A 57,671-nucleotide genomic window follows, 5' to 3' on the forward strand; every position below is an offset into this window, starting at 1 on the left:
GGCCACGTGCAGGTGCTCGCCGGGCACGTGCACGATCGGCGCGTACTTGGCGGCCCGCAGCAGCATCTCGTAGTCCTCGCCGTAGCCGCTCGGGATCGTCTCGGAGAACAGCCCCACCTCGTCGCCCACGAGCGCCGCCCGCCGGGCGAGGAAGCCGGAGGGGTGCATCGCCGGCTGGCGGCCGTCGAGCAGGTCGGTGAACGGCACGCGCTCCTTGTCGAGCGGGATGTGGCGGGTCCACTCGGGGTGCACGATCAGCGAGCCGCAGGTGGCGAAGACCGCGTCGGGGTGGCGGCGCAGGGCCTCGATCTGCACCCGGACCCGGGTCGGCAACCAGGTGTCGTCGTCGTCGCAGAAGGCCACCCACTCGACCTCGTCGCCGTGGGTGAGGATGCCGCAGTTGCGGGCGGCCGGCAACCCGCGCTGCCGGCTGTTGCGGACCACCTTGACCGGCCGGGCCGGGTCGTCGGAGACCAGGTCGGGATCGGGGTCGTTGCCGTCGAAGACGACCACGGTGGCGACCCTGCCGGGGTAGTCCTGGGCCTCGATCCCCTTGAGCGCCTCTCGCAGCATCTCTGGCCGGTCGCCGCGCGTGCAGACCACGACGCCGACTTCCGGCCAGGAGGAAGAAACGCCTGATTCCGCCATGGAGATAACCACCCTGGAGACATGAGCGCGATCTGCGCTGGCTGAGGCTTACAGCGTATCGTTCATGGGATGCCGGACACCCAGCGAGAAGGACATTCGATGCGGCTTCGTGAGGTGGGCGAGGACGCCCTGACCTGGCCGCTGACGCGGCGGACCGGCCGGCCCGGCCTCTATGTCCCCTCTGCCCGGCTCGGCCTCTACCTCGCCCTGCGCGGGCTGGTGCCGCGGGGGAGCCGGATCCTCATGTCGCCGGTCAACTGCGAGACCGTGTTGTTCGCCGCGGTCGCCGCCGGTCTGCGTCCCGTCATGGCGCCGGTCTCCCCCGACGACGCCACCATCGACGTCGACCTGGTCGACTGGCGCGGCATCGGCGCCGTGGTCGCCACCCACATGTACGGGCTGCCCGGTCAGATCGAGCGGCTGGCGGCCGAGTGCGACAGGCGCGGCGTCGTGCTCGTCGAGGACTGCGCCCACGCCTACCTGACGGAGGTGGACGGGCGGCACGTCGGCACGTTCGGCGCGGCCGGCGCGTTCAGCCTGTCCAAGCACCCGAGGGCCGGGGCGGGTGGCGTGCTGACCGTCGCCGACGCCGCAACCCGCGACCGGCTGGCCGCGCTGCGCGACGGGCTGCTCACCGCGCCGTCCACGGGCGGCGAGGCGCGCTCGATGCTGGGGCCGCTGCTGCGCGACGCCGTCTACGCGCTGCGGCTGAGCACGCCGGCCTGGCGGGCGGCCCGCGCGCTGGGCATCGAGGCCACCCACACCAGCGACGACACCCGCGCCCGCGACCTGGCGGCGACGGCGGCCGAGCACGAGGAGCTGCCGGCGTTCGACCGCTGGATGTCGGTGGGGTCCGGCGGCTACCGCACCGCCCACGGCCCGCTGCTGCGCCGCTTCGCGGTCAGGCGGCAGCGCACGGCCGAGCGCGAGCGCGAGCGGCGCGTGCGGGGCGTGCGGCTGCTGGCCGAGCTGCCGGTGGTGGCGCCCTCGGTGCGGCGCTTCGCCGACCAGCCGCTGTTCAGGGTGCCGTTGATCGTCGAGGACCGCGACGCGGCCAAGGCGGCGCTGGAACGGCGCGGCGTCATCACCACGGCCCTCTACACGCCGCCGCTCGACGACGACTTCGGCCCGGCGCTCGCCGAGCCGGGACCCACGCCCGAGACGGCTCTGTGGTGGACCCGGCACGTCCTGCCGGTGGACCCGCTCCAGGCCGCCCGCGCGCTGCCGGTGCTGCGCACGCTCGGCGCGCCGGTGCGCCCGGCGATCCGCTGACGCGAGATACATCAACTTTATAGTTGCCCGCATACACTCTAGTCGCCGAGCGTGACCGACGGCGGGCGAAGATCACGGAGAGCCACATGCCGCAGGAGACCGGGGGCAAGCACGCCGTCCCTCGCAAAAGCCGTCGCAAGCTGTGGGCCGTGCTGGCCGGGTTCTCGGTGCTGGTGGCCGGAGGGGCCGTGGTCTACGTCGCCGCCAGGCCCGACAGGGAGGCGGTCGCGCAGGGGGCGGCGGTTCCGCGGCGGCCCTGCTCGGCGCCGGCCACACTGAGGCTGGGGCCCGCGTGCGGCGCCTGGTGGGGGATCTACACCCCGCCCGTGCAGGGCAGCATGCTCACCTCGGTGTCCGGCCTGGAGCGGCAGGTCGGACGGACGTTCGACATCGTGTTCACCTACCACGACATGTCCGAGTCGCGTAACGGCATGATGCTCCGCGACGACGAGCCCGAACTGGGCCGCGACCGGCTGCTGCTGCTCGGCTGGGAGTCCGAGCGCTGGGAGAGCGGCGACAGCATCCCGTGGCAGGCCATCGCCCGCGGCGAGGCCGACGCGAGCGTCATCGACCCGCAGGCGCAGCGGATCAAGGCGTACGGCAAGCCGGTGCTCGTCGGCTTCGACGGCGAGATGGAGCTGCGGCCCGACAGCGGCACCCCGGCCGAGTACATCGCGGCCTACCGGCACATCGTCCACAGGTTCAGGGAGCTCGGGGTCACCAACGTGGCGTGGGTGTGGGGCGTCACCGGCTACTACCCCTACCGCAACCGGTGGAAGGCGTTCTACCCGGGCGACGCCTACGTCGACTGGGTCAGCTACGACCCCTACAACTTCGCCCGCTGCCGCAACGCCGCCTGGCAGAGCTTCGAGGACACCATCGAGCCCACCTACGACTGGCTCATGAGCAACGGGTTCGGCCGCAAGCCGTTCATCCTGAGCGAGTACGGCACCGAGACCGACCCGAAGGACCCCGACGCGCGCGGCCGGTGGTACGAGGACGTCCCCGGGGTGCTGGAGGACCTGCCGAACATCAAGGCCGTCGTCCAGTGGAACGCTGTAGACGACAACAAGTGCGACTTCACGCTCACCGGCCCCGGCACCCTGGCCACCTTCGCCGAGGCGGGCAGGGCGCCGTACGTTCGCAGGGACCTGCCGAAGACGCCGGCCTGAGGCGACATCCGCCGCGCCAGATATGACGAAGTATTTGGGGATTCGCACCGTTAAGCCTGATCATGAGGCATGCGTTGGGACCTTCGATACCGAGTAAAGTCACAGGCAGTCAGCACGCAGGGCCACGCCAGCGAAAGGTAAACCGGTGGAGGGCAGGAACACCGACGAGGTGACCGACGACTCGGCCACCAGGGCCATCCGGCTACCGCGCGGCCCCCTCTCCCCTCCCGACGAGCCACCGGACGCCGAGGATGGCGACGGGTCGGAGACGATCCAGGTGCTCCGCGTGCCCGCCCGATCCGATCGCGACGACGCCGGGCCCGCGGCTGCCGACGACGCCTCTTCGGACGAGGGCGACGCGGCCGACATCGATGCCGACCGCACGCTGCCCGCGCGTCCCCTGCCCGTCCGGACCGTCCCCGCCGGCGATGGCGCCGGATCCCGGGCCGATGACCACGACGCGGACGACACGACCCAGGAGGCCGCCGGCACGGACACCGCCGAGAGCGGTGATGCCGTGGACGGTGCGGAGGCGTCCCCGAGCGAGGACGTGACGGCGACCCAGGTGTGGGCCTTAGCGGACGTCCGGCGACTCCTGGACAAGGCCGCGAAGACGACACCGGACACCACACCGCCCAGCGCTTCCGGCAGCACGACGGCCACGACGGCGGACGCGGACACCTCGGACAGCACCGCAGGCAGCGCATCGGGCAGCGGGGCGGACACGACGGCCAGCGCAGAGCCGGACACTGCGGCGGACGTCGCCGTGCCGGGAGGCGTGGCGGAGGTCGCCGCTCCCGAGGGCGTGGCGGAGGCCGAGGACGACGCCACCTACACCCGTCCGATCCCCAAGATCACCCTCAGGAAGGAGGAGCCCGCCCCGGAGGCCGCCGGCGCCGAGCCCGCCGTCCCCGACGAGCTCCCCTCTGCCCTGCGGGAGACTCCCACGCTCTCGGTGGTCATCGTGACCGGCGAGGTGGCCGCGTGGCACAACCTGCGGGTCACGCTCGCCTCGATGCGCGCCCAGCAGGCACCCCCCGAGCAGATCATCGTCGTCGTCGACCACTGTCCCGAGCTGGCCGAACTGGCCCGGTCCGCGCTCGACGGCGTCGTCGTGCTGCACAACGAGGGCCACCGGGGCGTGGCCGCGGCCCGCAACCTCGGCCTGTCGGCGGCCACCGGCGACGTGGTGGCCTTCCACGACGACGAGACCGCCGCCGAGCCCGACTGGTCGGCCTGCCTGCTGGAGGCGTTCGCCGACCGTCACGTGCTGGCCGTCCGGAGCAACCTGACCCTGCGCTGGGTGTCGGGGCGGCCCACGTGGTTCCCCGAGGAACTGACCTGGCTCATGGGCGACTCGTGCACGGGCTCGCCCGAGGAGGGCGAGCCGCTGTCCGACCTGTACGGCGCGGGCCTGGCGTTCCGGCGCGAGGCGCTGGAGGCGGCCGGCGGGTTCCCCGAGGACCTGGACCACCAGGCCGGCAACGTGCTGGCCGAGCCGCCCGGCGGCGTCAAGGCCGAGCTGTGGCACCGGCTGCGCGACCGGCATCCGAACGGCAAGGTCGTCTACGAGCCGGCGGCCAACGTCCGCTCCGGCATCTCCGCCCGGCGCGCCACCCGTGGCTACGTGCTGGCCCGCTGCGTCGCCGAGGGCAAGTCGCTGGCCGCCGTGCCGCAGCGCGACCGGGGCCGCAGGGAGCTGAGCAACCACCTGGCGCAGGTGAAGGCCTCGCTGCCGCGGACGGCGTTCCACGCGATCACGCTGACCGGTCCCAACAACGTCAAGCCGTGGCAGGCGCTGCTGACCCGGCTGATGGCGATGGTCGCCACGCTCTTCGGCTACCTGAGCGGCCGCCTCGACTCCACGCGCACCGACCACATCCCGCAGGCCAGCAACCTGACGTGGTTCATCGCGCGGACCGCGCTGCCGGTCTCCACCATCCTGTGGGGACTGTCGCTGCGCGCGGTCAACCTCGACGAGATGACCGACCTGGGGTTGCTGACGGTCCTGCCGGCCACCTTCTGGGTGGCGATAGGGCTCATGGTCATCGGGTTCGTCGCCCTGCTCGGCGACCGGCACGCGCTGGAGCTGTGGCACGCCGGCTACGTGCTGATCCTCATCGCCGTGCTGCACGCCACGCCCAGCCTGCTCTATCCCACGCTGCGCTACTCGTGGGCGTGGAAACACGTGTCGGTCATCGACTACCTGATACGACACGGGGCGACCGATCCCGGCAACGGGCCGCTGTCGGCCTACCACCAGTGGCCCGGCTTCTTCTCGTTCTTCGCGCTGATGACCGAGACCGCCGGGCTGGACAACGCGGTCGACATCGCCAAGTGGGGGCCGCTGGCGTTCAACGTGGCCACCCTGCTGCCGCTGCTGCTGCTGTTCCGCACGGTGACCCGGGACCGGCAGCTCATCTGGGGCGCGATCTGGGTCTACTTCTCCTGCTCGTGGGTCGGCCAGGACTACTTCTCGCCGCAGGCGACCACGCTGGCGCTCTACCTGATCGTGCTGGCGGTGGTGGTGCGGCGCTTCCGGCGGGGGCCGATCCGGGCCGGTGCCGACCCCGACGGGCTGGCCGCCGAGCCGCCGCCCATGACCTCGACCTTCGCCCGGCTGACGTGGACGCTGCTGCTCGTCGTCCCGATCGCCGCCATCGCCTCCTCGCACCAGCTCACCCCGCTCATGCTGGTCGCGACGCTGGCCTTCCTGTTCGTGCTGCGCAGGTACCGCAACCTCGGCATCCTGCTGCTGAGCGCCGCCCTGGCCGGCGGGTGGGCGGTCGGCATCGCGTGGAGCCTGCTGGAGAGCAAGCTCAACTACATCATCGAGTCGCTGGGCGACGCCCAGTCCAACCTCAACGCGGGGCTCGTCGCACTCGGCGACGTCGCGCCGGGCCAGGTGATCGTGGCCTACGCCGACCGGGCCCTGTCGGGCGGGCTGTGGCTGCTGGCCATCGCCGGCGCCGTCCTGCGCAGGCGATGGCTGCGCAGGCCCGGCCTGCCGCTGCTGATGATCGGGCTGAGCCCGCTGGTGTTCCTGGCGGCCGGCAGCTACGGCGGCGAGATCATCTTCCGCGTCTACCTGTTCACGCTGCCTCTCACGGCGTTCCTGGCGGCGTCGGTGTTCCTGCCCAACCGCCGCGCGTGGGTGAGGGTGACGGTCCTGCCGGTCGTGCTGCTGCTCATGGTCGGGGGCTTCTTCTTCGGCAACTACGGCAAGGAGCAGAGCAACTACTTCACGCTGGACGAGGTGCGGCTGGTCAAGCAGCTCCACCGGATCGCGCCGGAGAACTCCCTGATCGTGGCGCCCACGTTCTACCTGCCGGGCGCGTACGACGACTACGAAAGGTTCGACCAGCTCTGGCTGGACGAGCTGCCCCCCTCGCGCACGGCGGTGCCCAACCTGCCCGCGTACGTGCCGACCCTGGCGGAGTTCGTGCGGAAGCCGACGCCCTCGCTCGTCAGCCTCATGTCGAAGATCCCGCCGGGGGCCAAGGGCTACCTGGTGCTCAACCGGGCGCAACGGCCGGCGACGGAGACGGCGGGCATCCTGCCGAAGGGCACCATCGACCGGCTCAAGCGCGAGGTGGAGACCAGCGGCCGCTTCAAGCTCGTGCTGAGCAGTGCCGGCGGGGTCGTCTACGAGCTGCTTCCTGCGAGGAAAAAATGATGTTCTCACGGGTGTCGCTGCTGCTCCTGGCCACCTCGGGCTGGCTCGCGGTCCTGGTGACCGAGGCCGCGCCCGGGTCCGCCCTGCGGGTGGTCACGACGATCGTGTTCCTGCTGGTGTGCCCGGGGGCGGCCGTGATCGGGCTGGTGCGGCCGCTGCTCGGGCGGCGGGACCACACCGGTGACGCCATGGAGAGCGGAGCGCTGGCGCTGGCCATCAGCATCGGGCTCGGGATGATCGTCAGCGAGATCTACTTCCTGACGGCGACGTTCACCATGTCCCGCACGCTGATCACGCTCGCCGCCCTCACCTCGGCGGCGGCGCTCGGCGCGCTGGTGACGAGCCGGCGCGCGCACCGCGCGCCGGCGCCCCGCCGCAGCGTCAGCCGCCGCCGCGAGCCCCAGGACTGGTAGCCGCCGGGGTCAGCCGCTCGTGGTGCCGTGCACCTCTTCGGGGGGCCGCTGGCCGCCGGCCGGGCCCGGGACGCCCGCGAACCGGTACGGCACGGGCAACCTGCCCGGCTGCACCACGAGGACGGCACCCGGCTCCTCGGCGTAGAAGGCCGACTCCACGGCGGCGGCCACGTCCTCGGCCGTCAGCAGCGGGAACCCCGCGCCGCGGAACGTCTCACGCATCTCCGACACCAGTGGCGTGTCGGTGAAGCCAGGGCAGACCGCGCCGATGCGGATGCCGTCGGCGGCGAGCGGCTGGGCCAGCGCGCGCACCAGTCCCACCACGGCGTGCTTGGTCATCGTGTAGACCGGGTCGCCGTCGTAGCCGACCAGCCCGGCGAGTGACGCCGTCACCACGATCGCGCCGCCGCCCGACCGGCGCAGCGCGGGCAGCGCCGCCGCGACGCCGAACACGACGCCGTCCATGTTCACGCCGACCGCCCGGCGGTAGCGCTCCGGGTCGAAGGCGGACAGGTCGACGCCGCTGACGATCCCGGCGTTCAGGTGGACCAGGTCGAGCCGCCCGTAGGTCTCCAGGGCGAGGGCGACGGCCCGCTCCGACGTCTCGCGCTCGGTGACGTCGCCCGTCAGCGCCGTGCCGCCGAGCTCCTTGGCCAGCCGCTCGACGGCGTCGTGGTCGAGGTCGACCAGGACGCACCGTGCCCCGCCGTCGGCCAGCCGGTGGGCCGTGGCGGCCCCGATCCCGCTGGCCGCGCCGGTGATCAACGCCACTGAGCTCATGGGGCCTCCTGGTCGAGCATGCGGTGGGCACGGGCGATCAGAGTGGGCACGGCGGCGCCGATGCCGTCGAATCCCTCCCCCACGGTCTTACCCTGCCGGAAGCGGGCGTGGATACCCTCCACGATCACGGCGAGCTTGAAGTTGCCGAACGCCACGTAGAAGCCCAGGTCGGCGATGTCACGGCCGGACACCTTGGCGTAGTGGGCGGCGAACTCGGCGGCGTTGAGGAAGCCGGGCGCGAGCGTCACGTCGCCGGCGACGGGCAGGCCGGCGCGCTCGTCGTCGCCGGGATCCTGCCAGTAGGTGAGGGTGAGGCCCAGGTCGGCCAGGGGATCGCCGAGGGTGGACATCTCCCAGTCGACCACGGCCAGGATCTCCGGCGGCTCGGCGGTCAGGCGCACCAGCGTGTTGTCCAGCCGGTAGTCGCCGTGGACGAGGGTGCTCGCGGACGTGGCGGGCATGCGTCGGCGCAGCCGGGCGACCAGGCGGTCGTACTCGGGCAGGTCGGCGGTCTTCGACCGTTCCCACTGCTGTTCCCAGCGCTGGAGCTGGCGGGCGAGGTAGCCCTCGGGGCGGCCGAAGTCGGCCAGGCCCGCCTGCCGGTAGTCGACGTCGTGGATGGCGGCGAGGACCTCGGCGAGCCGTTCGGCCAGCCGCCGCGCCCGCTCGGGCGGCAGGTCGCCGAGCTGCTCCTTCGCGAGAACGGCCGTCCCGGCCACGTGGCCCATGACGTAGAACGGCGCGCCGACGACGTCCTCGTCGGCGCAGAAGGCCAGGGCGGGCGGGACCGGCACGGGCGTGCCGGCCAGGGCGGAGATGACCCGCCACTCGCGCCGCATGTCATGCGCCGTCGGCAGCACGTGACCGAGCGGCGGGCGGCGCAGCACGACGGGCTGCTCGCTCGCCTCCACGAGGTAGGTGAGGTTCGACTTCCCGCCGGAGATCAGCGACACCCCCAGGGGCTCGCCCGCGCTCGGGACGTGCGCGGCCAGCCACGCGGCCAGCCGGGGCCAGTCAATGCCGGGTACGGTCATGGGACCACATTAGAACGCCGCTCGGGTTCGCGGCGCAATGAGGCGGGCCAGGATGGCGCAGCCGCGGCGCACCTCCGGCAGCGAGGCCGAGCCGTATCCGATGACGAGGCCGTGCACCCTCGGCGGCCCGTGGTGGTGACGGTCGGTGGAGTCGAGCAGGACGCCCTCCTCCCGGGCCGCGGCGACGAGCGGCGCGACCGCGCCCGCCGGGAGCTCGGCGAGGACGTGCAGCCCCGCCGTGTCGCCGCGCAGGCGGCACACCCCGCCGAGCGCCTCGACGACGACCGCGCGGCGCCGGGCGTACTCCAGCCGCATGCGGCGCAGGTGGCGGTCGAGGTCGCCGCGTTCGAGCAGGGTGGCGACGGCCTGCTGGACAGGCCCGCTTGTCCGATCGCCCAGGTCGTCGCGCAGGGCCGCGATCCGGTGCACGAGTTCCTCGGTGCCGACCAGCCAGCCGAGGCCGACGTCGGGGGCGAGCGACTTGGACAGGGTGCCGAGCAGCACGACGCGTGACGGGTCGAGGCCGAACAGGGCGGGCAGCGGGGCCACGTCGTAGCGGAACTCCGCGTCGTAGTCGTCCTCCACCACCATCGCGCCGGTGGCGCGGGCCCAGGTGAGCAGGCGTTCGCGGCGCGGGATCGGCAGGCGCCCGCCGAGCGGGTACTGGTGGGCGGGCGTGGTGTAAAGCAGGCCGAGATCGCCGGGGAGGTCGTCGACGACGACGCCGTCCTCGTCCACCGGGCAGGGCACGATCTCGGCTCCCCTGGCCGCGAACACCGCGCGGGCCACCCGGTAGCCCGGCTCCTCGACGCCCGCCCGGCCGCCGCCGGCGAGCAGGGCCAGCGCGCACAGGTCGAGGCCGTTGCCGGTGCCGCGGGTGACGAGGATGTTCTCGGGGCCCACGGCCACGGCCCTGGTGCGCCGCAGGTGGCCGGCCAGCAGCTCCCTGAGGTGGGGCAGGCCGTACGGGTCGGGGTCGCCGCCGGGCGGCAGGTCGGCGGCCCGGCGCCAGGCCCGCTTCCAGGCGGGCTCGTCGTAGTCGCGCACCCAGGGATGACCGGGCCTGAGGTCCACCGGCCGCCCCCCACCCGCCACGCCGCCGCCCCCGGCCGCACCCGACACCCGGCCCGCCACGCCGCCGCCCGCCCCGATCACACCCGTCGCTCTGCCCGCCAAGCTCCCGCCCGGCCCGGTCACACCCGACGCCCAGCCCGCCACGCCGCCGCCCGGCCCGGTCACACCCGGCGCCCGGCCCGCCGCGTCGCCGTTTCGGCTCGTCGCGCCCGGGCCCCTGCCCGCCGCGCTGCCGCCCGGCTCCAGGAGGCCGGCGCCGCCGACCCCCGTCGCGCCGCCGACCCCCGCCGCGCGGCGGGGCGTCTCGGCGGGGGCGACGAACGTGCCCGAGCCGTGCCGCCCTTCCAGCCACCCCTCGGCGTACAGCTGCTGGAACGCCTCCGTGATCACCGTCCGGCTCACTCCGAGCTGCGCGGCGAGCCCGCGTGAGGACGGAAGCCGCTCCCCCGGCGCCAGCGTGCCCGCCAGCATGGCCCGCCGCAGCCAGTCGGCGAGCTGGGCCGAGAGCGGCGTGGCCGCGTCCCGGTCCAGGGATACGGGCAGGTCGGCGAGACTGCGCACGTAAGTGGTCTCCAAGAAGTGCTCGATAGTGGCCCTACAGGATAGGTCCACTTCGCGGCTATCGTCGAACGCATGCTCTCCACCACACCCCGCACCAGGCTCGGCCGCGAGAAGCACCGCGGCAGCACCGACAGGAACGACCTGTACGAGGTGCTCGACACCGGGTTGTTCTGCCACCTGGGCGTGGTGGCGGACGGCCACCCGATGGTGGTGCCCACCGGCTACGGGCGCGTCGGCGAGACCCTCTACCTGCACGGCTCCACCGGCGCCCGCTCGCTGCGCGCCGGCGAGGGCACGGAGGTCTGCGTCACGGTCACGCACGTGGACGGGATCGTGCTGGCCCGGTCGGTGTTCAACCACTCCGTGAACTACCGCTCGGCGATCATCTACGGCCGGGCCAGGATGGTGACGGACGAGGAGGAGCGGCTGGAGGGCCTGCGGGCGCTGACCGAGCAGCTCGCGCCCGGCCAGTGGGACTACGCCCGGCAGCCGTCGCGCAAGGAGCTGGCGGCCACGGCCGTGCTGGCCCTGTCGCTGGAGGAGGCGTCCGTCAAGATCAGGCGCGGCGCGCCGAACGACGAGGACGAGGACTACGCGCTGCCCGTCTGGGCGGGGGTGCTCCCCCTGGAGACCTCGTGGGGCGTTCCGGTGCCCGACCCGGTGCTCCCAGAAGGTATGGACGTACCTGTTCACATCAGCGGCCGGCGGTAGTTCCATGAAACAGGAACCATTCGGCAAACCTCGCCCCTAGATCACGCGTCTCATCAGGTGGGGCCGGCTCCTGATGGGAGGCAGGCAATGGAGTGGAGCGCTCCGGGTTACACGGAGGTCAGGCAGCTCGGCGCGGGTGCCAGCGGCCGGGTCGTGCTCGCGGTGCACGACGACACGGGCGTCAAGGTCGCGGTCAAGTACCTCTCGGAGCGCCTGCTGCGGGACCCGGAGGCGCTGGGCCGGTTCCAGGCGGAGGCCCGGCTGCTGATGACGCTGCGCGACCAGCACATCGCCACACTGTGGGAGTACGTGCAGGAGCCCGCGGGCGCGGCCATCGTCATGGAGCTGGTCAACGGCGTCTCGCTGCGCGCGCTGCTGCGCGAGAACGGCACGACGGGCCCGGAGGCGGCGCTGGTCGTGCTCAAGGGTTCGCTGCTCGGCCTCGCCAGGGCGCACGCGACGGGCCTGGTGCACCGCGACTACAAGCCCGAGAACGTCATCGTCCGCCCCGACGGCGTCAGCAAGCTCGTCGACTTCGGCATCGCCGTGCGCGAGGGCACGGTCTCGACCCCGGCGGGCACGCCGCCGTACATGGCGCCGGAGCTGTGGGCGGGCGCGCCGGCCTCGCCCGCGACCGACGTGTACGCGGCCACGGCGGTCTTCTTCGAGTGCCTGACCGGTCACCGGCCCTACCGGTCGACCGAGCCGAGCGTGCTCGGCTACCAGCACGTGTACGCGCCCATCCCGGTGCACGACGCCCCCGAGCCGGTACGCGAGCTGCTCATGCGCGGCCTGGCCAAGGACCCGGCCGAGCGGCCCGCCCGCGCCGAGGCGTTCGTGGCCGCGCTGGAGGAGGCGGCCAGGGCCGCCTACGGCGAGGACTGGGAGGAACGCGGCAGGCGGCGGCTGGCCGCGCTGGTGGCGCTGCTCGCCCTGCTGCTGCCGACGCCGGAGCCGGCGCCCGCCGAGGTCTCCACCTCGCTGGCACGGACCGTGTTTCGCGGGGCGGCGCGCGGCGCGCGCGACAACGCGGTACGGCTCGGCATGGGTGCCGGGCTGGCCGCCGTGGTGGCCGTCGCCGCCGTGGCCGTGCTGTCCGGGCGGACGCAGGCACCGAAGACCTTCGACGTGGCGGCCGCGCCGTCGCAGTCGGCGCCCCCGGGCCAGCTCGGTTCCCCGGAGCCCGAACCCGAGCCGGGTGGCGGCGGCTCGCCGGAGCCCGCCACACCCGGGAGCGTGACCGGCGACCCGTCACCCGCCGTCCTGCCGTCCGTGCCCCAGACCGGCGGCCCCCGGACCGGCCCTCCGGAGACCGGCGGCACGGAGACCGGCTCCCCGCGCACGACGCCGCCGCGGACGCCCGACCCTCGGACGAGCACCCCCCGGCCGAGCACTCCCCGGACCACCACCCCGCAGACGATCAGCCCGACCACGGCCACCCCCACACGGACACCCACCCCCACCCCCACGCCAACCCCCACACCGACGCCCACACCGACCCCGACCCCCACGCCAACCCCGACTCCCACCCCCACGCCGACCCCGACCCCGACCCCCACGCCGGTCACGTCGGTGGCCGCCATCGGTGTCGGCGGGCTCACGGTGAACGCCGACGCCGTCGCCGCCACGACGGTCACGATCCGGGCCACCGGCACCGCTCCCGTCACCGCCACCGCCACCTGGGCCGTCGGTGGCGCCGTCGTCCACACCCAGCGGTTACGCCTGAGCGGCGACACCTCCTACACCCGTACGCTCCGCCACGACCTCGGGGAGCGTCCCTGCGGCAGGACGGTCACCCTGACCGTCGCCACCGACCCCGCCGCGCCCGGCGGCGCCAGGACGGCCACGCTGGCCGTGCCGCGCTGCCCCACCACGGTCACCGACCTGCGGGTGGCCCTGTCCATGGCCGCCTCGCCCGGCCGGGCGGCGTCCGCGCGGATCCGGGTGCTGACCAGTGGCACGGCGACGGTGCCGGTGCGGGCCAGGTTCGCGGTGAACGGCGACACGGTCGCCACCAAGGAGGCGGCGCTGTCCGGCGGCACCGCCTACTCCCGGTCGCTCGGCCACGCCTTCCGCAGCCGCCCGTGCGGCGCCACGGTCTCGGTGCTGGTGACGGCCGGGGACCGGCAGGCCACGGCCCGCGCCCGGGTGAACTGTCCCCCGGCCGTCCGGCGGGTGTCGATCGTGCGCGCGGTGATGACCGAGCGCGGCACCGCCACGGCGGTCGTCGCGGTGAACACGGTCGACGAGCAGCCCGTCCGGCTGACCGTCTCGTTCACCGTGGGCGGGCTGGCGCGTACCGAGCAGCTCACGCTGTCCGGCGGCACCTCCTACACCAGGACCGTCGGCCACCCGTTCGGCGAGGTGCCGTGCGGCGCGACGTGGCAGGTCCGGGCTGCCACCGGCCCGGCGGCCGGCAACGGCACCGCCCGCGCGTCGGGACGCACCGCCGCCTGCCCGCCCTCGGAGCCGCCGCAGGAGGAGCCACAGGAGGACGGCCCGGCACGGGAGCCGGGCACCGGGGACGGCCGGACGCAGGAGTCACCGGCCACCGGCGCGAGGCCGCCGGGTCCGGCCCACTGACCTGTGATTTCAACCTCATTCGTGCACTCATGGGCGGAAAGCTGTCCCTTGTGGTTAAGCTACGGTGCGTTTGTTTTGGGTGGGGGCCCAGAAGACTCCAGAGGAGACCGTTATGCACGGTGATGAACAGTGGGGGGTCCCTGGGTACAGCGCCGTCCGCGAGCTGGGGAGCGGTTCCGCCGGCCGGGTGGTCCTGGCGAGGCGTGACCACGACGGCGCCGAGGTCGCCGTCAAGTACCTGTCCGACCAGCTCAGGTACGACGTGGGCTTCGTCGCCCGCTTCCGGCACGAGGCCCGGCTGCTCGCCACCCTGCGCAGCCCGTACAACGCCCGGCTGATCGACTACGTCGAGACCGGCTCCGGCGCGGCGATCGTCATGGAGCTCGTCAACGGGGTGTCGCTGCGCCAGCTCCTGCGGTCGGAGGGGCCCACGGGGCCGGAGGCCGCGCTGACCGTGCTCAAGGGCTCGTTGAAAGGCCTGGCGGCAGCCCACGCGATCGGCGTGGTGCACCGCGACTTCAAGCCCGAGAACGTCGTCGTCCAGGGCGACGGCGTCAGCAAGCTCGTCGACTTCGGCATCGCCGTGCGGGCCGGCGAAGGCGGCAGCGCCGCCGGCACCCCGCCGTACATGGCCCCGGAGCAGTGGTCGGGAGCGCCCGCCGCGCCCGCCACCGACGTCTACGCCGCCACGGTGGTGTTCTTCGAGTGCCTCACCGGCGCCCGGCCCTTCCGCGCGTCCAACGTGGCCGCGCTCGCGCGGCAGCACCAGAGCGTGCAGCCACCGGTCGAGGAGGTGCCCGCGGCGCTGCGCGGCCTGGTCGAGCGCGGCATGGCCAAGAACGCCGCCGAGCGCCCGCCGTCCGCCGAGGCGTTCCTCACCGAGCTGGAGGCCGTCGCGGCCGAGGCGTACGGGCCGGACTGGGAGGAGCGCGGACGCCGTCGCCTCGCGCGGCTCGCGGGCCTGCTCGCCCTGCTCTTCCCCAGCACGCCGGAGGCGCCGGCGGAGACCCAGACCTCGCTCGCCGAGACCACGTTCGACGAGCCGTCCAGCCTGCTCGCCAAGCTCTCCTCGAAGATCCTCATCGGTGCCGTCTGCGTGGGCCTGCTGGTGGGCGTGACGATGGTCGCGGTGAACGCCTTCGACGACACGGCGCTGCGGGCGCAGAGCTCGGAGGTGACGCCCACCACGGCGGCGCCCGCGACCCTCGAACCCGCGGACGACACCACCGACGACACCACCGACGGGCCGACCGACGAGCCGACCGACGATGTCCCGGAGGAGACCGACGAGCCCACCGCGTCGCCCACCGGTCCGCCGTCCGACGATCCCGCGCCGCAGCCGACGACGTCGGCGAGCGTCGCCGTCCCGGTCGCCACCACGAAGAGCCCCACGCCCAAGCCGTCGAAGTCCCCGTCGCGCCGGCCCACGCCCACCCCGGCCAGGACGACCGAAGAGCCGGCCCCGAGCGAGTCGCCCGCCCCGGACATCACCGGCACGGTCGACGACCCGCCCACCACGCAGGTGACGTCGCGGGCGCCCAGCCCGTCCCCCTCGCGCTCCACCGCCTCCCCCCGCCCCGACCCCAGTCCCTCGACGACCACGCCCACCGGTACGCCGACTCCGACCATCGACGACAACGGGCCGGGCACCCCCAGGGCGGCCCAACCCGACGGAGGCACGCCCGCCCCCGAGACCGGCGAGACGGCCGTCGCGCTGCTCGCGGCCGGGCTGGTGACGTCGGGGACGGTTCCGGTCACACTTGCGGTGAAGCGCCGCATGGCGGGGCGGCACCGGAGGAAGCGCTAGCGGCACCGGGGAGCGACGGCGATGGAGAACACGAGAGACGGAATCGCCGGCTTCCGGCTCACCCAGCACACCTGGCTCACCGAGCTGGGCAACTGGATCGACGCGATCTCGCCCGACGGCCGCAGGGCCGGGGCGCTGCTGTTCGATCCGAGGGTGATCGGGCTGCCCGGCGTGCGCGAACGGGTCGTGGCGGCCGTGCTGACCGACCAGCGGCTGGTGACGAGCGGGATCGGCGGCCTGATCCCGGTGGCCGACATGGTCGCGGCCGGCGAGCAGGTCTGGCTGCTCACCGCCCAGGCGGTCAGCCCCACGCTGACCGACCTGGCGGCCTCGGGCCAGGTCGACCCGGGCGGCGCGGCGGCGGTGCTGGTGGACACGGCGCAGACGCTGCTCGCCCTGCACGCGGCCGGGGTCACGCACGGCTCGCTGCACCCGAGGACCGTGGTCATCGGGGCCGACGGGGTGGCACTGCTGTCGGAGCGCGGACTGGCCGACGCCATCCGCGGCCAGATCTCGCCGCCCGAGCGGGACCTGGCGTCATGGGCCTCGCTGGCCCGCGACCTGGCCTCGTCCATGCGCGGCGGAGGGGGCGTCACCGCCCGCGGCGCGGCCGGCACGCCCGGCATGGCGAGCGACCCGTACGGCGCGGCCGGTGGCGCCCTCGGCGGGGCGGCGGCCGTGGAACTGTTCGAGCGGGCGGCGGCGACGGCGACCACGTACGGCCTGGCCGCCGCCAGGGACCTGCTGCTCGGCGGGCGCGAGGCGCTGCCGGGCGGCGTGATCAGCCGTGAAGGGCTCATCCTGGCGGCACGCGGCCGGTCGGCGTTCGCCCGGCAGCCCGCGTACGAGCAGCCTCCCGCCCACGGCGCGGGCCCCCGCGACGAGGGCGACATCGTGACGCTCCTGCACGTGCCGGGCGGCGGTCAGGCGGGCGGGCCCGGCGGCGGGTACGGCGGCGCGTCGGGCGACGCGTACGGCGCCGCGTCGGGCGGCTCGTACGGCGGCGGGACGGGTGACGGCGGTTCCTCGGGACCGATGCGGTTCGGGCCGGGCGTCGAGACGCGGCAGGAAGCGCAGGAGACCACCGCGGAGCGGATCTGGCGGGAGGGGAAGGCCGAGGCGGAGACCCTGCAGCGGGCCGGCAGGGTCCACGGCCGGGCCGCCCGCGCGCGGCGCCGCCGGACGGTCGTGTCGGCGGCGGTGTTCGCGGTCATCATGGCCGGGGCGATCCTGGCCTGGCTGAAGCTCGGCGACACCCCGGCGCTGGCGGTCGCCTCGATCGAGGTCGAGGGGCCGAGGAAGACGCAGGGCTGCGACAGCGCCGTGGTCGTCAGGGGCACCATCGTCACCAACGGCGCCCCGGGAGAGGTCAGCTACGAGTGGCGCAAGAGCACCGACGACGAGGTGGTCAAGCAGACGCTGCGCACCACCTCCGACCGGACCTCCTACGAGGTGCCGCTGCGGTGGCGGCTCAAGGGCCGCAGCACCGTCAAGGCCACGGCCACGCTCGTCGTGGTGTCGCCCGGCCCGCGCATGACGGACAAGGCGTCGTTCACCTACAAGTGCTGAGCCGCCCCACCGAACAATGCGCATCAAAGCGGTTCTTACTAATCTGGCGGCATGACCACGCAGACCCCCGCGGGCTGGTACCCCGACCCCTACGGATCGCCCCAACTCCGCTGGTGGGACGGCAGCCAGTGGACCGACGCCACCCACCCGCTGGAGCCGGGCGCTCAGCCGCAGCAGCAGGCGGGGCCGCAGCAGCCATCAGGGCCGCAGACCGTTCCTGACGCGCCGGCCACGCCGGCCAATCCGACGCTCCGGTTCGGCGAACCGCTGCCGGGACAGTCCCCGTACGGGGAGAGCCCGCTCGCCGGGCAGCCGTCCGGGCCGGGCGAGGGTCAGCCGCCGTTCGACGCGCCCTCGGGACCGGGCGCGCCCGGCCAGGCGGGATACGGCGGGCCCGGCCACGGTCAGCCCCCGTCCGGGCCGGGCGGGTACGAGCAACCCCCGTCCGGGCCGGCGTCGCACGGGCAACCGGGCTACGGTCAGCAGGGTTACAGCCGGCCGGGTTACGGTCAGCCCGGTCCTGGGCCGGGCGGGTACGAGCAGTCGGCGTACGGGCAGGGCGGGTACGAACCCGCGTACGGGCCGGGGCACCAGCCGGGTCAGTGGGGCGGCGCGCAGCCGCCCGGTCCGGGCTTCGGCCGGCCGCCGAAGCGGAGCAACCCGCTGCCCTGGGTGCTCGGCGGCGTGGCCGCGCTGGTCGTGATCGGCGTGCTCGCCGCCGCGGCGATCTTCCTGGTCAACCGCGGCGACTCCACGGGCACCGCGTTGCCGACGCCGACGCCCACCGAGACCGATACCGAGCAGTTCCCCGACCCCGGCCAGTCCTCGGAGCCGCCGCCTCCGACGGCCGAACTGCCGCAGCCGCAGGACGGCCGCATCACCGACGCGCAGGCCGGCCTGTCCTACGCGCCGCCGAAGGGCTGGAGCGTGCCCGCCGCCGCCTCCATCAACGGCACCAGCCCGGCGCAGCAGCGCTGGTCGAGCGGTGTGCAGGCGGTCTCGCAGGAGAAGTACGACGGCACCGACGACTGGATCGGCAACATCTACACAGGCCTGCTCAACGAGCTCTACCCCTACTCGGGCAGCCAGAGCCTGGGCACCACGGCCAAGGCGGTCTTCGCCGACTTCGCCAGGTTCTACCAGCTCCCCCACGAGACCAAGATCGTCGCGGACAAGGCGACGAAGGTGGGCGACAAGGACGCGTGGGTGTTCCAGTTCGAGCTCGACTTCAGCAAGGTGTCGAAGGATCGGGACTACAAGTGGAAGAAGGAGAACGGCGCGATCGTCCTCGTGGATCGCGGTGCGGGCGAGCGTCCGGCCATCGTGTACGTGTCCGTTCCGGACAATCTCGGCACCGATGTGGTGGATCAGGTTCTCGGCTCGCTGAAGCCGGCCTGACACATGGCACTAGGCTGGACGTGTGAGCAAGCGGGCGGGCAGCTCCGAGCCGCTTGGGCGAGGAGTGCGAATGAGTGACTTGCTGGTCTGGATCGACTGCGAGATGACCGGGCTCGACCTCGGTCGCGATGCTCTCGTCGAGGTGGCGTGCGTCATCACCGACAGCGAGCTCAACCAGGTGGACGAGGGCGTCGATGTGGTCATCAAGCCGCCGCCCGAGTCGCTGGAGCAGATGTCGCAGGTGGTCCGCGAGATGCACACCGCCTCGGGCCTGCTGCCCGAGCTTCAGGGCGGGGTGACGCTCGCTGAGGCCGAGTCGCTCGTGCTCGACTACATCCGCCGCCACATCCCGGAGCCGAAGAAGGCGCCGCTCTGCGGCAACTCCATCGGCACCGACCGGACGTTCCTCGCGCGCGACATGCCCGCGGTCGACGCCCACCTGCACTACCGGATGATCGACGTCTCGTCGATCAAGGAGCTGGTGCGGCGCTGGTACCCCCGCGTCTACTTCGCCGCGCCGGAGAAGCAGGGCGGGCACCGGGCACTGGCCGACATCACCGAGAGCGTCAGGGAGTTGCGCTACTACCGGGCGGCGGTGTTCGTGGCGCAGCCGGGCCCCGACTCGAACACGGCGCGGACACTCGCCGAGCGTGTCACGGGCTAGTCAATGGCGTAAAGACTCCCGAACACCGCTACACTTTTCCTGTGCCGCCATCGCGCGGCGCATGGTGGGTGTAGCTCAGTTGGCAGAGCGCCAGGTTGTGGTCCTGGATGTCGAGGGTTCAAGTCCCTTCACTCACCCTGAGTCACGAAGGGCCCGGGCCGGGATCATCGGCCGGGCCCTTCGTCGTTCCACCCGGGCGGCAGACCGGGTGGTCCGCGGGTCCTGGGCTGACAAAAGTAGATCATGTAGGGTGAGCCCGGCATACCCCCCAACGGCCTGGAGCCCGCCGTGCCGAACATGTCCCGTCGCCAGGTTCTCTCCCTGCTCCCCGCCGCCGGTCTGCTCGCCGTAGCCGCCCCTTCGCGTGCCGCGGCGGGGATCGACCACGCGCGACTGCTCGCCAACACCGTGGCGATCTTCGCCGGGACCCCGGACGTCAACGCCCGCCCCGAGGTCGCCGGCAAGCTCGCGACGATCGCCGGCACCGCCGGGCAACGGCTGGCCGCCATGGACCGGGCGGGCGCCGGTGAGCTGTTCTCGGGCCTGCGGCTCGGCACCGACGACGCCAACCTGCGCCTGGCCTTCCAGTACCTGTACGAGATCGCGCTGGCCACCCGCACGCCGGGTGGCGGGCTCGTCGACGACGTCGCCGCCCAGCGGCGGGTCGCCGAAGGTCTCCAGTGGTTGCACGAGCGCCACTACGGCGACCAGTCCAAGGGCTACTACGGCAACTGGCACAACTGGGAGATCGGCATCTCCACCCACGTGAGCAGGACGCTGGTCCTGCTCGCCGAGAGGCTACGGGAGGAGCGGCCCGACCTGACGGCGACCTACCTCGCCTCGATGGACGCCTACCTGCGCAACGGCAAGGACGGCGACGTCGACCTCGACTCGCGTTTCCACACCGGGGCGAACCTGGCCGACATCACCGCCAACCGGATCCTCCAGGGCGCGCTCACCGGCGACGACGCCCGCGTCGGCAAGGCCATCTCCGATCAGGCCACGGTCTTCGCCACGATCGACCCCTACGACCTGCGGCACGGGGTCACCGACGGCTACTACCGCGACGGCTCCTTCATCCAGCACCACTCGGTCGCCTACACCGGCTCCTACGGGCGCATCCTGCTGACCCGCGTCGTGCAGACCCTCAAGATGCTCCAGGGCGCGACGAGCGGCGACGCCTCCGACCTGGCCGGCGTCGTGTACCGCTGGATCGCCGACGGCTTCGCCCCGCTGATCTTCGAGGGCTGGATGATGGAGATCGTCAAGGGGCGGGCGGCCTCGCGCACCACCACCGGCTACGCCGACGTCGGAGTGATCGTGGAGGCCATCGCCGACCTGGCCGACCACGTCGAGGACGCCGGCGCGCTCGCTCTGCGGAAGTACGTCAGGTTCCTGCCGCCCGCCGACACGGCCGCCTTCGTCTCCCCGGTCAGCATCGCCCGTTACGCGGCCATCCGCCTCGACTCCGCCGTCCCGGCCGCCGACCTGAACCCGCCCGAGCGCAGCGTGGCCTTCAACGCCATGGACAGGACCGTCCACCGGCGCCCCGGCTACGCCTTCGCCCTGGCGCGCAGCTCCGACCGGATCAGCAAGTACGAGTACATGAACGGCGAGAACCTGATGCCCTGGTTCCAGGGCGACGGCGCCTACTACCTCTACCTCGCGGGCGAGGACCAGCGCGAGGTCTTCGGCGTCGACTACTACACGACCGTCTCGCCGTACCGGCTGGCCGGGGTCACCGCGCCGGTGGAGGAGCGACGGACGGTGCCCGAGTCGTACGGCCGGTTCTGGTACGAGAACCCGGGTCATCCGCTGAACTTCACCTCCTCCTCGGAGTCCCAGAACACCTACGTGTACTTCCCCCGCGCCGGGAACACCTTCTCCGGCGGCGCGACGCTCGGCGCCTACGGGGCGGCCGGCATGGTGCAGTCCGACGACGCCGCGTACACCGCCAAGGAGGCCGGCATCCTGCCCGGCGACTTCGTCGCCTACCGGAACGCCCGCGCGACCAAGTCCTGGTTCATGCTCGACGACGAGATCGTCGTGCTGGCCGCGGGAGTCTCCGGCCAGGGCGGCCGCGATGCGGTGACCACCGTGGACAGCCGCATCGCCGCTCCCGGCGACGCGATCGAGCTCACCGGCGAGCGCTGGGACGGCAGGGCCTGGCAGGCGGGCGACACCAGGCCCCCACGCTGGCTGCGCTACGCCAACGGCACCCGCCGCACCGCGATCGGCTACGCCTTCCTCACCAGGCAGCCCGTCGCGGCGGGGGTGGAGACGGTGACCCGCAGCCGCAGAGTCGTCCGCACCGCCAACCCCGACACCAGCGTGACCAAGAACGTCTTCACCGCCTCGATCACCCACCCCGCCACCGGCGGCGTCCCCACCCTCGCCTACGCCCTGGTCCCCAACGCGACCGAGACCCATCTGCGCCGCTACGCGGACGGTCCGCTGACCGTCCTGGCCAACGACGGCCGCGTGCAGGCGATCAAGCATGAGACCCTCGGGATCGTCGCCGCCAACGTCTTCGCCGACGGCCCCCGCCACGCCGGGCGCCTGCTCGTCTACGGCCCCGCCTCGGTCATCGTGCGGTCCGGCGAGCACACGACCGTCGCCCTGTCCGACCCCACGATGAGACGCGACCGCGTCGCCGTCGTCCTGCACGGCCCGCCCCTCAGGCTCGACGCGGCCGACGAGGGGGTGACGGTACGGCGCGTGCCGGGCGGCACCCTGATCCAGGCGGCGACCCGCCACGCCCACGGCCGCACCTTCACCGCCACCCTGCGCTGATCCGGCCCTCGGTGATCGATCCGGCGGGCGGAAGGCTGTGCCGCCGGGTCAGTTGTCGCGCCGGGAGAGCCAGAGGCCGATGGCGGTGACGCGGGAGTCCACTCCCAGCTTCGCGTAGATGCGGTTGACGTGGTTCTTGACCGTCTTCTCGCTCAGGAAGAGCCGCCGCGCGATCTGGCCGTTGGACTGACCGGTCGCGATCAGGTCCATGACCTCGGCCTCACGCTTGCTCAACGACGTGAGCACGCTCTCGAACGCTGCGTCGTCGACTCTCATCCGGCCTCCGGGTTCGCGCAGACGGGCAGAATCGCCGAGGGCCCCCGCGCTTCCGGCGTTAGTGGTAGACAGCGAGCATAACTCGCATTGACACGATTTGGGGGACGTTAAGGAGAAAACGCCAATGTTCTGGCAGAGGCGGCGAAGGGGCCAGGTCAGCCGGTGCCGGCTCCCCCTCCGGGGCGGTCCGGCAAGATCACCAGATGCGAACCCTCCACGGAACCGCGCAGAGCGGGCCGAAGCGGGCCGAGCCCGACTCGGGGGCAGGACACGGGGGCTTGATCGACCGTCAACATATGGAGAATCAATCGCCCGCATTCGGTAAGGCGTGTGCGGCGCACGAAGCCCCCCATGAGGCGGCACATATAACGGGTTTCATAGCGAACATGTCGCTGGCATGCCGGGCGAAATGTTCCAGGGCCCGCACTACCGTCACGGGGAGTCCGAAATGGCAATAAAAATCAGGAAATCTATCCTGGCCGCGGTGGCCATAGGGAGTGGATTGGCGTTCGCCGGCACGGGGATGGCGACGGAGGCCAGTGCCGCCTCCCACCCGTCGCCCATGATGGCGGCGCTCCAGCCGTACCCGCCGCAGCCGATCGACTGCGACTCCGAGGGGAACGACGTCGTCGTCTGCGCCGACATCACGAACAACAACGTGAACGACAACGACAACCACGCGGACGCCGATGCCGTCGCCATCTCGCAGTCGGAGCAGGAGCAGTTCGACAACGCGCTGACCTCCGACGACCCGAACCTCGCGCCTCTCGGGGACTTCAGCGACATCCAGTCGTTCCCGAGCGCCAACGAGCTCGACAGCGCCACGGGCCCCGTCCAGCCCGGCCTCCTCGACCACGAAGGCGATGACGAGGACGGGGACGACGGCGAGGACGGTGAGGACGGCGACGACTCCGACGGCACGTCCGAGGACAGCAGCTCCAACCAGGACAAGCACTTCACCATCGACATCGGTGACAAGGACCACGACTTCGACAAGGACTTCGGCCACGGTTGGTGGGACGAGGACGAGTGCTTCGAAGGGTACTGCGAGAAGGTCGTCAAGAAGGAGCTGCCCATGACGGGCTCGTCCTCCGTTAGCACCCTGGCAGGGGCCGGCACCGGCCTGCTGCTCGCCGGCGCGGCCGGCACGCTCATCGCCATGAGGCGTCGTCGCTCCACCGATGCCAAGTAAGACACGCCTCAACCGGCGTCACGTCGTCGTATACGGGCTGCTGGGCCCCGTGGCCTGCCTCGCGCTGGCCGGGGGGTGGTCGGCGCGTCTCGGACTGAACGTGCGGGAGCAGCTCCAGGCGACCAAGGACGCCCTGGAGAACCTCCCCGTGGGCGACCCCGCTCGACTGGGCGGGGCGCTCGCGCTCGCGCAGCGGCACGCGGCCGAGGCGCGCCGGCTCACCAGCGGCCAGGACTGGTCGTTGCTCGCCCACTCACCCGTGGTGGGTGACGGGGCGACGACCGTTCGCGGGCTCGCCGAGTCGGCCGCCGACCTGACCAGCGTGCTGGCCGGCGTCCACCAGGCCGGCGCGGGGCTGATCCAGGCGGGCGGCTTCTCCATGGACGACATGGGCAAGCTGCTGGACGGACTGGACTCCGCCGCGCCGGCCCTGGCGGCCGCCACCACGAAGATCGCCGGCACGCGGGCCCGCCTGGCGGCCACCCCGGCGCAGACCGGCGTCGACCTGGTGGACGAGGCGCGGGCCACGGCGCTGCGCGAGATCGACCGGCTGCACGGCTGGCTCGACACCGCCTCCGACGCCGCCGCACTGCTTCCTCCGATGCTGGGCCGCGAAGGCCCACGCCGCTACTTCCTGGCGTTCCAGACCAACGCCGAGGCACGCGCGACCGGCGGGCTGGTCGGCGCGTTCGGCATCCTCAAGGCGAGCCGCGGCGGGCTCGCCATCGAGGGTCTCTCCTCCAACAGCGCCCTGGCGACCAGCCCGCGGCCGGTCGTCCACCACGGGCCCACCTACACCGCCCGCTACGGGCGCAACGCCCAGGCCAAGCTCAACATCTCCAACCTCTCCCCGCACTTCCCCTACGCCGCCGAGACCTGGACCGCCCTGTGGGAGCGCCAGCACGGCCGGCGGCTGGACGGCGCCATCGCCACCGACCCCGTCGGCCTGTCCCACCTGCTGCGGCTGATCGGGCCCGTCTCCCTGCCCGGCGGCGAGCAGGTGAGCGCCGACAACGTCGTGGACCTCACCGAACGGCAGGCCTACGCCCGCTACGACGACCAGCACGCCCGCAAGAGGTTCCTCATGCGGATCGCCGGCGCGGTCGCCGACGAGGTGACCCGCGCCCGGCCGGACCCGCGGCAGGTGCTGCCCGTCCTGTCGAAGATGGTGCGCGAGCGCCGGCTGCAGGTCTGGAGCCGCAGGAACGTCGAAGAGCGGCGCCTGGCGGCGACCCCGCTGGGCGGCACGCTGCCCGGACGGCCCGGACCGTACGCGAGCGTGGTGATCAACAACTCGGCGGGCAACAAGCTCGACTACTACCTGGGCCGGCAGGTGGAGTACTGGCTCGGCCCGTGCCGCGCCGACGGGTACCGCGTCTCGCGGGTGCGGGTCCGGTTGGTCAACGACGTGCCCCGGCGCAAGCTGCCCGACTACGTCGTCAGCCGGCTCGACGAGCCGGCCCGGCGCCACGCCCGCGGCTCCAACCTGCTGTGGGTGTCGCTCTACACCGCACCCGGCACCAGGATCGGCGGCGTGCGGATCGACGGCGAGAGCGCGTCGGTGCTGCAGGCGGTCGAGCGCTCCCACCCGGTCCTCACGACGATGATGGAGTTCGCGCCCCGGCAGGCGCGCACGCTGGAGTTCCACCTGCTGGAGCCCGCGTCGCAGGCCAGGCCGGTGGTGCCCGTCCAGCCGCTGGCCCGCCCGCAGCAGACGCGGGTCGTCTGGGACACCAGGGGCTGCACTCCCGACGGCTGAGCCCCGCACCACCCGACCCGGACGACCCGACCCGGACCACCCGGCCCAGACCACCCGGCCCGGCCGCCTCGGCACGCGCGGGGCGAGCCGGCCGGGCAGGGATGGGTAAAGGGCGGCGTGCCGCGGGCCCGTCCCGCGCCGGGGCCGCCTACGGTCGCGCTCATGCAGCGTACGCCGGAGCCGGGTTTCCGCATCCTGTTCGTGTGCACGGGGAACATCTGCCGATCCCCGCTGGCCGAGCGGCTGACCCGCTCCGCGCTCGGCCCGCCGTTCCAGGTGAGCAGCGCGGGCACCCGGGCCAGGCCCGGCATGGAGATGACCGAGCGCGCCCGGCGGGTGCTGCTCGGTCTCGGCGGAGATCCCGGCGGGTTCGCCTCGCGGCCGCTCACCGGCGAGCTGGTGGCGGCGGCGGATCTGGTGCTGACGGCCACGGTCGCGCACCGGGCCGAGGCGGTGGCGATGCACCTGCCGGCGGCCGGGCGGACGTTCACGATCGCCGAGTTCGGCGCCCTGAGCCAGGAGGTGCCCGCCGGGCCGCTGGTCGCCCAGCGCGACCCGGTGCGCCGGGCGCGGACGCTGGTCGAGCAGGTCCGGGAACTGCGCGGGCTGGTCCACGTGGACCAGCCCGACATCCCCGACCCGTTCGGCGGCTCCCGGTGGGCCTACCGGACGGCGGGGCGGCGCATCGCGCAGGCGCTGGCCGCCCCCCTGCGGCTGCTCACACAGCCGCCGGCGTCTTCTTGACCGCCGCGTCCTCCGGCCCCGAGTCGTAGCCGTAGCCGTAGCCGTAGCCGTCGTAGCGGCTGGCCTTGGCCGGCACGAAGTTCAGCACCGTGCCGACGATCCGGGCGTTGATCGACTCCAGCAGCTCGGTGCCCCGCTGGATGTGCTCCTGGCGCGTCCTGCCGTAGCGGGCGACCAGCATCGTCCCGTCGCAGACCGCCGAGAGCGTGGCCGCGTCGGTGACCGGCAGCAGCGGCGGCGCGTCGATGATCACCATGTCGAAATCGGTGGTGAGCTGGTCGAGCACCTGCCGCATGCCCTGCGAGGCGAGCAGCTCGCTCGGGTTCGGCGGGATCTGGCCGCTCGGCAGCACGTGCAGCCGCGGCTCGCCCCAGACCTGGACCACCTCGTTCAGGCGGGCCCGGCCGATCAGCACGTCGGTCAGGCCGACGCCGCCCTCGATGCCCAGGTACTCGGGGATGCGCGGGCGGCGCAGGTCGCCGTCCACCAGGATGACCCGCCAGCCCGCCTGGGCGAGGGTGATCGCCAGGTTGGACGACGTGGACGACTTGCCCTCGTTCGGCAGGCAACTGGTGATGACGAGCGACTTGGGCTGCCGGTCCACGCCGATGAACTGCAGGTTGGTGCGCAGCGACCGGAACGACTCCGCCCGGGACGAGCGGCCCTTGCGCCGCACGATCAGCGGGTTGCGCCGGGCGTCCCGCTCGTAGCCGATGATGCCGAGAGTGGAGCTGCCGGACATCTCCTGCAACGCGTGCGAGCTCTTGACGGTCGTGTCGAGCCGGTCGCGCAGCACGAGCACGGCCAGCGAGACCAGCAGCGAGATCAGCACGCCGAACAGCACGTTGACCGCCGGCCGCGGGCTGACGGGCGCCAGGGGCACCTCGGCCTCGTCCACCACCGTGATCTTGATGGTCGACTGGTCCTTCCGCGTGGGCCGCTCGATCCGGTCGATCAGCTCGGTGAAGCGCGCGCCGAGGGTGTTGGCGAGCTGCGCGGCGCGGGCGGGATCGGTGTCGCTGACGGAGGCGCGCAGCAGGACCGTCCCCGGGACGACCTCGGCGGTGATGTTCCCCTGCACGCGACGGATGTCCTCGCCTGCGGCGATCTCGCTCACCAGCCGGCGGCTCGACAGCAGGGTGGCGTACGACTGCACCCGCTGCGCCGACAGCATCCCCGCCTGGTACGCGGTGGACAGGCTGCCTTCCTTGTCGTGGCCGGAGACCAGCATGGAGGTCGTCGCCACGTACGTCGGCGGCGTGTTGGCGGTGATCATGACCGCCGCGGTCACCCCGATGACCAGCGACAGCAGGATGAGCAACCAGTTCCTGCGTGCCAGCCGCACGTAATAGAGCAGATCCACGGGATCAACGCCGCCTTTCACGGATTCTCGGAGGAGCTTTGAGATGTTCGATCGGCACGTAGACGTGCACGCCCTGCAACCGGCCGACCAGGAGTGCCGTGGCGCCGCCCGCGATCAACGCACCGGCGAACGGCGACACCAGGCGCAGGACGGTGGCGAGCCACAGGGCGCCGGCGAGCGCGGCGACGGCGCCGAGCAGGGCGGCGACCGCCCGCGTCGGCATGCCCGTCCGGCGCAGCCGGTGCGACACGTGGTCGGTGCCGCCCATCATCGGCGAGCGCCCCGCCCGGATCCGTGACAGCAGCACGACCCCGGTGTCGACTCCGGCCACGAAGGTCGGCAGGAGCAGACCGGCCACCGCGGTGTCGAGGCCGTGCCCCGTCACCAGCAGGACGGCGGAGCAGGTGAGCACGAACCCGATGAACAGCGATCCCGAGTCGCCCATGAAGATCCGGGCCGGCGCCCAGTTGTGCGGCAGGTAGCCGAGGCAGGCACAGGCCAGCCCGGCGAGCAGCAGGCCCAGCGCCGCGTGACCGCTGACGAACGCGGCCGCCGACAGGAAGCCCGCCGTCACCGTGGCGATGGCCCCGAGGGCGCCGTCCATGTTGTCGAGCAGGTTGAACGAGTTGGTCATCACGACGATCCACAGCACCGTGAGGGCCAGGTCCGGCCAGCCGCCGAACAGCGTGACGTGCACGCCGGACAGCACGACGCCGGACGCGGCGACCGCCTCGGCGGTCAGCCGGGTCACCGCGCGCAACGGCCTGATGTCGTCGATCAGCCCGAGCAGCGTGATCACCCCACCGGCCAGCAGGATCGCGACGATCCGCTGGTCGGCTTCGCGCAGCACCACGAGGACCGGCACGACCGTGCCGAGCACGATGGCCAGGCCGCCCAGGTAGGGGGTCGGCCGCGTATGGGCCTTCTTCTCGCTCGGGCGGTCGGTGAGGCCCCACCGCAGCGCCAGGCGCTTGAACGACGGGACGCTCAGGCCGCTGATGAGGTAGGCGGCGCTGCCCACCGTGAGGACGAGCATTCCGCTCACCGGAGGGACGCCGCGAGGTCTTCGCGTACCTTCCTGACGACCTCGGTGAGGATCTCGTCGAGGGTTCGCCGCGGCGTCCAGCCGGTGAGCTCGCGCAGCTTGGTGGTGTCCGGCACCCGGCGGGTCATGTCCTCGAAACCGTGCTGGTAGGCCTCGTGGTACGGGATGAGCTCCAGCGCGGAGGTGGACCCGGTGTGGTCGATGACCAGCTTGGCCAGCTCCAGGATGCTGACCTCCTCGGCGGAGCCGATGTTGAAGGTCTGGCCGACGGCCGACTCCAGGTCGAGCAGCCGCAGTAGCGCGTCGACGACATCGGAGACGTGCGCGAAGCAGCGCGTCTGGGTGCCGTCGCCGAAGACCGTGAGCGGCTGCCCGGTGAGCGCCTGCTGGACCAGTCGCGGGATGACCATGCCGTAGGCGGCGCTCTGCCGCGGCCCCACGGTGTTGAACAGCCGGACCACGATGGTCGGCAGGCCGCGCTCGCGGTGGTAGGCGTTGGCCAGGATCTCGTCGACGGCCTTGGCCGTGCTGTAGGCCCACCGCACCACCGCGGGGCTGCCGAGGATGCGATCGGCCTCCTCGCGCAGCGGTCCGGAGGAGTTCTTGCCGTAGATCTCGCTCGTGCTGGTGATCAGGATCTTCTTGCGGTATCGGTGCGCCGCCTCGATGACGATCTCCGAGCCGCGGATGTTGGTGGTCAGGCAACGCAACGGCTGCTCGACGATCAGCTTCACGCCGACCGCGGCCGCCAGGTGGACGACGGTGTCGCACTGGTGCGCGAGCTCGTCCACCATGAGCTCGTCCAGGACCGACCCCTGTACGAAGCGCAGGTCCGGGTGCGGCCGGAGGTTCTCCAGCCGGCCGGTCGACAGGTTGTCGAGGACGATGACCGCGTCGCCGCGGGCGAGCAGCGCGTCGGTCAGATGCGACCCGACGAATCCGCTTCCACCGGTTATGAGGTACGTGGTCTTCGCTGAATTGCTCACGGGCTTCCCCTAGTCACATACGTCGAGAGCTTGCAATGCCGGGGGGAAGCGGCAGGTCAGGCAGTCATCCGCGGGCCGGAACCGCCCGCCTTCTCGTGCCAGGCCACCGTCAGCCGCAGCCCCTCTTCGAGCGAGACGGGCTCCACGGCGGGGAACAGGTCGCGCAGCAGCCCCGGCGAGGCCTGGGACTGCCGGATGTCGCCCGCCCGGGGCGGCAGGAAGTCCGCTTCGAGCGGCCGGCCGAGCACCCCGGCCAGCACGTCCATGAGCTCCCGCAGCGTGACCCGGGTGCCGAAGGCGAGGTTGACGGGCCGGTCGCTGACGACCCGCCGGACGGCGGCCTCGATGAGGACGCTCGTCACGGACCCCACGTAGGTGAAGTCGCGCGCCTGGTGGCCGTCGCCGTGGACGGGCGCCGGCCGGCCGCCCAGTGCCGCCGACACGAAGGCCGGGATGACGGCCGCGTAGGCGTGGTCCGCCGCCTGCAGCGGTCCGTAGACGTTGAAGAAGCGGAACGGCAGGACGGGCAGGCCGAAACTGCGGGCGTACGCCAGCGCGTAGGCCTCGGTCGCCAGCTTGCTCGCGCCGTACGGGCTGAGCGGCCTGGTCGGTAGGTCCTCGTGCTTGAACGCCTCCGCCGAGTCCCCGTACACCGAGGACGACGAGGCGAGGATGACGTGCGGGCGGGTGGCCCGGCACGCCTCCAGCAGGTACAGGGTGCCCGTGGCGTTGACCGTGTGGGAGGCCAGCGGGTCGGCCAGGGAGCGCGGCACCGAGGGCCGGGCCGCCAGGTGGACGACGGTGGTGGCGTCGGCCGCGAGGTCCGTCAGCAGGTCGCGGTCGAGGATGCTGCCCATGACGAAGCGCACCCCGACGCCGTCGAGGTTGGCCAGGTCGCCGGTGCTCAGGTCGTCCAGCACCGTGATCTGTTCGACCTCGGGGCGGGTGGCCAGCGCCCGGCACAGGTTGGCGCCGATGAAGCCGGCGCCGCCTGTCACGAGAATTCTCACTGCTGCGTTACCTCCGGGATGGGGCGGCGCCCGGACGGGGCGCTCAGCGACCGGTAGAGCTCCTGGGTGTCCGCGACGAGCCGGTCCACGCCGAACTCGTGTGTCGTCCAGGTGCGGCCCTCCTCGCCCATCCGGAGCGCAAGAGCCCGGTCCGACAGGAGCCGGATCGTGTGTTCCGCCAGTTCGGCGGCGTCGGTGGCGGCCAGCAGGCCGGTCTGCCGGTCGCGGACGACCTCGGCGACGCTGCCCACCCGTGTGGAGACGACCGGAACCCCGGCCATACCCGCCTCGACGAGGGTGAGCGGGGTGCCCTCGTTGTCGGAGGTCAGGACGACCACGTCGGCCGCCGCGTAGACGGTCTCGACGTCCTTGCGCCAGCCGAGCAGGTGGACGGAGTCGCCGAGCGGCCGTGTGTCCCGCTCCAGGTCGGCGGCCAGCTCACCGCCGCCGCACACCACGAAGTGACATCCGGGCACGCGCTCCAGCACCCGCCGGGCCACGGCGAGGAACCGGTCGGGCCGCTTGACCCGGGTGAGCCGGCCCACGTACGCGACGACCGGCGCCGAGTGGGGGATGCCGAGCAGGTCGCGGGCGGCCATCCGGTCGGGGACCGGCCCCAGCCCGACTCCCGGCGGGATCACGACGTACTGGCCGGGCCGGCCGATGCCGGCCGCGAGCAGGTCGTCGCGCACCTGCGCGCCGACGGTGACGAGCCGGTCGGACATGGACGCGAGGAACCGCTCGGTCTGCACGTAGAGGCGCCGTTTGGCCGGAGTGAAGTAGCCGTGCAGGAGATGACCGTGGAAGACGTGCACGCGGGCCGCGCCCACCCCGGACAGGCGGGCGGCCACCCGGCCCAGTGCCCCGGCCTTGGCCGTGCGCGTGTGCACGATGTGCGGGCGGAACTCCCGCATGGCGCGGACCAGCCAGAGCAGGGCTCTGGCGTCGTCGCCGGCGCGTACCGACCTGCCGAGCCCCGGCACCCGGTGCACACGTGTCCCGGCCTTGCGGAGGTGGAGGTGGTCCTCCTCGTTCCCGTCGACGTGACCGGTGTACAGCCGGTGGTCGAACTCGTCGCGGTCCAGCCGCTCGTACAGGCCCATGACCTGGGTGGCGGGACCGCCGACGTTAAGGCGCGCGATGATCTCCATGACACGGATTCGGTCGTCAGGTTTCACTCACGGGCTCCTCGGTGATGGCCTGGTCACGTCGGAGAAGCTAACCCGTCGCCTGATATTTCGCCGACACCGTCACGGCGGTGCCGAAATGTTTTTCCTATTCCCTACCTTCGCATGAGCCAGCGAAACGCCCGTACCAGCCGGACCGGCCCTCGTGACATATTTGGACATTGCAAGCTTTTTCCGGATGGCGAGCTACAAGAACTGCTGATCCTTATTGTCGCCGGGTCCGTGCAGCGAAAACGTAATACCCGCCCCATTGGCGCCCCCCGATGCCGGACGGTGCGCCATTGTTCCCCGTCTGGGGGGTGGCGGCCGACTAAGGTCCGCTTCCATGGAGTACGTCATTGTCGCCGCCACCGCGGTGGCACTCATCCTGCTCGTCCGGGCCTGTTTCGAGGCGGACACGGCATGGCGGGTGCTCCCGGTGCTGATGCTCGCGTTCATCATCCGGCTGGTGACCCATGTCCTGGTGTTGCGCGGCGGCTCTCTCGATTACGGCGGAGACAACATCGGCTACGAGCTCACGGCCATGGAGATCGTGAACTACTGGAAGAGCGAGGGTTTCCAGTTCGTCTCCACCGAACAGGTGAACTCCCTGTATTCGGCGGCCGTTCCGTGCCACGTCTTCGCGCTGGTCATCTACGTGTGCGGCGGGTTCGCGCCGCTGGCGTGCACGGCCCTGGTGGCCCTGCTGGCGTGCGCGATGTGCATGGTGATGTACAAGTTCGCCCGGCTGATCGGAGCCGACGAGCGTTCGGCCTACCGGCTCCTGGTCCTGGTGGCGTTCATCCCGGCGTTCCTGGTGCACACCTCCGACATGTTCAAGGACGGTTTCAACGCCTTCCTCGTGGTCGCCTGCCTCGGCCTCGCCGCCTCGAACGTCCAGCGCTTCGACATCCGCAAGATCGCGCTGCTCCTCCCGCTGCTGTGGGCGCTGTGGCACGTACGCCCCTACATGGTGTTCATGTGCGCGGTGCCGCTGCTGCTCGGCGTCGTCAACCCCCGGCGCGTCGTGTCGCTGCGGCTGATGCTCATCTCCGTCGTCGCGCTCGTGTGCGCCGCGGTCTTCGTCGAGGAGATCACCGCCACCGCGCCGGCCACGATGATGCAGCAGGAGCTCGAACAGGGGCAGGCCGACAACGTCCGCCGCTCCAACGCCTCCGGCGACTCGGGCGTGGTCTTCGACGACGGCGGCAACGCGTGGAGCCAGCTCGGCCCGAAGCTGGTCTACACGCTGCTGTCGCCCTTCCCGTGGATGGGCGGCAGCATGGCGCTGCAGTTCGGCAAGCTGGAGGCGCTGCTGCTGTACTACCTGCTCTACTGCGCGGCCCGCGGAGCCCGCCGCCTGTGGGACTCCGACCGGCGGATGCTCCTGCTCCTGCTGCTGTTCATCGTGCCCGGCACGATCGCCTACGCGACGACCATGGCCAACATCGGTCTGATCTTCCGCCAGCGCATCCCGATCGTGATGGTCATCAGCCTGCTCGCCACGATCGCCTGGAACAAGGTCCCGGACCGGGCCGGCTCCCCCGCGGTGGAGGACGCCGCCGCCGAGGAGCCCGTCCCCGGACCGGCCCGGGTCGCCTCAGCGCGCCCCGGAGCCGCCGCGCCGCCGCCCGCGCCATGAGAGGCGCCCGCGCCCTGCCAGCCGCCGCCGTACCGAGCGGACGTCGGCCGGGCGCGGGAGGAGTTCCCGCATCGGGATGCGCGCCGAGCGCGCGAACCACGCGATCTCCAGCACCGCCATCGGAACGTAGGTGGCGCTCGACGCCAGCGCGGCCCCGACGGCCCCCCAGCGGGGGATCAGCAGCAGGTTGAGCGCGACGTTGGCGCCCAGCGCGCAGATCGCGATCATGGTCATGCCGATCGGCCGCGCCAGCCGGACGAGGTGCTGCTCGACCAGCCGGATCAGGGCCAGGGCTATCGCTCCCGGTGCCAGCGCCCACAGAGGGGCGACGCTGCCCGCGAACGCCTCGCCGTACACCAGCGGGATCAGCAGTGGAGCCGCGACCGCGAGCGTCCCGATGACGCCCGCCGACAGGATGAGGTTCAGCCGCAGCGTCCGGGCGGTGACCCGGTCGGCGTCGCGGGCGTCCTCCCCCGCCTGGAAGGGCAGCACGACCTGCGCGATGGCGTCGGACGGGATGCGCGTCAGCGCCAGGACGGTGACGGCGACGGTGTAGATGCCGACCGCCGCCGTCGAGGCCAGCGCGTTGAGCAGCAGCACGTCCAGCGTCAGCAGGAAGTGGAACGCGACCCGCCCGGCGTGGTACCTCCCGCCGATGGCGAGCTGGCGCCGCGCGAGCCCGCCGTCCCAGCGCAGGGGCAGCGGGCGCGAGGCGCGCATGTGCAGGGCGAACGGCACGATGATGGAGATCGTCCAGCACACCACGACGCTGGTCACCGTGAGTTCGCCCACCGCCATGAGCAGCAGCAGCGGCAGGCACTGCGTCAGCGCGGCGGCGAGCGTCCCGCGGTTGACGATGTCCACCCGGGAGCGCAGCAGGGCGATGCCGTTGAGGTTGATGGCCGCGACGCCGAACGGGACGGCGATCAGCGCCACGGCCATCAGGGGCGAGGCCGTGGGGATGACGCCGCGGACGGTGACGGCCAGCGCGGCGAGTGCGGCCAGGGCGCCGAGCACCAGACCCAGCACCATGCTGTTGGAGGTGAGGCCGGGATGCCGGTCGCGTTCCGCCCACAACGCGATCTGCGACTTCTCGATGGACAGGTGTCCCAGGACCATCGTCATGCCCGCCGTGGTGGCGATGACCGCGTAGACGCCCCGCCCCTCCGGCTGGAGGGTCCGCGCGATCAGCATGCCGGTCAGCGTGGCCAGCATCAGCCGCATCGTCCGGCTGGCCACCGTCCGGCTGACTGCTCTCAGGGAGAGGGCCGTGCCCGACGTCGCGACGGGATCCAGCGTGGCGCCGTCCTGGCTATCCCGCACGGCGGGCCCGCAGGAGCCGCTCGTAGAGCCGGAGGTGATGGTCGGCCATGACGTGCGTGTCGAGGTTCCTGCCCGCCCAGGCGCGGGCCGCCGCAGCCAGGCCGCCGGCCAGGCCCGGGTCGTCGAGCAGCCGGATCACGCCCTCGGCCAGGGCCGAGGGGGCCGCGGGCGGGACGAGGACCCCGCGCTCGTCGAGGAGTTCGGGGTTGCCGCCGACCGAGGTGGCGACGATGGGCCGGCCCGCCGCCATCGCCTCCATCACGGCGTTGCTCAGGCCCTCGGTGAGCGAGGCGAGGACCACCACGTCCGCGCGGGCGAGCAGTTCGGCGTTGTCGGTCCTGGTGCCGAGGAAGCGGACGTCCAGCCCGGCGGCGGCCGCCTGCTTCTCCAGCGCGCCCCGTTCGGGGCCGTCCCCCGCGAGCACGAGCGTGCACGGCCGGCCGCGGGCGGCGAGCAGCGCCATCGCGTCGATGAGGTGGCAGTGTCCCTTCTCCGCGCTGAGCCGGGCCACGCACGCCACCACGGGCAGGCCGGTGCGCACCTCCTCGGGCGGGACCGGGTCGAAGGCCGACGGCGGCAGGCCGTTGTAGATCACCGTCAGGCTGTGGCGGGGCAGGCGCAGCATGGCGCAGGCGTCGGCGGCCAGGGCCGCCGCGTTGACGACGACGTGGTCGGCCATCCGCGCCGTCATCCTGTCCAGTGCCAGGCTCCACGGGCGGGTCGCGTTGAGCCGGGTCTCGTTGCGCCGCCCGGCCACCACGACGGGCACCCTCGCCAGCCGGGCGGCGGGCACGCCGATCAGGGTCGCCTCGTGCAGGAAGGTGTGCACCACCTCCGGAGCGAGCCGGCGCAGCACCCCGACCAGACGGGCGTAGGCGCGGGCGTTGCCCAGCGGCGAGCCGCGGCCGAAGCCGAGCCGGTGCACCTCGATCCCGGCGTCGTGCAGGGTGGCCTCGTACGGGCCGCCTCGCGACAGCACCATGACGTGCGGCTCCGTGCCGGCATGGCGCAGTTCCTGGGCCAGCAGCGACACCTGTTTCTGGGTGCCGCCCATGCCCAGGTGGCCGATGAGCAGCACGGCCCGCCGCAGCCGGTCCCGGCCTCCAGCCGTCATGGGCAACCCTCCTGATGTCGTGAGCGGGCGTGCCGGGCCACTAGGCGCGCACGTCGTCGTAGAGCTTGTCGAACCACGCGCCGGTCCGGCCGATGTCCACCAGGTCGGCGCTGTCCCGCGCCCCCTCGCGCAGCCGCGCGTGGCACTCGGGGCGCATCGCGTCGAGGATCGCTTCGGCCAGCGCCTCCGGGTCCCCGGCCGGGGTGAGGTAGCCGTTGTGTCCGTGCCGCACCAGGTCGGGCACTCCGCCCACCTTCGTGGACACCACGGGCACCCCGGCGGCGAGGGCCTCCATGACGACCACGGGCAGCCCCTCGTAGGAGGAGCTGAGCACCAGCAGGTCGGCGGCGGCGATGAGGCGGGCGGCGTTCGGCACCGGGCCGAGGAACCGGACGGCGTCCAGCCCGAGGTCGGCGACCCGGCGGGCGATCCGGTCGTGCAGCGGGCCGGAGCCCGCCAGCAGGAAGACGGCTCGCGGGTCGCGGGCCACCACCCGGGCCGCCGCCTCGATGAGCACCTCGTGGTCCTTCTGCGGCCGGAGGTTGGCCACGTGTGCCACGAGGAAGCCCGAGTCCGGGACGTTCCACTCCTCCCGCGTGCGGAGGGCCTCGGCGGCCCTGCGGCGCTGCCCGGCGACGTCCACCCCGTGGATCCTGGTGGCCAGTCCTCGCGCACCCCGGCTGACGACGGCCCGCGCGACCTGGGGCGAGACGGCCACGGTTCGGGCGTCCAGCCACCCGGTGGCGCGGTCGAGCAGCATCGTCGGCACCCGGTAGCGGACGTTGTGCACCGTGGAGACGAGTGCGGGCCGGGGCCGGGACAACCGCGAGGTCAGCCTGAGCAGCGAGGCCGGCAGCGGCGAGTGCAGGTTCAGCACGTCCGGGCGCAGGCGGTGGACCACCGCCGCCAGGCGGACGAGGCGGAGGGCGGGCGGGCACGCGGTCAGGTCCACGACCTGGACGCCCGCCGCGCGCAGCCGGTCGGCCAGTTCCGCCGTGGAGGCGCGCAGGCACACCACCGTGTAGCGCTTGTCCCCGGGAGGCGAGGCGAGCAGCCGCTCGACGAGCAGCACCTCCGCGCCGCCGACGTCCAGTGTCTTGATGACTTCGCAGACATGCACCCTGGTCTTCACCAGCGCCATCATCGCGACCGGGTGGTCCGCGCGCGCGTGGCGGCGCTCCGGTGCCCGCAGACATTACGCACTCGTGCCCCTGCCATGACCGGAACGTCTGGGCACGCCACCACGAGACGCCTATATCCGGGCGACACGGTTCAAGCCCGACCTCCAACGCCATCGCCGCTGGTGGCCCTACGTTCGGGATGAACTGACCCGTCTCCACCAGGGAGGCCGTGTGCCCGACTTTCTCATCGGCACGGGACGCTGTGGCTCCACGCTGGCCTACGAAGTCCTCGCCCATCACCCGCTGGTGGGCTTCGTGTCCCGCCTGGACAACAGGTGGGCCCGGACGCCCGGTCCGCTGCGGCGGCACGGTGGGGCGATCTACCGCCGGCTCCAGGCGGGGCCGCTCACCGTGAGCCGCCGCCTCGGCCCCTCCGAGGCGTACGTCGCGCTGAGCCGCGAGGTGTCTCCCATGATCACCGATCCGTACCGGGACCTCACCGCCGAGGACGTCACCCCCTGGCTGGCGCGGCGGCTCCGGAGGTTCTTCGACGGCCGGACGGCGCCGGGCGGGCGGTTCGTCCACAAGTTCACCGGCTGGCCGCGCGCGACGTTCCTGCACGCGGTGTTCCCGGACGCTCGTTTCGTGCACATCGTGCGTGACGGGCGGGCCGTGGCCAACTCGCTCGCGCAGATGCCGTGGTGGCGGGGCCATCTGGGGGTTCCGGGCTGGCGATTCGGCCCGCTGCCCGCCGGTTACGCGGAGGAGTGGGAGGCCGGCGGCCAGTGCCTGGTGCACCTGGCCGGCCTCGGCTGGAAGACGATGATGGACCGCTACGAGACCGCCCGCGCGGCGGTGCCGGCCGAGCAGTGGCTGGAGGTCCGTTACGAGGACCTGCTGGCCGACCCGCGCAAGCACATGGACCAGATCCTCGGCTTCTACGACCTGCCCTGGACGCGAGAGTTCGAGCGGAGCCTGGGCCGCCAGAGGTTCACCCGAGGCCGCGCCGAGGCGTACCGGACCGACCTCTCCGCTCGGCAGCTCGCTCTCCTCGACAAGTCACTGTCGCCACATCTCCACCGATACGGTTACCGCGCCTGATGCCTGGGGGCCTCATGGGAATCTTCGACCTTCTCCGTAACTCCGCTCGTCCGGCCCATCTCCCGGTCATGGCGCACAAGGCGTACGTGCGCCTGCGCCACGGGCACGACCGGGAACGGCCCGCCGCCACCGCCTGGGCGGCCGGCCAGGCGCAGGACCTCCACGCCTGGGGCAGGCGGATCGACGATGCGCTCTGGTCGCGGGCCGAGGCGTTCGCGCTGTCGCTCACCCGTTCCGCGGAGCCCGGCGTCAGGCGGCTCGCCGCCGCCGGGGTGCGGCTCGGCGGTCCCGGCGGCATCGAGCTGCTGCACTTCCTCACCCTGGCGCTGCGGCCCAGGGTGGTCGTGGAGACGGGAGTCGCCGCCGGCTGGTCCACCGCCGCCGTGCTGGACGCGATGCGGGCCAACATGATGGGACACCTCTACTCCAGCGACTTCCCGTGCTTTCGCCTGCCCGACGCGGAGCGGCACATCGGCCACGTGGTCCCCGAGCGGCTCAAGGACCGCTGGACGCTCCACACCCGGGGCGACCGCCGCAACCTCGGCGAGATCCTGCATCCGACGATGCGGGTGGACCTGGTCCACTACGACTCCGACAAGACGCGCAGCGGCAGGGAGTTCTTCCTGGACCGCGTGGCTCCCCACCTGACCGACGAGCACGTCCTCGTCATGGACGACATCCAGGACAACCTGGTGTTCCGGGAGTACGCCCGCTCGCAGCCGTTCCATCGGGTCTTCGCCTACCAGGGGAAGTTCATCGGCGTGACGGGGCCCGGCCTCTGCGCGCTCGAACGAGGCGGGGCGATCAGCGCGGCCGCCTCGGTCTGAGCTCGTGCCGCGGGCCCGGTCTCCTCCGAAGGGAGACCGGGCCCGCGGCGTTCCACGCTCAGCCCGCGGCGTCGGCGGTGAGCTCGTAGACGCCGTAGTCGCCGGAGCGGAACCGCAGCTTCGCGTGCGCCCACAGGTGGGTCCCCGGCCGCAGCCGGCGCTGGTCCGCGAACAACCAGCGCACCCCGTAGTCGTCCCGCAGCCGGCGGACTGTCTGGGGCGAGGGGTCCTGGAAGACCGCGTCGTTGGCCTGGATCCGGTCACGGTCCCAGAACGGGCGGTTCTCCACCACCTCTCCGTCGCGCCAGCTGTCCATGTTGGTCGCCGTGTAGGCCCACCCCTCGACCAGCACCCGCCGTTCGGTCAACGCCGTCGTCCAGAACACCCGGCTGTCGCACGGGTTCTCGTGGCCCCACCGGCAGTGCACGTTCGTGGCGACGAGGTCGCCGGGATCGGAGTTGGCGCGCAGCCAGCGACCGGCCGCGAAGGCGCCCCTGGGGATCACCGAGGCGGGCGGCGTGCCGTTCGGATGGGGCGGGGCCGACATCGGGCTGCGGTAGGTGCCCGGCAGGACGCGGGTCGCCCACGCCGCGGGCGTGCCGGCGGCCGTCACCAGGCAGATGACCAGGGCGACCGCCCGCATCCTGCCTCGCCCGGCGGCGAGCAGGGCCACACCGGCCAGCAGCGCGACACCGAGCAGGGCGATGTAGGGCACGTACAGCGCGACGTCGTCCCGTCCCGGCTCCAGTGGCACCCGGACCGCGAAGACCGTTCTGATGGCGTAGACGGCCGCGATCCCCGCGACGGCCGCGACGGCGACCTGCTTGAGACCCAGCCGCGCCCTCCGGACGACCGTGACGAGCCCGAGGACCGCCACCATCGCCACGTACGGATACGGCGCCTGCAGGAAGTACCCCTGGGACAGGTGCGGATGTCCGAGCAGGAGCGCCGCCCCGAGCCCGGCGACGGCCATGCCCAGCACCAGCACGACCGGGGGCCGCAGCAACTGCCGCGGCCGGCAGGCCAGACCCAGCACCCCGCACCAGGTGATCGCGGCGCACAGGACGCACAACAGCGCGACCCCGAGCGCGCCGCTCGTGGAGACCTCCTCGGCGCTGCGGCCCGCCAGGTTGGCGAGCGTGACCCGCATGATCGACAGCGGATCGACCACGATCCCCTGCCGCACGCCGCCGAAGAAGACGAACTGGGCGAACAGCAGGGTCGCCCCCGCCATGCCCAGCGCGACGAGCACCCGACGGGGCACCCAGAACCACCTGACCGCCTCGACCAGCACGACGGCCGCGAGTCCCGCGGTGAGCAGCGGCAGGTAGGTCGCCTTCGCGCCCATGACGGCCAGGAGGAAGACTGCCAGCAGCGCCCACGTGTGCCGGGACCGCTGCCGGCCCTCGAACTGGTCGATGAGCAGCAGCATGATGGGGGCGAACAGCAGGGCGCCGAACGTCTGCGTCGGGCTCGACCAGGACTGCACGGTCTTCCAGGTGAAGACGCCGGCGGCGGAGCCCAGGTAGAGGGTGGGGGCCGTGACGAGGATGGTCGCCGCGAGGGCGCCCAGCGACCCGGCCCTGGAGCCCGTGACGCGCCGGCCGATCAGCGCGAGGAGCACGACCAGGGCCGCCAGCATGGGCAGCACGGCCAGGCGGAACAGCAGCACCAGGGGTTCGACCCCGGTGACCCAGCTGGTGGCGGCGAGGTGGGCGTAGACGAACCAGTGGTAGACGAGCGGCTCGCCCGCGACCGTGGGCACCATGGGCGGCAGGTGGTGCTTCACCTCGCCGACCAGGGCCAGGTGGAACGGCATGTCGACGAAGGAGGCGCCGAGCGCCGGCCAGGTGAGCGCCTGGGTCCTGAAGAAGTTGACCGCGGTCCACACCACCAGGTAGACGACGGTCAGCGCCAGGCTCCACGACCACCACAGCGGTGCCGGCCGCGCCCGGGCCGCGCCCCGCCAGTGCCCGCGCAGCCGCGGCACGGCGAGGAAGAGCGCGTACGTGCCGAGCGGCCAGGCCAGCACCAGGAGCGGAGCGCCGAGGGCGCGGGCCGGGATGTAGGTGAGCACCTCGGCCGCGTAACCGAGTGCCGCCCCGAGGGCGAGCCCCTCCGTGAGGGTGAGCGCGGGGCGGTACACCGCGCGGACCCACAGCAGGCCGGGCAGCGCGATGCCGAGAGCGACGTAGACGGCGAACCTCGCCAGGTCCCACGCGGAGACGCCGTAGCGGCCCAGCACGATCGCCGAGCAGCCGGCCGCGGCCACCGCCGGCAGCAGGCCCAGGATCCGGCGTCGGCCGGTGAGCCTGGTCCGCGGCGGTGCGCCCGCGTCCGGTCCGGACGCGGGCGCGGAGGGCTGAGGCGTGGAACGCTGAAAGGGTGGAGCTTCGGGCATGCGCGCAAGCCTGGCGACACCGGCCTGCCGGGCGGGCGCGAACGACCGAATGCGGCGATGTTCTTACCGGCGCTTTGCGGGCTTTTCAGCTCTGGCGACCAGGCGCGCGGCGGGCGCCCCGCTCTGCACCCCGGTCACGGAACTGAACAGCGGGCTGACCCAGTAGTTGGTGAACTGGTAGGTGTTGTTCGGGAATGAACTCGCCGAGCCGTACCTGTACACGCCGTTTCCACCCACTGTGGCGCCCGCCGGGGCGATGAGCGATCCCCGGCCGTATTCGGTGGTGAAGAACGGCCTGGTTATCGAGTAATTGCCGTTCGGGGCGTGATATGCGGCGACATATGTCGTGTTGGCAATGATGGGCACCGGGTTGGCGAAGTTCGCCTGCTGCCAGCCGCTCGCCGTCTCGTTGGTGAAGGTGGTGCTCGCCAGCAACTGGCCGCCGGCGGTCCACAGGGTGGCGGTGTGCGTTCCGGTGTTCTGCGGCGCCTTGTAGAAGCGGACCCCGGTCACGACGCCGTCGGTGGTACTGGCGAACTTCACGCCGACGACGACGGCCTTCGGGTCGCCGGCGGTGTCGAGCGCCGGTTCGGCCGTGTCGTCCCACAGGGCGTTCGACGGATCGAAGACGACGTCGACCCAGTAGTTCGTCGTCTTGAAGGTGCTGGTCGGGAAGGTCGGCGTGCTGCTGTAGGAGTACAGGCCGTTGCCCACGGTGACGCCGCTGGCCAGCCCGGTGAGCAGGCCCGAGGAGTACTCCGCGCCGAAGTAGGGCCTGGTCAGCGCGTAGCCGGACGTCGAGTGGTAGGAGGCGACGTAGGTGGTGTTGGAGCTGGCCGGCACCGGTGTGGAGAAGGTCACCTGCTGCCAGCCGCTCCCCGACTCGTCGGTGAACGTCGCGCGGGCCAGGAGCTGGCCGCCCGCGGTCCACAGGCTCCCGACGTGGGTTCCCGTGTTCCCGACGCCCTTGTAGAACCTGATTCCGCTGATCATCCCCGGGCTGGTGGCCTGGAACCGCACCCCCACCTCGACGGCCTTGGGGTCCCCGCTGTCGGCCAGGGCCGGTGTGGTGGACGTGGGCCAGGTGTTGCAGGGGCACTGCTCGCCGATGGTGACGGCCCGGGTGGCGGGCGTCGTCTGGAGGTTGCCGGAGTCGTCGACCGCCCGCACCCTGATCGTCAGGGGCCCGGCCGCGCCGGTCGTGAAGCTGAACTGCCAGTCCGTCAGGCCCTTGGCCTGGAACCACCGGACGCCGTTGTCGATCGAGATCTCGACGCCCGCCACGCTGCCGCCGCCGCTGTCGGCGGCCGTGCCGCGCAGGTTGATCGTGGTGCCGCTCGGCACCGTGGCTCCGCTGGTCGGGGCGCTGATCGTGGTCGTCGGCGGGGTGGTGTCCGTCGACGGGAACGCGGGCACCAGCCCCGCCTGCAGGCTCGCCGGCTGGAGCCCCATGTCGCCGAAGAGGTTGACCGTCGCCTGCCGCATGCGGATGTCGGCGGGCGTGCCCGGCCGGTCGTGCACGGCGTCGAGGCCCCACGACCACTGCGTGGTGCCGGCGCCGAACACGAGGGCGCCGCTGGAGTGCTTGTAGAGGACGAGGTTGTGCGTCGGGACGCCGGGGCCGTACGAGCTGCCGAAGTCGAGCAGGATCTTGTCGAGCCGGCCGATCGTCGCCCTGGAGTACTTCACCGACCCCGCCGGGGTGAAGGCCGTGTCCGGCGCGGCGTCCCACTCGTAGCCGAGCGTTCCGGACGGGAAGACGGCCGTCTGCCCCGGCAGGAGGTCGGCCACGGACGTGTTCCGCCACAGCCTCAGCCTGCTGTAGTCGAAGGGGACGGCCAGCGAGTCGGCGACGCTGCCGTTGGTGGCGAACAGGGTGCCGGTCAGCTCGTTCTCCGGGAAGCCGCCGTTGGGCGGCGTGGCGAAGCGCGGGTCACGCCAGGTGCCGGTCCACTCGGGGCTGGGGTCGATCTTGCGGTTGGCCAGCGTCTCCTTGTAGCAGACCATCGTCCGGAACGGCGTGCCGGAGTCGGCGATGCTGTTCTCCCACCGGGTCTTCCAGAAAACCTCGTTGCCCGAGAAGAACGCGAGGCTGACACCGTTGTCGCGGGCCGTGGCGAGGTTGTCGCGCATCGACAGCGACCAGTATTCGTCGTGCCCGACCGACAGGAACGCCCGGTGTTCGAGGATCTCGGGGCCGGACCTCGCGGTGTCGACGTTGGTCGTGTAGCTCACGTCGTAGGCGTTGGCCTCCAGCCATCTGATCATCGGGTATTCGGAGTTGTAGAAATAGGACTGCAGGGCGCCGCTGAGCCCGGAGCCGCGGTCGACGAACGGGCGGTTGTAGCTGACCTTGAACGCCCGCCCGGCGGGGCTGCCGTTGTAGAGGCTGTTGCCGCCGTAGCTGTTGTACGCCTGCCACGTCGCGTCGGAGGTCTGCACCAGAATCTCCGCGCCGCGGCTGTCGTCGCGCACGATGAAGATCATTTGGCTTCGACCGGCGGTGCCGTCCTCCCTGATCAGGTTGGCGATGTAGACGCCGGAGACGGCGGTGACGGGCACCGCCCAGGAGGCGGACACGGCCCAGTTGCCGCAGTCCACCAGGCCGGTCTCCGTCTGGCGGACGCACGCCGGCTGGGTCTGGGGCAGGATCGCGAACGGCTGGACCGTCGTGACGAACCGCGCCCCCATGCCGCCGTAGTAGCCGATCCGGTAGATGTCCAGGCGGTAGTCCGTGGCCGGCGTGTCCACCTTGAACTCCACGGTGGCGCCCTTGTCGACGCTGATGTCCGTGGCGAACCCCTGGATCGTCGAGCTGCCCGCACCGGGCACGTCCCACTCGCTCGGCGGGCTGCCGGGAAGCTCGTTCTCCAGGCAGATCACCGAGGTGGGCGGGCAGTCCTGCCGGGCCTGTCCCCGCGCCGCCCGGAACGGGCGCAACTGCCTCCTGAGCTCGGGAGTGACCTGCTTACGGGCAGGCCGGCCCGTCTCGCGGGCCCGGTCACGAGGACCGGCCTTCGTCCCCCGGGGCGCGCGGCCCGCCTCTGGCCCAGGTCGCGAGGAACCGCTGTCCCCGGCGCTCACCGGGGCGCCTGCCGCACCGGCGGCTTCGGCCGCCTGGTGCCGCGGCGCCCAGCAGGTGCCCGCCACCGCCAGCAGGGCCACCACGGCCGCGGCGACGGCCACGCGAGCACGCCGTGCCGGCCGACGCGCCGGCCACCGCGGCGCACCGGGTTCTTTTCCACCGACGGGCATGACATCTCTCCCGATTGCAGCAAACGCAGCGAACATCCCAGCCGGACATGTGGCGGGGCATGGATAAAGGCATACAACGATGCGTGACTTGCCAGCGGTTTCTGCCGCGACAGGGCGATTTCCCGGCAAGCTTCACAGGGAGCCCGTTTCCTACCGAAAGCCGCCCGCGTTTCCCGGCTCTCCCAAGGAAAAGCCAAGAAACGCCCGTACGCAGAGGTCCCGCCCGGAGTGAGCGGCCGGCATCACCAAGCTTGCGGCCATGGACAAGGCCATGGAGCAGATCTCGCCGCCCGCCGTCGGGCCCTCGCCGGGCCCCCGCCGCGCGGTCCCGCCGGCCGGGGCCTCACCAGGAGGCGTCCGCCCGCGCCGGCCCTGGCTGCGGCCCCTCGCGAGGTGGCTGCCCGCCGGATCGGTGGCCGCGTTCACCTTCGCGGTGCTGAACCGGTACGGCGTGTCCGGCACCGACATCGCGCTGTTCGCCGGCTACGTCGCGCTCGGGCTCGCGCTGCCGGGTGTGCTGACGGTCCGGGCGCTGTCCGGCCGCCCCCGCACCCTGGCCGAGGAGGTCGCGCTCGGCCTGCCGCTCGGCTACGCCATGGAGATCCTCGCCTACACGGGCGCCAGGGCGGCCGGGCTGCCGCTCCTCGTCCTGGCCTGGCCGCTGGCCACCTACGCCGCCTTCCTCGCCGTTCCGTCGCTGCGCCGGCACTGGCGGCGCCGCGCACGCCCGGAGAGTCCCTGGTGGTGGCCGTCGTTCCTGGCCGTGGTCACCGCCTCCCTGGTCGCCTGGAGCGCCGTCAAGTTCTTCGCGACCCACGCCCTCACCTGGCCCGCACTGGGCACGTCCGCACCGGACATGCCGTTCCACCTGGCCCTCGTCGGCGAGCTGACGCACCACGTGCCGCCCATGGTGCCGATGGTGGCGGGTGAGCCGCTCGCCTACCACTGGTTCGTCTACGCCCACCTCGCGGCGGCCGGCCGGCTGACCGGGATCGAGCCCCTCGTCCTGCTGTTCCGCCTCGGGATGCTGCCCATGCTGGCCGCGATCGTGGTCCTGGCGGGCATGACCGGGCGCCGTCTCACGCGCTCGTGGTGCGGCGCCGCCGTCACCGTGGTCGGCACGGTCTTCGTGGGGGCGCCGAGTCTCTACCTGGGCGCCAACGGGCTGTTCACCTGGGGAGGGATTCCGGACACCGCGTGGATCAGTCCCACCCAGACGCTGGGGGCGCTGCTGTTCGCCGCCGTCGTGCTGGTCCTGATCGACCTGCTGGAGCACCGGCCGCGCGACGTGCGCGGCTGGTGCCTGGCCGCGGTGCTGCTCGTGGCGCTGACCGGCGCCAAGGCGACCTACCTGCCCCTGCTCGCGGCCGGGCTGGCGGTCGTCGCGGCCGTGCGCGTCGTCCGGGGGCGGCGACCGTCCCGGCCGGTCCTCATCGGCATGGGGCTGACCGCGGCCTGCATCCTCTTCGCCCAGTTCGTGCTGTTCGGCGGGGCCCGGCAGGGGCTCGTCGTGGACCCCTTCTCCTTCATGCGGGTCACGTGGAGCGAGCTCACCGGGACCGCGGAGCCGCCCGGCGGGGGCGTGCCAGGCATCGCGCCGGTGTACCTCGTCTGCTGGGCCCTCACCTGGCTCGGCGTGCTGGGCCTGGCGGTGCGGCCGAGGCAGCTCCTGCGCCCGGCCGTCACCCTGATGCTCGGCGTCGGAGTCGCCGGCCTGTCCGCCGCGCTCCTGTTCGGCCATCCCGGCCGCAGCCAGCTCTTCTTCCTGTGGGGCGGCTATCCGTACCTGGCGGCGGTCACCGCCTGGGGGCTGCTCGTCCTGGTCCGGCGGGCCGGGCTCTCTCCGCGGGCGACGGCGTGCGCGGCCGGCGCCGGTCTGGCCGCCGCCTACCTCGTGCCCCTGCTGTGCGGCGTCACGATCCCGCTCGCCCCGGGCCAGGACACCGGCGTGCTGTACCGGCCGTACCTCGTGCTGGGCCTGACCGCCGTGGCGGCGGTGGTCCTGCTGGCCCGGTGGCGCGGGCTCCGCGGCGCCGCCGCCCTCGTCGTGGTCGCGCTCGCCGCCGTCGGCCTGCCCGCCTACGGGCACGCCCGGGTCCTGTCGGCGCTCGACGGCTTCGTCACGACCGCACCCGCCACGGCACGGCCGGCGGCGCGCGGGCCCGTGACCGAGCAGGCGATCCCGGCGGGCGCCCTGACAGCCGGACGGTGGCTGCGCGCCCACTCCGCGCCCGGCGACCTGGTCGCCACGAACGCGCACTGCCGCTGGGGCCGCGAGGACCCGTGCGACAGCCGCTTTCCGTGGGTCGCCGCGCTCTCGGAACGGCGCGTGCTCGTCGAGGGGTGGGCCTACACGGCCGCCAATCTCAGCCGGTGGCGGCCGGGGCTGCCGCCCGAGAGCCTGCCCTTCTGGGACCAGGAACTGCTCAGGCTGAACGACGCCGCCTTCCGGGCGCCCTCGGCGGAGGTCATGCGCCTGCTGTGGGAGCGCCACGGGGTGCGCTGGCTGTTCGCCGAGGAACGCTCCGGGACCTCGCTCGGGAGGATCGGCGACTTCGCCACCCTGCTCTTCCGCTCCGGCGGCTACGCCGTCTACCGGCTGCCCGGCTCCTCCACGTGAGGTAAGGCTTGCGCAATGCGTCATCCAGCGGTGCCGGAGCGTGCGTGCCGGTGAGGACCGCTCGTTGTTCACTGCGTTCGTGCATGCGACTGGTGTGACGGCGGTCCCGTTCAACCGGACCCACATCTCGGACAACGAACTCGACTACCTGGAGGAGGCCGTTCGGGGCCGCTCCACCTGCGGCGACGGCCCCTTCACCCGGCGGGCCACCACCCTCCTGCGGGAGATCACCGGGGCGCGGCAGGCGCTGCTGACCACCTCCTGCACCCACGCGCTGGAGATGTCGGCGATCCTGCTGGACCTGCGGCCCGGCGACGAGGTGATCATGCCGTCCTTCACGTTCATGTCGACGGCCAACGCCTTCGCGCTGCGCGGCGCCGTGCCGGTGTTCGTCGACTGCCGCCCGGACACGCTGAACCTCGACGAGCGCCTGGTCGAGGCGGCGATCACCGACCGCACCCGGGCCATCGTCGTGGTCCACTACGCGGGGGTCGCCTGCGCGATGGACGCGATCGGCGAGCTCGCCCACCGGTACGGCGTGGCCGTGGTCGAGGACAACGCCCACGGACTGGGCGGCCGCTACGGTGACCGTCCGCTCGGGTCCTTCGGCTGCCTGGCGACCCAGAGCTTCCACGAGACGAAGAACATCCAGTGCGGGGAGGCGGGCGCGCTGCTCGTGAACGACCCCGCCCTGGTCGAGCGGGCCGAGGTCGTCCGGGAGAAGGGCACCGACCGGAGCCGGTTCTTCCGGGGCCAGGTGGACAAATATCGGTGGATCGACATCGGGTCGAGCTACCTGCCCTCCGACGTGCTCGCGGCCCAGCTCACCGCCCAGCTCGAATCGTTCGGCCGGATCCAGGAGCGCCGCCACGCGGTGTGGGCGGCCTACCACGACCGGCTGGCGGACTGGGCCACCGCGGGCGGCATCGCCCAGCCGGCCGTGCCGGACGGCTGCGCGCACCCGGCGCACCTGTACTACCTGCTGCTGCCCGACCTGGACAACCGCCAGGCCTTCATCGGCCACCTCGCGCGGCGAGGAGTGCAGGCGGCCTTCCACTACCAGCCGCTCCACTCCTCCCCCGCCGGGATCCGGTACGGGCGGACCGCGCCCGGCGGATGCCCGGTGACGGAGCAGGTCGCAGACCGTCTCGTGCGGCTGCCGCTCTTCGCCGACCTGGACGAGGCCGGCCTGACCCAGGTGATCGACGCGGTCCGATCCTACGAGGTGAACTGATGGCCTGGCACGACGTGATGGAGGCGCCGGCGCTGCGCGCCCAGCCCTCCCCTCTCGAATCGGCGCGGTTCGGCCGCTCGGTGGAGCGGCTGACCGTGTCCGCCGGCGCCGGGGCGTCGTTCGACGCGGTCCGCGAGGCGGTGCTCGGGTCGGCGGCGGAGGTCGTCGTGCTGCGGTACCCGGCCGAACGGATCGACTGGTTCGCCGGGCTGACCGGGCTGGGCCGGACGGCCCTCTTCGCGGACTCGCTGGTCTACTGGCGGCTGCCCGCCGGGCGGGGCCGGGCGCCCGATCCCTCCCCCGGCCTGGTGCCCGCGCCGACGGCCGACACCGCCGCGGTGGAGCGGCTGGTGGCCGACATCTTCGCCGCGTACGGCAGCCACTACCTGGCCAACCCCCTGTTCGACGCCGACGCGGCCCTCGCCGGCTACCAGGAGTGGGCACTGCGGTCGGCGGCCGAGGGCAGGTGCCTGACGCTCCGGGACGGTGGTCCGGGCGGCTCCCGCCTCCTCGCCCTGGCCACGCTGGAGGAGGCCGCCACCCGCACGGAGATCCTGCTCGCGGGCGTGGTGTCCGACTGCCAGGGCCGCGGCCTGTACGCCCACCTGCTGAAGGCGGTCGAGGACCGGACGCTGGCCCGCGGCGCCACGGAGGTGGTCATCTCCACCCAGGGGCACAACACCCGCGTGCAGCGGGCTTGGGCGCGCTACGGCTTCGAGCCGGTGCAGACGCTCCTCACGGCTCACCTGGTCCGGAGCTCGCTCCTGCCTGAACGGGAATGACCGGGCCGTCCGGGCAGGGGTCCGTCCCGAGGGACGGACCCACCCGGTCGCGGACGACGTACGTCGGCCGGCCCATGCCGCTGCCGTGGATGCGGCCGACGTACTCGCCGAGCACGCCGATGGCGATGAGCTGCGCCGAGGAGAAGAGCGCCACCATCGAGGCGATCGTGGTGAACCCGGCCACCGTGGTGTCGCCTGTGGCGAAGCGCCACAGGACCCCGGCGCCCAGCAGCAGGCCGACGACGCCGGCCAGGAATCCGAGGTAGCTGGCCGCCCGCAGCGGGGCCGTGCTGTAGCCGACGAGCATGTTGACGGCGTGCCGGATCAGCTTGCGCGCCGTGTAGTTGGACCGTCCGTGTTCGCGCTGGTTCATGTGCACGCGGACGGAGCCCACCCGCGCCGTGGCCCACGACAGCGCCACGTCGATCGACGCGTGGGGCCCGGACAGCCCCTCGAATCCGTCGCGCAGCCGGGTGCGGAAGGCGCGGAAGGCGCTGATGTCCTGGGCGGCCCGGACGCCGAGGGCCCCCGCCATGCCGGCCTTCACCGAACGGGAGGCCAGGCTCCGGAGGAAGCCGTGCTCCTCCTCGTCCGACACCCCGTACACCAGGTCGAGCCGGTCCCCTTCGAGCGCCGCCAACAGGCGGGGTATCTGCTCGGGTGGATGCTGCAGGTCGTCGTCCAGCGTGACGACGACGTCGTGGGCCGCCTCCCGGATGCCGGCGACCAGCGCGTTGTGCTGCCCGTAGTTGCGGGAGAGGTGGAGGGCTCGCACGGCCTCGATCCCCCGGGCCAGCCGGGCGGCCGTCTCCCACGTGTCGTCCGGGCTGCCGTCGACCACCAGCAGGATCTCGTGGCGGACGTTCGCCTGACGCAACGTCGAGACGATCCTGCTCACCAGCGTGGGCAGGGTGCGCGCGGACCGGTAACAGGGAATTACCACCGACACCGACATCGATCCCCCGATCATCCAGTGTTCACCGGTTACACTCATGCAGCCCCCACCACGCGATCAGATGCGGAGTGCGGGCCACATGGTCGATCTGAAAAGCCGGACCAAGCGCGGCGAAGAAACGTCATTCGGATGGCGGGCCCTGATCGCGGCTCTTGGTGCACACCGCATCACATATCTGCTGGCCGGCGCCATGACGGCAGTGGTCTATTACGTTCTCCTTGGCCTAGCATTGCTTGCCGCGGAGCATTCGGCTCCCTATCTTGTGCTGGTCGTGGCCAGCCACTTCGTCACCGTGGTCCTCGTCTATCCGGTGTACCGCATCGTGGTGTTCCGCGTCTCGGGCGAGTCGTGGCTGAGCGGATATCTGCGCTTCTACGCGGTCGGGCTGAGCTTCCTCGGGGCCTCGCTCGTCGGGCTGCCGATCCTGGTGGAGATCGCAGGGATGCCCCTGATGCTCGCACAGGGTGTGATCATTCTCGCGAGCCCGTCGCTGAGCTACCTGATACACCGCACCTGGACGTTCCGCGACCGCCGGAACGTCTAGTCTCGGCAACGTCCCGGGAGTGCTTGGACAAGCCCGCCCGGCCACCGGCCGGGCCCTGCGCACCCTGCATAAACTCCTGCGAGCAGGCGGCCCGCTGTGGCCACGTCCGCTTCGCGGAAGGAGCAGGACCTCATGAAGGCACTCGTACTGGCGGGTGGCAAGGGGACGAGGCTACGCCCGCTCACCCACACCTCGGCCAAGCAGCTCGTCCCCGTGGCGAACAAGCCGGTGCTCTACTACGGCCTCGAAGCGCTGCGCGACGCCGGCATCACCAGCGTGGGGATCATCACCGGCGACACCGGCCAGGAGGTGCGCGAGGCCGTGGGTGACGGTTCGCGGTTCGGCCTGGAGGTCGAGTACATCCCCCAGGAGGCTCCGCTGGGCCTGGCCCACTGCGTCCTCATCGCCAGGGAGTTCCTCGGCGACGAGCCGTTCGTCATGTACCTGGGCGACAACTTCCTGGTCGGCGGGATCCGCGATCTGGTGGAGTCGTACCAGGCGGCCGGTCACGACGCGCAGATCCTGCTCACCCGGGTGGCCGAGCCGCAGTTCTACGGCGTCGCCGAGCTGGGACCGTCCGGTGAGATCGTCGGCCTGGAGGAGAAGCCGGAGCACCCGCGCAGCGACCTGGCGATCGTCGGGGTCTACATCTTCTCCCCCGCGATCCACGAGGCCGTCCGGGCGATCAGCCCGTCGGCGCGGGGCGAGCTGGAGATCACGGACGCCATCGGCTGGCTCATCGAGCGGGGTCATCATGTCCACTCCCACCTCGTCAGCGGCTACTGGAAGGACACCGGCCGGCTGCAGGACATGCTGGAGTGCAACCGCATCGTCCTCGAGCAGGTGGAACCGGAGGTTCACGGCACCGTCGACGGCCTGAGCGAGATCACCGGCCGGGTCGTCGTCGAGCGCGGCGCGGTGGTGGAGAACTCCGTGCTGCGCGGACCCATCGTGGTCGGCGCCAACGCCAAGATCGTGTCCTCCTACATCGGCCCGTTCACCTCGATCGGGCCCGACTGCGTGGTGGCGGACGCCGAGATCGAGTACTCCATCGTGCTCGACGGGTCGTCCGTGGTCGGCGTCTCGCGTATCGGGCACTCGCTCATCGGGCGCAACGTGGAGGTGAGCGGCACCACCGGCGCGCCGAACACCCACCAGCTCATGGTCGGCGACCACAGCAAGATCAAGGTGCAGGCATGAAGATCCTCGTCACCGGCGGCGCCGGGTTCATCGGTTCCCACTACGTGCGATCCCTGCTGCTCGGGGCGTACCCGGGCTACGAGGACGCGAGCGTCACCGTGCTGGACAAGCTGACCTACGCCGGCAACCTCGCGAACCTGGCGCCCGTGGCGGGGCATCCCCGCTACACGTTCCGCCGGGGCGACATCACCGACGCCGCGCTGCTGTCGGAGCTTGTCCCGCGGTTCGACGTGGTGGTGAACTTCGCGGCCGAGACGCACGTCGACCGGTCGATCACGGGCGCCGGCGACTTCGTGACGACCAACGTGCTGGGCGCCCAGCGGCTGCTCCAGGCGGCGCTCGACGCGGGCACCGGCACGGTGGTCCACGTCTCCACCGACGAGGTGTACGGGTCGATCGCGGAGGGGTCCTGGACCGAGGAGGAGCCGCTGCTCCCCAACTCGCCGTACTCCGCGGCCAAGGCGGGGGCCGACCTGCTCTGCCGGGCCTACCACCGCACGTACGGCCTGGACGTGCGCGTGACGCGCTGCTCCAACAACTACGGCCCCCACCAGTACCCGGAGAAGCTGATCCCGCTCTTCGTCACCAACCTCATCGACCGGCGGCCGGTCCCGCTCTACGGCGACGGGCGCAACGTGCGCGACTGGCTGCACGTCGACGACCACTGCCGCGGCGTCCAGCTCGTCCTGGACAAGGGCTCGCCGGGAGAGGTCTACAACATCGGCGGCGGCACCGAGCTGACCAACCGGGAGCTGACCGGCATGCTGCTGGAGGCGTTCGGCCTGGGCTGGGACATGGTCCGGCAGGTGCCCGACCGGCTCGGGCACGACCTGCGCTACTCCGTCGACTGCGGCAAGCTGCGAGGTCTCGGCTACGAGCCGCGTACCGGCTTCGAGCGGGGCCTGGCCGAGGTGATCCGCTGGTACGCCGACAACGAGCCCTGGTGGCGCCCGCTCAAGGAGCGCTCCGCCTGACGCGGCGGCCGGGGGCGCGGGGGTCGGGGCGCGGGGGTCGGGGCGCGGGGGGAGAGTGCCCGTTCCTCAGGCGGTGAGCACGATCTGGAACACCGTCTCCGACTTGCTGCCGGCGTGGTGCACCGGGTCCTCGTTCTGGAACGTGTCGCCGCCGAGGTAGACGGCGACGATCCGGTGCTGGCCCCGGGCCAGGTTGGACACCACGAACGTGGCATGCCCACTGGCGTCGAGGAAGGTCGCGCCGAGGACGACCGAGCGCCGCTTGAGCAGCACCTCGCCCTGGGGCACGAGCGTGCCGGTCACCGGCTGGACCGTGGCCGTGAAGGTGACGGGCTGACCCACCACCGACGGGTTCGGCTGCGAGGTCAGCGTGGTGATGGTCGGCGGTTCGTCGGGCAGGCCGATCCGGGTGAACACCGAGGTGTTCTCCGTGCCGGTGATGGTGACGCTGTGGACGAAGGCGAAGACCCGGCCGATCACGTTCGCGCCGAAGTCGACGGCCGCCCAGTCGTCGACCAGGAGGGTGCCGCGGAAGGTGGAGTACACGCCGAGGCGGGCGGAGTGGCCGATCTGCCAGAAGACGTTCTCGGTCTTCGCGCCCCGGATCAGGCTGATGTTGCTGACCCTGGCGGTGTTGAGCGTCTCGGCCCGGAAGATGAAGACCGCGTCGGGGTCGCCCTGGGCGTCCAGGGTGAGCGATCCGTCGATGGCGAAGGCCCCGGTCTGGGAGTCGTAGACGCCCGGTCCGCGTGTCGTGCCGCCGAGCTGCTGAGGCAGGCTGCCGGTCGGGACGCGCGAGACGATGTCGTTGTAGGCGTTGACTGCGGCGATCCGGGCGTTGGCGGCGGTCGCGTCGCCGACGTGCCGGTCGCCGTCGACCACGCCGGGCGGGAAGCCGGTGACCAGGCTCCCCGGGCTCACGCCCAGGTCACCGGTGACCCGGGTGTTGTGCGTGTTGTCGACGGACGCTCCGGCGAAGACCGCGAACGGTCGCGCGGCGCCGAGGTCCACCGGCTCCTGCGCGTTCGCGGCGGGTGACAGCGCGACGAGTGTGCTCGCCGCCATGGCCGTCACCACGACCAATGGCCTCCAGGAATGCCGGGCCCTCGCCAGGACGCCGGAAAAGCGGAATTGCAGCATGAGCGTATCCTTGCTAATTCGGACTACTCTGTGCATTTGACAGTACCGGCCGCCGAAGGCATCGGACGGAAATGACATGCGGACACGGCGGACCCGCCGGAGGGAAACGTTATCCGCCCGGCGGGCCCACGTGTCGGATTATGGGCGGAACATGACATCGACCCAGTAGTTCGTCGCCTGGTAGCTGCTCGTCGGGAAGGTGCTCGACGCGCCGTAGCTGTAGACGCCGTTGCCGCCGCTGGCGGAATGCGCCGGGGCGGTGAGCGGGCTGTTGACGTACGCCGAGGTGAAATACGGCCGCGTCGTCGAGTAGGACCCTGATGTCGTGTGATAGGCCGCTATATACGTGGTGTTGGCGGTGATGGTAACGGGTGTCGGGAAATTCACTTCCTGCCAGCCGGTCGCCGTCTCGTGGACGAACGGCGTGCTGGCGAGCAACTCGCCGGTGGCGCTCCACAGGCTCGCCACGTGGGTCCCGGTGTTCAGCGGTCCCTTGAAGAAGCGGATGCCGTACACCTCGCCGCCCGTCGACGCCTCGAACTTCGCCCCGACCGTGATCGGCTGGTTGTCGGGGTTGGAGAGCTCGGCCGGCGTGGCCGCCTTGTTCCACAGGCTGTCCGACGGTTGGAAGACGACGTCGACCCAGTAGTTGGTGGCCTGGTAGGTCTCCGCCGGGAAGGCGTTGGTGGCGCCGTAGGTGTAGACGCCGTTGCCGCCCGCGGCGCCACTCGACGGCGCGGTGAGCGGTCCGTTCGTGACAGGCCCCCCGAAACCCGGCCGGTTGATCGAGTAGCGCCCCGTGTTCGTGTGGTAAGAGGCCACGTAGGTGGTGTTCGCGCTGATCTCGACGGGTGTCGAGAAGATCACCTCCTGCCAGCCGGAGGCGGTCTCGTCGGCGAAGGTGGCGGTGGCCAGCAGGTCGCCGCCGGAGCTCCACAGGCTTCCGACGTGGGTGCCGGTGTTCTGCGGGCTCTTGTAGAACCGGACGCCGGAGATGGTGCCCTTCGCCGCCGACCGGAACTTCACGCCGAGCGTGACCGGCTGGCCGTCGGGCTGGGCCACGACGGCGGGCGTGGCCTGCCGGTTCCACAGGCTGTCCTCGACGAAGTGGGAGACCTCGGGCGAGGTGCTCGGCGCGAAGTGGATCAACGCCTCGTTGTCGAAGGTGTCGCCCCCGAGGTAGACGGCGGTGAGGTCGCGCTGCCCGCCGGGCAGCGTCGTGGTGGTGAACACCGCGGGCCCGTCGCTGCTGTGGAAGGCCGAGCCGAGGACGGTCGAGCCGTCCTTGAAGACGACCTCGCCGAACGGGACGACGTTGCCGCTCACCGGCTCCACCGTGGCGGTCAGGGTGACCGGATCGCCCTTCCACGAGGGGTCGGGAGACGAGGTGAGGGTGGTGGTGGTCGGCGGGTCGTCGGGCAACGAGATGCGCGTGTGCGGAGTGCCGTCGGTGCCGGTGATGTTGATCGAGCTGGCGAGGGAGAACAGGCGCCCGTCCACGTCGGCCCCCCACGCCACCGCGATGGAGCCCTGGGCCAGCACGGTGCCGCGGAACGTCGCCCACATGCCCACACTGGCGTTGCCGCTGGTCTGCCAGAAGATGTTGTCGGGCTGCGCGCCACGCGCCAGGGTGACGTTGCCCACCTGGGCCACGGTCAGGGTGGAGCCGCGGAAGACGAAGACGGCGTCGGGGTCGCCCTGGGCGTCGAGGGTGAGCGTGCCGTTCAGGGAGAAGGAGCCGCTGGTCGACTGGTAGACGCCGGGCCCCCGGGTGGTGCCGCCCAGTTGAGGGGGGATCGTGGCGGTGGTGGCCCGCCCGTCGAGCTCGGTGTCGACGGCCTCGGCGTCGGTGATGGCCGCGGCCGAGGTGGCGTTGCCCAGGTGCCTGGTGCCGTTGACCACGCCGGGTGGGAAGCCCGTCAGCGTGCTGCCGGGACTGATGCCGAGATTGCCGGTGACGGTCGTCAGGTTGGTGTTGGTGACGGACGTGGCGGCCAGGACCGCGAAGGGCTCGGCGTCGCCCAGGTCGACGGGCTGCGCGGCGAGCGCGCCACCCGGCGCCGCGACGACGAGCGCGCCCGCCGCCATGACCGTCGCGAGAAGCGCCCGCCCCCACGAACGGGTGGATTTAACCCCTTTAGTGGTGTTTTGCCGATGAGGTGCGCCGGATGCCCGGTCGGGCGCATCGCGATGTGATGAGAACATGCGCCACAACTCCTTACTCCATCTCGAGGTTGACCGGGCGATCGGGTGGGCTCGAAGTCTTCACGTGCGCTCGTCCGGTTTTTGCCATTTGTCACACTATTTGCGAAAAGGTGCATCGTACGAGAAAGACGCTAGGGCACGCAGGGGGGCCGCAGGCGAAACGACGATCACCGAAACAGATATATGATCAAGAAAAGCCACAGCTCATGCGCTATTGGCCCGCACTTTACTCAGGAATACTCCCGATCAATAGTTACTCGGAAGCGTCAAAAACGTCCCGAACCGCAAGTATGCGGCGACACGCCGAGACCAGCGCCGAATCGGCCTTCCGCGATGGAACGGCTCCTACAGTCAGGTGATATCTCATCTCGAAGTGACGGGGGTCCAGATATGGGAGAGAAACTGGTGGTCGTCGGCCAGGGCTATGTCGGCCTGCCGCTGGCGATGCGCGCGGTCGAGGCCGGCTTCGACGTCGTGGGGATCGACGTCGACGAGTGGCGCGTCAAGCGGCTGAACGCCGGCGAGTCGTTCGTCGAGGACATCGGCGACGAGCAGGTGTCCGCGGCCCTGCGCTGCGGGCGCTACCTCGCGAGCACCGACTACGCCGACGCCGCCGGCTTCGACGTGTGCGTCATCACCGTGCCGACCCCGCTGTGCGAGGGCGCCCCCGACCTCCGCCACATCGCCTCGGCCGGCCAGTGCCTCGCGCCGCTGCTGCGGCCCGGCGCCACGGTGATCCTGGAGTCCACCACCTATCCCGGCACCACCGAGGAGTACCTCCTGCCGATCCTGGAGGAGGGGTCCGGGTTGCGCGCGCCGGAGGACTTCCTGCTGGGCTACAGCCCCGAGCGGATCGACCCGGGCAACCCCGTGTGGCGGCTGGAGAACACGCCGAAGGTGGTCTCGGGCATCGACGAGGTCTCGCTACGACGGATCCGCGACTTCTACGAGCGGGTCGTCGACCAGGTCGTGCCGGTCTCCTCGCTGCAGGTGGCGGAGCTGTGCAAGCTGCTGGAGAACACCTTCAGGCACGTCAACATCGCCCTGGTCAACGAGCTGTCGATGTTCGCCGGGCAACTCGGGATCGACGTGTGGGAGGCCATCGACGCGGCCTCGACCAAGCCGTTCGGGTTCATGCGGTTCACGCCGGGGCCCGGGGTCGGCGGGCACTGCCTGCCGATCGACCCCTCCTACCTGTCGTGGAAGGTCAAGCGGAGCCTGGGGCACAACTTCCGGTTCGTGGAGCTGGCCAACGACATCAACGACCACATGCCCGACCACGTCGTCCACCGGCTGGTCCTCGCGCTCAACCGGCGCGGCAAGCCGGTCAACGGCAGCCGGGTGGTCACCCTGGGCCTGGCGTACAAGAAGAACGCCGGCGACTGCCGCGAGTCGCCCGCCATCGAGGTGGTGAAGTCGCTGCACAAGCTCGGCGCGCGGGTGCGGGCGGCCGACCCGCACGTGCAGGACTACCCGCTGCCGGCGGGTGTCGAGATCATCGAGGTGACGCGCCGGGAGCTGGCCGAGGCGGACGCGG

42 protein-coding genes and 1 tRNA gene (2 of these 43 only partly in view) are annotated in these 57,671 nt (G+C 72.2%); 25 read left to right on the forward strand and 18 right to left on the reverse strand.

Translation table 11 applies throughout. From position 1 onward, the window contains the following. Positions 1-648: the 5' portion of a glycosyltransferase family 2 protein gene (locus tag FHU36_RS38450; RefSeq protein WP_185089055.1), read on the reverse strand. It extends 303 nt beyond the left edge of the window; 648 of the gene's 951 nt are visible here — the first part of the coding sequence; the start codon lies at positions 646-648; its stop codon lies beyond the left edge, outside the window. 99 nt (positions 649-747) lie between these two features. On the opposite strand from FHU36_RS38450, the gene FHU36_RS38455 reads away from it, so the two are divergent. The 4 genes from FHU36_RS38455 (at position 748) to FHU36_RS38470 (ending at position 7,181) form a co-directional block, all read left to right on the forward strand. Next, entirely contained in the window at positions 748-1,920 is a 1,173-nt protein-coding gene (locus tag FHU36_RS38455; protein WP_185089056.1) for a DegT/DnrJ/EryC1/StrS family aminotransferase, read from the forward strand. 86 nt (positions 1,921-2,006) lie between these two features. Beyond that, positions 2,007-3,092, forward strand: a complete 1,086-nt coding sequence (locus tag FHU36_RS38460; protein WP_185089057.1) for a glycoside hydrolase family 26 protein — start codon at positions 2,007-2,009, stop codon at positions 3,090-3,092. 145 nt (positions 3,093-3,237) lie between these two features. After that, a complete protein-coding gene (locus tag FHU36_RS38465; protein WP_185089058.1) occupies positions 3,238-6,768 on the forward strand; it encodes a glycosyltransferase family 2 protein in 3,531 nt (1,176 codons plus the stop codon). Positions 6,769-6,779: 11 nt separating this feature from the next. Then, a complete protein-coding gene (locus FHU36_RS38470; protein ID WP_185089059.1) occupies positions 6,780-7,181 on the forward strand; it encodes a hypothetical protein in 402 nt (133 codons plus the stop codon). A 9-nt stretch (positions 7,182-7,190) separates the two neighbouring features. Here FHU36_RS38470 and FHU36_RS38475 read toward each other — a convergent pair whose 3' ends face one another. The 3 genes from FHU36_RS38475 to FHU36_RS38485 are packed head-to-tail and all read right to left on the reverse strand — an operon-like array spanning position 7,191 to position 10,645. Further along, on the reverse strand, positions 7,191-7,961 hold the full coding sequence (locus FHU36_RS38475; protein WP_185089060.1) for an SDR family oxidoreductase: 771 nt from the start codon (positions 7,959-7,961) through the stop codon (positions 7,191-7,193). Then, positions 7,958-8,995, reverse strand: a complete 1,038-nt coding sequence (locus FHU36_RS38480; protein WP_185089061.1) for a phosphotransferase family protein — start codon at positions 8,993-8,995, stop codon at positions 7,958-7,960. The genes FHU36_RS38475 and FHU36_RS38480 overlap by 4 nt, the downstream gene beginning before the upstream one ends. A 9-nt stretch (positions 8,996-9,004) precedes the next feature. Next, entirely contained in the window at positions 9,005-10,645 is a 1,641-nt protein-coding gene (locus FHU36_RS38485; protein WP_246503223.1) for an aminotransferase-like domain-containing protein, read from the reverse strand. 57 nt (positions 10,646-10,702) lie between these two features. On the opposite strand from FHU36_RS38485, the gene FHU36_RS38490 reads away from it, so the two are divergent. From FHU36_RS38490 to FHU36_RS38525, 8 genes are all read left to right on the forward strand, one after another. Then, the gene (locus tag FHU36_RS38490) at positions 10,703-11,341 is read left to right on the forward strand and encodes a pyridoxamine 5'-phosphate oxidase family protein (protein WP_185089062.1); all 639 of its coding nucleotides are present in this window, start codon (positions 10,703-10,705) and stop codon (positions 11,339-11,341) included. An 87-nt stretch (positions 11,342-11,428) separates the two neighbouring features. After that, positions 11,429-13,924 (forward strand): serine/threonine-protein kinase, encoded by a 2,496-nt coding sequence (locus tag FHU36_RS43900; protein WP_221497276.1) that lies wholly within the window; start codon positions 11,429-11,431, stop codon positions 13,922-13,924. A 112-nt stretch (positions 13,925-14,036) separates the two neighbouring features. Beyond that, complete coding sequence (locus tag FHU36_RS38500) at positions 14,037-15,731, forward strand: serine/threonine-protein kinase (RefSeq protein ID WP_185089063.1); 1,695 nt, start codon at positions 14,037-14,039, stop codon at positions 15,729-15,731. Positions 15,732-15,752: 21 nt separating this feature from the next. Continuing rightward, complete coding sequence (locus tag FHU36_RS38505) at positions 15,753-17,300, forward strand: protein kinase family protein (RefSeq protein ID WP_185089064.1); 1,548 nt, start codon at positions 15,753-15,755, stop codon at positions 17,298-17,300. Between the two features lie 51 nt (positions 17,301-17,351). After that, a complete protein-coding gene (locus FHU36_RS38510; RefSeq protein WP_185089065.1) occupies positions 17,352-18,698 on the forward strand; it encodes a DUF2510 domain-containing protein in 1,347 nt (448 codons plus the stop codon). A gap of 70 nt (positions 18,699-18,768) precedes the next feature. Then, positions 18,769-19,362 carry an oligoribonuclease gene (gene orn / locus FHU36_RS38515; protein ID WP_185089066.1) on the forward strand — a complete coding sequence of 198 codons (594 nt, stop codon included), beginning with the start codon at positions 18,769-18,771 and terminating at the stop codon, positions 19,360-19,362. Between the two features lie 64 nt (positions 19,363-19,426). Next, positions 19,427-19,499 (forward strand) — tRNA-His (locus FHU36_RS38520). A gap of 160 nt (positions 19,500-19,659) precedes the next feature. Continuing rightward, positions 19,660-22,155, forward strand: a complete 2,496-nt coding sequence (locus FHU36_RS38525) for a polysaccharide lyase family 8 super-sandwich domain-containing protein (RefSeq protein ID WP_185089067.1) — start codon at positions 19,660-19,662, stop codon at positions 22,153-22,155. A 48-nt stretch (positions 22,156-22,203) separates the two neighbouring features. Here FHU36_RS38525 and FHU36_RS38530 read toward each other — a convergent pair whose 3' ends face one another. Continuing rightward, positions 22,204-22,431, reverse strand: coding sequence for a helix-turn-helix domain-containing protein (locus FHU36_RS38530; protein ID WP_185089068.1), 228 nt, complete (start codon positions 22,429-22,431; stop codon positions 22,204-22,206). A 484-nt stretch (positions 22,432-22,915) separates the two neighbouring features. Between FHU36_RS38530 and FHU36_RS46040 the strand changes: the two genes are divergently transcribed. From FHU36_RS46040 to FHU36_RS38545, 3 genes are all read left to right on the forward strand, one after another. Further along, positions 22,916-23,623: an LPXTG cell wall anchor domain-containing protein gene (locus FHU36_RS46040; protein ID WP_185089069.1), complete on the forward strand. Its 708-nt coding sequence runs from the start codon at positions 22,916-22,918 to the stop codon at positions 23,621-23,623. Beyond that, a complete protein-coding gene (locus tag FHU36_RS38540; protein ID WP_185089070.1) occupies positions 23,613-25,382 on the forward strand; it encodes a DUF4012 domain-containing protein in 1,770 nt (589 codons plus the stop codon). The genes FHU36_RS46040 and FHU36_RS38540 overlap by 11 nt, the downstream gene beginning before the upstream one ends. Before the next feature lie 162 nt (positions 25,383-25,544). Continuing rightward, a complete protein-coding gene (locus tag FHU36_RS38545) occupies positions 25,545-26,126 on the forward strand; it encodes an arsenate reductase/protein-tyrosine-phosphatase family protein (protein ID WP_185089071.1) in 582 nt (193 codons plus the stop codon). Here FHU36_RS38545 and FHU36_RS38550 read toward each other — a convergent pair. The 5 genes from FHU36_RS38550 to FHU36_RS38570 are packed head-to-tail and all read right to left on the reverse strand — an operon-like array spanning position 26,101 to position 31,681. Continuing rightward, a complete protein-coding gene (locus FHU36_RS38550; RefSeq protein WP_185089072.1) occupies positions 26,101-27,489 on the reverse strand; it encodes a tyrosine-protein kinase domain-containing protein in 1,389 nt (462 codons plus the stop codon). The genes FHU36_RS38545 and FHU36_RS38550 overlap by 26 nt on opposite strands. 4 nt (positions 27,490-27,493) lie before the next feature. Further along, on the reverse strand, positions 27,494-28,525 hold the full coding sequence (locus FHU36_RS38555) for a glycosyltransferase family 4 protein (RefSeq protein WP_246503271.1): 1,032 nt from the start codon (positions 28,523-28,525) through the stop codon (positions 27,494-27,496). A 5-nt stretch (positions 28,526-28,530) separates the two neighbouring features. Then, complete coding sequence (locus tag FHU36_RS38560) at positions 28,531-29,520, reverse strand: NAD-dependent epimerase/dehydratase family protein (RefSeq protein WP_185089074.1); 990 nt, start codon at positions 29,518-29,520, stop codon at positions 28,531-28,533. Between the two features lie 56 nt (positions 29,521-29,576). Then, positions 29,577-30,530 (reverse strand): NAD-dependent epimerase/dehydratase family protein, encoded by a 954-nt coding sequence (locus FHU36_RS38565; RefSeq protein ID WP_185089075.1) that lies wholly within the window; start codon positions 30,528-30,530, stop codon positions 29,577-29,579. After that, positions 30,527-31,681 (reverse strand): glycosyltransferase, encoded by a 1,155-nt coding sequence (locus tag FHU36_RS38570; protein ID WP_221497277.1) that lies wholly within the window; start codon positions 31,679-31,681, stop codon positions 30,527-30,529. Before FHU36_RS38570 ends, FHU36_RS38565 begins: the two co-directional genes overlap by 4 nt. A gap of 361 nt (positions 31,682-32,042) precedes the next feature. On the opposite strand from FHU36_RS38570, the gene FHU36_RS38575 reads away from it, so the two are divergent. After that, entirely contained in the window at positions 32,043-33,338 is a 1,296-nt protein-coding gene (locus tag FHU36_RS38575) for a hypothetical protein (RefSeq protein ID WP_185089077.1), read from the forward strand. Here the strand turns inward: FHU36_RS38575 and FHU36_RS38580 are convergent. From FHU36_RS38580 to FHU36_RS38590, 3 genes are read right to left on the reverse strand one after another with little or no spacing between them, the layout of a single operon-like run. Next, positions 33,297-34,661 (reverse strand): lipopolysaccharide biosynthesis protein, encoded by a 1,365-nt coding sequence (locus FHU36_RS38580; RefSeq protein WP_185089078.1) that lies wholly within the window; start codon positions 34,659-34,661, stop codon positions 33,297-33,299. The two genes, FHU36_RS38575 and FHU36_RS38580, sit on opposite strands and share 42 nt — an antisense overlap. Next, on the reverse strand, positions 34,651-35,775 hold the full coding sequence (locus FHU36_RS38585) for a glycosyltransferase (protein WP_185089079.1): 1,125 nt from the start codon (positions 35,773-35,775) through the stop codon (positions 34,651-34,653). The genes FHU36_RS38580 and FHU36_RS38585 overlap by 11 nt, the downstream gene beginning before the upstream one ends. Positions 35,776-35,815: 40 nt before the next feature. Beyond that, positions 35,816-36,907, reverse strand: coding sequence for a glycosyltransferase (locus tag FHU36_RS38590; protein ID WP_185089080.1), 1,092 nt, complete (start codon positions 36,905-36,907; stop codon positions 35,816-35,818). 220 nt (positions 36,908-37,127) lie between these two features. On the opposite strand from FHU36_RS38590, the gene FHU36_RS38595 reads away from it, so the two are divergent. Together FHU36_RS38595 and FHU36_RS38600 are read left to right on the forward strand one after the other, a co-directional pair. After that, positions 37,128-37,997, forward strand: a complete 870-nt coding sequence (locus tag FHU36_RS38595; protein WP_185089081.1) for a sulfotransferase family protein — start codon at positions 37,128-37,130, stop codon at positions 37,995-37,997. A gap of 68 nt (positions 37,998-38,065) precedes the next feature. Then, the gene (locus tag FHU36_RS38600) at positions 38,066-38,824 is read left to right on the forward strand and encodes a class I SAM-dependent methyltransferase (protein ID WP_185089082.1); all 759 of its coding nucleotides are present in this window, start codon (positions 38,066-38,068) and stop codon (positions 38,822-38,824) included. Positions 38,825-38,882: 58 nt separating this feature from the next. On the opposite strand, the gene FHU36_RS38605 is transcribed toward FHU36_RS38600, so the two are convergent. After that, entirely contained in the window at positions 38,883-41,225 is a 2,343-nt protein-coding gene (locus tag FHU36_RS38605) for a hypothetical protein (protein WP_185089083.1), read from the reverse strand. Positions 41,226-41,288: 63 nt separating this feature from the next. Further along, a complete protein-coding gene (locus FHU36_RS38610; protein WP_312892134.1) occupies positions 41,289-44,411 on the reverse strand; it encodes a N,N-dimethylformamidase beta subunit family domain-containing protein in 3,123 nt (1,040 codons plus the stop codon). A gap of 328 nt (positions 44,412-44,739) precedes the next feature. Here FHU36_RS38610 and FHU36_RS38615 point away from each other — a divergent pair, with 328 nt between their 5' ends. From FHU36_RS38615 to FHU36_RS38625, 3 genes are all read left to right on the forward strand, one after another. Continuing rightward, positions 44,740-47,100: a hypothetical protein gene (locus tag FHU36_RS38615; RefSeq protein ID WP_185089085.1), complete on the forward strand. Its 2,361-nt coding sequence runs from the start codon at positions 44,740-44,742 to the stop codon at positions 47,098-47,100. A 79-nt stretch (positions 47,101-47,179) separates the two neighbouring features. Continuing rightward, the gene (rffA, locus tag FHU36_RS38620) at positions 47,180-48,334 is read left to right on the forward strand and encodes a dTDP-4-amino-4,6-dideoxygalactose transaminase (protein WP_312892135.1); all 1,155 of its coding nucleotides are present in this window, start codon (positions 47,180-47,182) and stop codon (positions 48,332-48,334) included. Continuing rightward, the gene (locus FHU36_RS38625; RefSeq protein ID WP_185089086.1) at positions 48,334-49,116 is read left to right on the forward strand and encodes a GNAT family N-acetyltransferase; all 783 of its coding nucleotides are present in this window, start codon (positions 48,334-48,336) and stop codon (positions 49,114-49,116) included. The genes rffA and FHU36_RS38625 overlap by 1 nt, the downstream gene beginning before the upstream one ends. On the opposite strand, the gene FHU36_RS38630 is transcribed toward FHU36_RS38625, so the two are convergent. Beyond that, on the reverse strand, positions 49,070-50,110 hold the full coding sequence (locus FHU36_RS38630) for a glycosyltransferase family 2 protein (protein ID WP_312892136.1): 1,041 nt from the start codon (positions 50,108-50,110) through the stop codon (positions 49,070-49,072). The two genes, FHU36_RS38625 and FHU36_RS38630, sit on opposite strands and share 47 nt — an antisense overlap. Positions 50,111-50,150: 40 nt before the next feature. Between FHU36_RS38630 and FHU36_RS38635 the strand changes: the two genes are divergently transcribed. The 3 genes from FHU36_RS38635 to rfbB all read left to right on the forward strand — a co-directional run bounded on the left by FHU36_RS38635 (position 50,151) and on the right by rfbB (position 52,789). Next, on the forward strand, positions 50,151-50,615 hold the full coding sequence (locus FHU36_RS38635) for a GtrA family protein (RefSeq protein WP_185089087.1): 465 nt from the start codon (positions 50,151-50,153) through the stop codon (positions 50,613-50,615). Positions 50,616-50,747: 132 nt separating this feature from the next. Next, complete coding sequence (locus FHU36_RS38640) at positions 50,748-51,815, forward strand: glucose-1-phosphate thymidylyltransferase (RefSeq protein WP_185089088.1); 1,068 nt, start codon at positions 50,748-50,750, stop codon at positions 51,813-51,815. Next, a complete protein-coding gene (rfbB, locus tag FHU36_RS38645) occupies positions 51,812-52,789 on the forward strand; it encodes a dTDP-glucose 4,6-dehydratase (RefSeq protein ID WP_185089089.1) in 978 nt (325 codons plus the stop codon). The genes FHU36_RS38640 and rfbB overlap by 4 nt, the downstream gene beginning before the upstream one ends. 66 nt (positions 52,790-52,855) lie before the next feature. Here rfbB and FHU36_RS38650 read toward each other — a convergent pair whose 3' ends face one another. After that, positions 52,856-53,854, reverse strand: coding sequence for an ice-binding family protein (locus tag FHU36_RS38650; protein ID WP_185089090.1), 999 nt, complete (start codon positions 53,852-53,854; stop codon positions 52,856-52,858). Positions 53,855-54,067: 213 nt separating this feature from the next. Then, positions 54,068-56,017, reverse strand: coding sequence for a DUF4082 domain-containing protein (locus tag FHU36_RS38655; RefSeq protein WP_185089091.1), 1,950 nt, complete (start codon positions 56,015-56,017; stop codon positions 54,068-54,070). A gap of 507 nt (positions 56,018-56,524) precedes the next feature. Between FHU36_RS38655 and FHU36_RS38660 the strand changes: the two genes are divergently transcribed. Next, on the forward strand, positions 56,525-57,671 hold the 5' portion of the coding sequence (locus FHU36_RS38660) for a nucleotide sugar dehydrogenase (protein WP_185089092.1). It continues 113 nt past the right edge of the window; only the first 1,147 of its 1,260 coding nucleotides appear in the window; its start codon is at positions 56,525-56,527; the stop codon falls past the right edge of the window.

Source organism: Nonomuraea muscovyensis (assembly GCF_014207745.1).
Lineage (GTDB): Bacteria > Actinomycetota > Actinomycetes > Streptosporangiales > Streptosporangiaceae > Nonomuraea > Nonomuraea muscovyensis.

Bases quoted from the DNA above. Each gene is read 5' to 3' on its own strand.
- FHU36_RS38455 (WP_185089056.1), top strand. From the start codon at position 748: ATGCGGCTTCGTGAGGTGGGCGAGGACGCCCTGACCTGGCCGCTGACG.
- FHU36_RS38460 (WP_185089057.1), top strand. From the start codon at position 2,007: ATGCCGCAGGAGACCGGGGGCAAGCACGCCGTCCCTCGCAAAAGCCGT.
- FHU36_RS38475 (WP_185089060.1), bottom strand. From the start codon at position 7,961: ATGAGCTCAGTGGCGTTGATCACCGGCGCGGCCAGCGGGATCGGGGCC.
- FHU36_RS38480 (WP_185089061.1), bottom strand. From the start codon at position 8,995: ATGACCGTACCCGGCATTGACTGGCCCCGGCTGGCCGCGTGGCTGGCC.
- FHU36_RS38490 (WP_185089062.1), top strand. From the start codon at position 10,703: ATGCTCTCCACCACACCCCGCACCAGGCTCGGCCGCGAGAAGCACCGC.
- FHU36_RS43900 (WP_221497276.1), top strand. From the start codon at position 11,429: ATGGAGTGGAGCGCTCCGGGTTACACGGAGGTCAGGCAGCTCGGCGCG.
- FHU36_RS38500 (WP_185089063.1), top strand. From the start codon at position 14,037: ATGCACGGTGATGAACAGTGGGGGGTCCCTGGGTACAGCGCCGTCCGC.
- FHU36_RS38505 (WP_185089064.1), top strand. From the start codon at position 15,753: ATGGAGAACACGAGAGACGGAATCGCCGGCTTCCGGCTCACCCAGCAC.
- FHU36_RS38510 (WP_185089065.1), top strand. From the start codon at position 17,352: ATGACCACGCAGACCCCCGCGGGCTGGTACCCCGACCCCTACGGATCG.
- orn (WP_185089066.1), top strand. From the start codon at position 18,769: ATGAGTGACTTGCTGGTCTGGATCGACTGCGAGATGACCGGGCTCGAC.
- FHU36_RS38525 (WP_185089067.1), top strand. From the start codon at position 19,660: ATGTCCCGTCGCCAGGTTCTCTCCCTGCTCCCCGCCGCCGGTCTGCTC.
- FHU36_RS38530 (WP_185089068.1), bottom strand. From the start codon at position 22,431: ATGAGAGTCGACGACGCAGCGTTCGAGAGCGTGCTCACGTCGTTGAGC.
- FHU36_RS38540 (WP_185089070.1), top strand. From the start codon at position 23,613: ATGCCAAGTAAGACACGCCTCAACCGGCGTCACGTCGTCGTATACGGG.
- FHU36_RS38545 (WP_185089071.1), top strand. From the start codon at position 25,545: ATGCAGCGTACGCCGGAGCCGGGTTTCCGCATCCTGTTCGTGTGCACG.
- FHU36_RS38555 (WP_246503271.1), bottom strand. From the start codon at position 28,525: ATGCTCGTCCTCACGGTGGGCAGCGCCGCCTACCTCATCAGCGGCCTG.
- FHU36_RS38570 (WP_221497277.1), bottom strand. From the start codon at position 31,681: ATGGAGATCATCGCGCGCCTTAACGTCGGCGGTCCCGCCACCCAGGTC.
- FHU36_RS38575 (WP_185089077.1), top strand. From the start codon at position 32,043: ATGGAGTACGTCATTGTCGCCGCCACCGCGGTGGCACTCATCCTGCTC.
- FHU36_RS38585 (WP_185089079.1), bottom strand. From the start codon at position 35,775: ATGACGGCTGGAGGCCGGGACCGGCTGCGGCGGGCCGTGCTGCTCATC.
- FHU36_RS38600 (WP_185089082.1), top strand. From the start codon at position 38,066: ATGGCGCACAAGGCGTACGTGCGCCTGCGCCACGGGCACGACCGGGAA.
- FHU36_RS38605 (WP_185089083.1), bottom strand. From the start codon at position 41,225: ATGCCCGAAGCTCCACCCTTTCAGCGTTCCACGCCTCAGCCCTCCGCG.
- FHU36_RS38615 (WP_185089085.1), top strand. From the start codon at position 44,740: ATGGACAAGGCCATGGAGCAGATCTCGCCGCCCGCCGTCGGGCCCTCG.
- FHU36_RS38625 (WP_185089086.1), top strand. From the start codon at position 48,334: ATGGCCTGGCACGACGTGATGGAGGCGCCGGCGCTGCGCGCCCAGCCC.
- FHU36_RS38630 (WP_312892136.1), bottom strand. From the start codon at position 50,110: ATGAGTGTAACCGGTGAACACTGGATGATCGGGGGATCGATGTCGGTG.
- FHU36_RS38635 (WP_185089087.1), top strand. From the start codon at position 50,151: ATGGTCGATCTGAAAAGCCGGACCAAGCGCGGCGAAGAAACGTCATTC.
- FHU36_RS38640 (WP_185089088.1), top strand. From the start codon at position 50,748: ATGAAGGCACTCGTACTGGCGGGTGGCAAGGGGACGAGGCTACGCCCG.
- rfbB (WP_185089089.1), top strand. From the start codon at position 51,812: ATGAAGATCCTCGTCACCGGCGGCGCCGGGTTCATCGGTTCCCACTAC.
- FHU36_RS38650 (WP_185089090.1), bottom strand. From the start codon at position 53,854: ATGGCGGCGAGCACACTCGTCGCGCTGTCACCCGCCGCGAACGCGCAG.
- FHU36_RS38655 (WP_185089091.1), bottom strand. From the start codon at position 56,017: ATGGCGGCGGGCGCGCTCGTCGTCGCGGCGCCGGGTGGCGCGCTCGCC.